Raw genomic sequence first — 57339 nt, forward strand, 5'->3', positions numbered from 1 at the left:
GAACGCGGGATCCGCCGCCCAGTACGGAAGGTCGAGGCCGAACGGCACCGTGACGAGCCGGAGGCTGAGAGCGGGCGACAGGTGGGCGCGTTCGAGCAGCAGAGCCGCCAGCGCGTCACGGGTGACCGCGCCGTCCGCCGGGTCGAGGATCGCCAGCCCGGCCACGTGCGCGGTGGTGGTCGCGGACTCGACGTTGAGGAACTGCGCGTCGAGTGCGGTCAGCTGGCGCATCTCATCTCCTCATGGTCTCGTGCGGTCAGCATCACACGGACCGATTTCGGATGGGTTTCCGCGCGAGTCTTTCAGATGAATTCACCGTACCCGGCCGGGTGAATGGGGAATGCGCAGCTCACCCGGGTTCCGTGACATTTTCCTATCCGCTGACAACGTGAATGGGATGGCGCACGACGGCGTCGAAGTGGTAGCCGAAGGGGTGACGGGGAGTGATCAGCGGCTGCGTCGCCCCGGTCTCGTCGGTCGCGCGGGCCATGAGGACGTGCCGCCCGGGGGTGCGGGGCGCCCACTGGATGTGCCACGGCAACCAGGCTCCGACCAGGCGACGGCCGTGGTGCTCGGCCTGGCGCCAGGTGCGCCCGCCGTCGAGGCTCACCTCCACGCGGGTGATCCGGCCGCGTCCCGACCATGACCGACCGTGCAGGACGTGCGGGACGCCGAGGGGCAGCGCGGCGTCCCAGGCGAGCTCGAAAGCGCTCTTGACCGGCTGGGTGGTGATATCGGGGTAAAAAAGGGTGTTCCAGGGGGTGAAGATCTCCTTGGTGGCCACCTCAAGATCGCCGAGCCATTTGATCGACGCTATTCCCGCCCACCCCGGAACCACGAGCCGCGCCGGAAATCCATGATCGGGCGGAAGCGGCTCGCCGTTCATCTCGTAGGCGACGATCACGTCGTCCATGGCCTTGCCGGCGGGCAGCGGCCGGCGTACCCGGCCGTGGTCCTCGAACGGCGCGTCGAGGCCGCGCGCCACCACGTCCACCGCGTCGGGCCGCACGCCGGCCTGCCGCAGCAGGTACGACAACGGGACGCCCCGCCAGCGCGCCACGCCGATCGCGCCGAGCCCCCACTGCGCCCCGGGGACCGGTTCGTGCTGCTGGATGTCGTAGAGGCTCCGGCCGTTCCCGGCGCACTCGATCGCGGTGTCGATGGTCCGCGCGGGCATGGCCAGCAGTTGCGGGTACGTGTACGAGCCGGGACATCGCACGCCGGGGCCGTGGATCCGCAGCCGCCAGGTGGCGGCGTCGATGAGCGGGGTAGAAGTGTGGTTGCGCACGAAGAAGCGGTCGTTGGGGGTGTGGTAGCCGACGCCGGCCATGGCTTCCCAGCGCATCTCGGCGTTGCCGTCGTGCAGGCGGAACAGGTGGTCCGGGAGGGGCTTGACGATCGTGGTCACGGCCTGCTTCACGGGGCACCACCTCCGCTGTCTTTATTTCCTACTGGGAAACCATGTAATCACAGTCGGCGTTCCCGTTCCATGTGCCGTTCCGCAAGGAATCCCCAGCCGTTCCGCGAGTAACCGTCAAGGACGCCTGCCGTGAGGGGTGGTCGGGAGGCGGCGCGGCGCGGCCGGGACGTCAGCCGGTCGCGGGACGGCGTGGCCGGGGCGTCGGCCGGTCTCGCGCCGGTCGCGGCGGGACGTCAGCCGGTCGGGCCGGTCAGGGCGGGGCGCCGGCCCGCCCAGCCGGTCGTGGTGAGGGGCCGTCCGGCCGGTCGTGGTGAGGTGCCGTCCGGCCGATCGTGGTGAGGGGCCGTCCGGCCGGTCGTGGCGAGGTGTCAGCCGGCCAGGCCCGTCATGGCGAGGTGCAGCAGGCGCCGCGCCATCTCCGGCCGCCCCGGCGACTGCTCGCCCGCCCACGCCGTGCCCGCCGCCAGCGCCAGCAGCTCCTCGACCGTCACGTCCGCCCGTACGGCCCCCTCGGCCTGGGCCTTCTCGAGGAGGCGGGCGCCCGCCTCGCGCATCGCCGCGCAGGAGGCGTGCAGCTCCGACCCCTCGTCCCGCAGCGCCGTCATGACCGACTCCGGCAGCCCCCGGTACGTCGCCGACCCGGCCGCCACCTCCTCCAGCCAGGTGAGCAGCGCCTCGCGCGGCGACGGCTCGGCGAGCAGCCCGGAGGCGCGCCGCCCGAGCGCGTCGAAGCGCTCGCGCATGAGCGCCTGCAGCAGCGCCTCGCGCGTGGGGAAGTGCCGGTAGAGCGTGCCGATCCCGACGCCGGCGCGGCGGGCGATGTCGCGCAGTGACGCCTCGGTGCCGTGTTCGGCGAAGGCCGCGCGGGCGGCGGCGAGGAGCTGGTCGTGGTTGTGGCGGGCGTCCGCGCGTAGCGCCTCGGGCACGGCAGGACTCTCCTTCGCGGTTGACAATCGGAGCAGTGCTCCGTATGTTCCGGAGCATCGCTCCGAATAATCTACCAAGGAGAGACGATGACCGAACGGACCGTGCTCGTCACCGGTGCCACCGGCCAGCAGGGCGGCGCCACCGCCCGCGCGCTGCTGACCGCGGGCTGGCACGTCAGGGCTCTGGTACGCGACCCGGGCGCCCCGGCCGCCCGACGGCTGGCGGAGGCGGGCGCCGAGATCGTGCCCGGCGACATGGGCGACCGCGACTCGCTGGCGGAGGCGGTGCGCGGCGCCCACGGGGTGTTCAGCGTGCAGCCGGCCGCGGGGCCGCCGCACGGCGTCGCGGAGGAGGTGCGGCTCGGCGTCAACGTGGCCGACGCCGCGCACGCGGCCGGCGTGCGGCACCTCGTCTACGCCTCCGTCGGCGGCGCCGACCGCGACTCCGGGATCTCGCACTGGAACACCAAGTGGGAGATCGAGCAGCACATCCGCGCGCTGGGCGTGCCCGCCACGATCCTGCGTCCCGTCATGTTCATGGAGAACCACGCCCGGCCGCACTACGGCGTGACCGGCGACGCGGCCCTCGTCCGCGTCATCCCGCCCAGGGCGACGGTCCAGCTCATCGCCGTCACGGACATCGGCGCGTTCGCCGCGCTCGCCTTCGCCGACCCGGACCGGTACGTGGGGAAGGCGCTGGAACTGGCGGGCGACGAGCTGTCCCGCGACGCGCTGGTGGCCGCCATCGGCCGCGCCACGGGCCGTCCTGTCGACGTCGAGCCCATCCCGGCCGAGCGGCGCGCGGCTCTCGGGCTCGGTGCGGCCGACATGGAGGCGGTGGACTCGTTCGGGGGGTGGCGGGCCGACATCCCGGCGCTGCGGGCGCTGCACCCGGGGCTCATGGACTTCGAGACGTGGCTGGAGCGTGAGGGCAAGGCCCAGTTCGACGCCCTGTTCGCGGCATCCTGACCCGGCCGCCGGGATCCTCGGGAAGCCCATCATGGCCGCCGCACTGATACATCAAGCAAGATGCATCATTCTTGATGTATCAAAATAGATGTGTCATGATCGAGGTCATCGGGGCGGCGCACCGCCCCCGGCCCGAGAGGACATCCCATGGACACCGCCGTCACGACGGGCACGCTGCGCGTGCCGGGCGCCACCCTCTACTACGAGGTCCAGGGCTCCGGCCCGCTGCTGCTGATCTCCCAGAGCGGGGAGGGCGACGCCCGGCGCAGCGCCGACCTGGTCGACCGGCTGGTCGCCGACCACACCGTCGTCACCTACGACCGCCGCGGCCTGTCCCGCAGCACGCTGGACGACCCCGACCAGGGCGTGACCATCGCCGAGCACGCCGACGACGTGCACCGCCTCCTGGCGCAGCTCACGGACCAGCCGGCGCTCATGCTCGGCTGCAGCCTCGGCGCCTCGATCGGCCTGCACCTGGCCGTCGACCACCCCGACCAGATCAGCCTGCTCGTCGCCCACGAGCCCGTCACGCCCCGGCTCCTCCCAGCCGATCAGCGCGCCCACCACGAACGCGAGCTGGAGCAGATCCAGGACGTCTACCGGCGCGAGGGCCTGCCCGCCGCGTTCAAACTGATCGCCGAGGTGCTGGGCATCGACCCCGCCCACCCGGACGCCGAGCCCGGCGTCACCCCGCAGCCGCTGACCCCCCAGCGGGTGGCCAACTTCCGCTTCTTCATCGAGCGCGACTTCACCGCCGTCATCCGCGACACCCTCGACGTCGCCGCGCTCAAGAACACCGGCACGCGCGTCGTCCCCGTGACCGGCCGCACCACTCCGCGCGGCGTCTTCGACCACAAGTGCGCCGCCGCGCTGGCCGGCCTGTTCGGCACGGAGCTCCGCGAGTTCCCCGGCGGCCACAACGGCAACACCACCCACCCCAGCGCGTACGCGGCCACCCTGCGCGCGGTCCTCGCGAGCTGACGCCGGGCCCCCCCGGATTGCGAGCTGTCGGCGGCTTGGGCAGCATGGTCGATCACCCCGACGAAAGGCGATCATGGCCCGCTCGTTCCTGCAGCCTGACGACGTGCGCGACCTGGTGGCGGAACAGTTCGGCACCGGCCGGCGGCTGACCGCGCTGGACCGGCTGACCGGCGGCACCAAGAAGGGCGTCTACCGGCTCCGTCTGGACGACGGGACGACCGTGATCCTCTACGTCTGGGCAAGCGGCGAGAACTACTGGCCGCCCTCGCCGGCCGTCCCGGACGACCCGTTCACCGACGCCTCGGGCGCGGAGCTGTACGCCGTCAGCCAGTCGGTCCTCGCCGCCGCGGGCGTGCGGACCCCACGGCTGCTGGCTCTCGACCGCGGTGGCCGCCACCTCGACGCCGACGTCGCCTTGGTCGAGGACGTCGGCGCGGTGACGCTCGAGGCGTTGATGGAGCACGACCCGGCCGCGGCCGCCGAGCCGCTGTCGATGCTCGGTGACGCCCTGCGACGCATGCACACCACGCTCGGCCCGGAATACGGCAAGCTCGTCGCTGTCACCCGCGGCGAGGCGTCCCGGACCCGACGCGCCGAGGACGTCGTCGTGGACCGGGCGCTCGGCCACCTCGACGCCGTGGCGACCCGCGACGCCCGGCTGGGCGCGGCGTATGACCGGATCGCCGGACACGTCCACCGGCTCCGTGGCGCGGTCACGGCACGCGAGCGATACGCGCTGGTGCACGGCGAGCTCGGACCGGACCACGTACTCGTCACGCCCGCGGGCGAACCCGTCGTGATCGACGTCGAGGGCCTGACGTACTTCGACGTCGAGTGGGAGCACGCCTGGCTCCAGATGCGCTTCGGCGCCGCGTACCCGGCGCTGCGTCCGGTCGATCTCGACCCGCACCGGTTGGAGCTCTACCGGTACGCGCAGGTGCTCTCGCTGATCGAGGGCCCGCTGCGGATCGCGGACACCGACTTCCCCGACCGGCAGTGGATGCTGGACCTGGCCGAATGGAACATCACCAAGGTGCTCGCCGTCGCCTGACGACCGCGAACAGGTCCACCCCGCTGCCCGCCGTCTCGCGGCTGAGGCCGGCCCGGATCCCGCGCTGAGATCCGACCGCGCCCGGCGCTGACAGGAGCGACTGATCCAACGGATCGGCTAGGAAGGGTGGCCGAGGGAGCGGCGGGCGGTCCGTGCCAGGGTGGCCGGGTCCGGGACGGTGAGGACGGCGGCGATGTGGGCGTCGGGCCGGACCAGCCACACCTCGCCCGGCCTGGCCTCCAGCGCCTTGCGCACGTCTCCGGCCGGGTCGATCTCCTCCACCGCCACCACCGTGACCGGCGCCCGCACCGCGTCCCGCGCCGCCGCCGTGAGCGTCTCGCGGTCGCAGCCCTCGGTGAGCAGGACGAGCAGCCCGTCGCGGCAGAGCTGCCGCAACCTGGTCACCTCCGGCCGTCCCGGGACGGAGATCGGCGCGTCGGGCACGATGACGCCGGGCACCGGGGCCGGCGACTCTCCTCGGGGTGGGCGCCCGGTGAAGGCGCGTCCGGGCGCGGGGGTGGTCAGCGGCGAGTCGAGATACCAGAACGGCTCCGCGAACCGCCCCGAGTCCACCGCCGCCACCGCGCCCCCGTCCCCACCGGCGTCCGGACGCCGTTCAGTGTCACGCCGGCCGGCGTCGCGCCCGTCCACGTGGTGCCGGTCCGCGTGGCGCCCGTCCGCGTGGTGCCGGTCCTCGTCGCGCCCGTCTCCGTCGTGCCCCTCCTCGCCGCTGCCCGGGCGGGCCCGGGCGGCGCGTTCGAGGATCTCGCGGCGGCGGGCCCGGCCCTCCTCCGTGCGCGGCGCCAGGAAACGCATCGTCGCCCCTGTCACCTCAAGGTTCTCCAGCGCCGCCGCCCGCCGTTCCAGCTCGTACGTCTCCAGCAGCTCCTCCGGCGCCCACCCGTGCCGGACGAACGCGACCTTCCAAGCGGCGTTCTCCGCGTCCGGCACCCCCGAGTTGAGCCCCCGGGCCCCGAACGGCGCCACCAGGTGCGCGCAGTCGCCCGCCAGCAGCACCCGGCCGACCCGCATCCGCCCCGCCACCCGCGCGTGGAAGCGGTACACGGTCCGCCACAGCAGCTCGTACGGCCGTTCGCCCACGATCATCCGGATCCGCCGGTCGAGCCCGCCCGACGCCTCCTCGGCCGCGAGGTCGAAATCCGGCGGCACCTGCCAGTCGATGCGGTACGTCGAGCCGGGGCACGGGTGGATGAGCACCTGACGGCCGGGGTTCCACGCGGGGTCGAAGTGGAAGCGCCGCTCCCGCTCCCAGCCGGGCAGGTCGGCCCGGACGTCGCAGATCAGGAACCGCTCGTCGAACGTCTCCCCGTCGAACGACACCCCCAGCGCGTCCCGGACGGCGCCGCCGTGGGCGCCCGCGCAGACGATCGCGTGCGAGCCCCGCACCTCGGCGCCGTCCGCGCACCGCACCGTGACGCCGCCCGCGTCCTCGGTGAACGCGACCGCCTCGTGTCCCCACCGCACGTCGATGAGCGGCGTCGCGGCGATCCGCTCGTCCAGCAGTTCCTCGGTACGCGCCTGCGAGATGTTCACGAACGGCGGCAGCGGCGAGCGGCCCGGGTCGAAGCTCCACGCGAACAGCTCGCGGCCGCGGTAGTAGGTGCGCGCGGTGGTCCAGGTCAGCCCCTCGGCGGTGATGTCCGCGCAGCCGGCCGCCTCCCACACGTCGAGCACGTCCCGCTGCTGGCAGATCGACCTCGACCCGGCGGGGACGCGGCCACGCTGCCGGTCGAGGACCACGACGGGCAGCCCCCAGCGAGCCAGCAGCAGCGCCGCCGTCTGCCCCACCGGCCCGGCCCCGACCACGACGACGGGCAGCGACGCAGCCTCCCCTTCCGACATGACCCCGATCGGCGTCGCTCCCGCTCCCGGCGCCGACCTCGCGCCCGCACGGGGCGTCGCTCCCGCTTCTGATACCGACCTCGCGCCCGCCTGGGGCGTCGCTCCCGCTTCTGGCGCCGACCTCGCGCCCGCACGGGGCGTCGCCCCCGCCTCCGCCTTCGTCTTCGCCGCGTCCGGCTTCATCCCCACCCCTGCCTTCGCCGCTCCCACGGTGTGTCCGGGGTCTCGGTCACCTCCGAACCGGCTGCAGCCACCTCCGCCACCGGACGCCTCCGAAGCTTCGGGGATCCGCGCCCGACCCCGGCGACGCCGTCGTGGGGCGTGGGGCGCGTCGTCGGGGAGCGGCTCGTCGTCCGGCATGACCGCTCAGCCCTGGAGGAGGTCCCAGACCTCGCGGTCGCGGGCCGCCGTCCAGATGCGCGGCCGTTCGACACCGGACAGCTCGTCCCACAGCCGCGAGACGTCGAACGGCAGACAGTGCTCGAAGATCGGCCACCCGCCGAACCGGGGCGCGAGCCGCTCGTGCACCGCCTCGAACGCCTGCTTGAGCGTGCCGCCCGCGTCGCGCACCGCACCCACCTCCCGGATCATGACCTCCAGGAACATCCGCGTCTGCGCGATGGCCGCGTCCACCGCCTCCCGCCCGCGGGCGACCGCGCCGCGGCCGCCGACCAGCGTCTCGGCCCCGAGCTCCGCGATGCGGTCGAGCGTGCCGGCGGCCCAGTCGCGGTGGAAGGCGTCGCCGGTGTAGAGGGCGGCCTGGGACTCCACCAGGTCGCCGGCGAACAGGATGCGCCGCTCCGGCAGCCAGGCCACCAGGTCGCCCTCGGTGTGGCCGCGCCCGCAGTGCCAGAGCACCAGGTCGCCGCGCCCGCCGCCGAGGTCGATCGTGAGCCGGTCGGAGAAGGTCAGCGTCGGCCACGTCAGGCCCGGGATGCTGTCCGGCTCCTTGAACAGGCGCGGCATCCGCCCGAACTCCGACTCCCAGTCCTCCCGGCCGCGCTCGGCGATCAGCTCCCGCGTCTTGTCGTGCGCCACGACGACGTCGGCGTCGAACGCGCTCGCGCCCAGCACCCGTACGGCGTGGTAGTGCGACAGCACGAGGTAGCGCACCGGCTTGCGGGTGTGCTCGCGCAGCCGGGCCAGCCATTCGCGCGCCGCCACCGGCGTGGCCAGCGCCTCGAAGCAGACGAGGAAGTCCTCGCCCTCGATCGCGCCGGCGTTGGGATCGCCCTCGGCGGTGAACGCGTACACGCCGTCCGCGAGCACGTCCAGGGTCTGCCGCTGGTCGGCCAGGTCGGCCGACGAGGCGAACGCCTTCGCCGTCATGCGCCCTCCCGATGCCGGGGGATCGACAGGACCGGCTCGCCCCCGCGGGGAAGAGCCGGGTCGTCTTCACCTTACGCCGCGACGCGCCGTGAACCCGGGAGCCTGGGGAGCTCGGGGAGCTCGGGGAGCTCGGGGAGCCCGGCGGGCCCGGCGGGTGTCAGGGCCGCAGGAACGCCCGCAGCCGTTCCAGCGGCCAGGTGTTGACCACGTCGTCGGTGGTGAGCCAGGCCCGTTGCGCGATGCCGACGCCGTAGCGCTGGTGAGCCAGGTGGGGGATCGCGTGGGAGTCGCTGTCGATGGAGAACTTCACGCCGTGGTGCTTGGCCAGCCGCACCAGGTCGGCCGGCAGGTCGGAACGGTCGGGATAGGAGTCGATCTCCATGACCGTGCCCGTGCGGGCGGCGGCGCGGAACACGGCGTCCCAGTCGGCGTCGACCGGGTCGCGCTTGCCGATCTTGCGGGTGGTCGGGTGCCCGATGATGTCGACGTACGGGTTCTCGCAGGCGGCGATGAAGCGGCGGGTCATCTCGTCGCGCGGCATGCCGAAGTGGGAGTGGACGGAGGCCACGCACACGTCGAACTCGCGCAGCACCTCAGCGGGCCAGTCGACCGAGCCGTCGGGCGCGATGTTGAGCTCGGTGCCGTGCAGCAGCCGCATGCCCGGATGGCGCTCCTGGAGCTTGGCCAGCCGCTCGCGCTGCTCCAGGGCCTTGTCCAGCGTCATGCGCTGCATGGCCAGGTCGGGCGCGTGGTCGGTGACCGCGTAGTAGGAGTAGCCGCGCGCCTCGGCGGCGGCCACCATGTCCTCCAGCGAGGCGATGCCGTCGGTCAGGTCGGTGTGGGTGTGCAGGTCGCCCCGCAGGTCCTCCAGGCGCACCGGCTCGGGCAGCTCGCCGCGCAGCGCCGCGCGCACCTCGCCGCCGTCCTCGCGCATGGGCGGCGGGACGTACTGCATGCCGAGCGCGGCGTAGATGTCCTCCTCGGTCTCGGCGGCGATCACCCGCTCGCCCTCGAACAGGCCGTACTCCGACAGCTTCCAGCCCTTCTTGACCGCCAGCTCGCGGACCGCGACGTTGTGCTCCTTGGAGCCCGTGAAGTACTGCAGGGCGGCGCCCCACGAGGCCGCGGGCACCACCCGCAGGTCGACCTGGACGCCTGAGGTGGTGCGGATCGACGTCTTCTTGTCGCCGGCGGCGATCACCTCCGCGACGTACGGCTGCGCCCGGAACGACTCCATGATCGACTCGGGCGCCACGGCGAGGATGTCGATGTCGCCGATCGTGTCCTTCATGCGGCGCAGCGACCCGGCGTAGGCGATCCGCTCGGCCGTCAACGACGCCATCACCTGCTCGGCCAGCGACATGGCGACGCCGATGTGGACCCGGCGACCGGCCTGTTCGAGCTGCTGGACGCCCTTGGCGAGGTTGGCCAGGGTCTTGGCGCCGAGGCCCTTGACGCCGTCGAGCCGGCCCGCCGCGATCGCCTCGCCCAGCGCGCCGGGGGAGTCGATGCCGAAGTCCTCGAACAGCATGATCGCGGTCTTCGGGCCCAGCGACGGCACCCGCGTCAGCCGCAGCACGCCCTCGGGGACCCGGCCGCGCAGGTCGTCGAGCTGCCGGAAGCTCCCGCGCTGGAGGAACTCCTCCATCTTCTTCGCGATCGCCTCGCCCACGCCCGGGACGGAGCGCACGTCGACGGCCGAGATGTCCTCGGGGAAGCCGGCGATGGCCTTGGCGGCCTTCTGGTAACTGCGCACCCGGAAGGCGTCGCCGCCCGTCAGCGCGAACAGCTCGGCGTACTCCTGCAGCGCAGCCGCCGCTTCCTCGTTAGCACGTGCCATGGCCAAAGCTTAGAAGCCGCCACCGACACTTCCCGCCCCGCCCGCGCGGGAGCCGCCGGGCGGCTGGGAGTGCGCTGGGTGCCTGCTGTGAGCGGTCTGTGAGCGAGGGGCTTGAGGGTGGGGACGTCCGCGTCACCTACCACCCGGAGGAACGGGTCAATGTCGCCACGTGTACTACTTTTTGCTGATCGTGTTCTTCCGGATCGTGCGGTGCGGCCGCGCGGGGCGCGCATGGTCGTCATGGTTGCGGCGGTGGCTGCCGTCGGCCTGGCGGTGACGGCCGGTGCGTCCGCCGCCGGCGAGCAGCGCACCGAGCAGCGCACCGAGCAGCGCATCGAACAGAGCGCCGACCTGCGCGCCGACCTGCGCGCCGAGCAGCGTGCTGAGCTGCGGCGGCTGGCGCGCGAGCTGGTGGACGCCGGGGCGCCCGGCGTGATCGTACGGGTGGACGACGGCCGCGGCACGCCGGTCGAGATCGCCGAACAGGCCCCCTGGACCAGGCCGGACCACCTGCTCAAGGCGGGCGACGAGTACCGGATGGGGTCCAACACCAAGACCATGATGGCCACGCTCGCGCTGCGACTGGTCGCCGAGGGCAGGCTCGCCCTGACCGACCCGGTGGAGAAGTGGCTGCCGGGCAAGGTCCCCGGCGGTGCGGCGATCACGTTGCGCATGCTGCTCAACCACACCAGCGGCCTGTACGACTACACCGAGGACCCCGCGATCCGGCCGTCGTTCCTCGGCGCGGACCGCCGGCGATGGACCTCGGCGCGGCTGCTCGCCCTGGGCGTGAAGCACGCTCCGCTGTTCCCGCCGGGGACGCGATGGTCGTACAGCAACACCAACTACGCCGCGGTCGGCGCCGTCCTGGAGCAGGCCACCGGGACGAGCCTGGCCGACCTGGTCCGGGACCGGATCGCCCGGCCGCTCGGCCTCCAGCACACCTACTACGCCACCGGCCCCGCCTGGCGCGGCCCCTACGCCCGCGGCTACGAACCGGACGCCGCCCACATGCCGCCGCGCGTGCCGGCCGCGTTCCGGAACGTCGCGGGGCCGCGCCATCACGGGCACGTGGACGTCTCCGGCAACGACCCCGGGTGGGGTGGTGCGGCGGGGGCGGTGGTGTCCACGGCGGGGGACTGGTCGCGCTTCTCCCGGGCGCTGATGTCCGGCCGGCTGCTGCCCGCCGCCCAGCTCGCGCAGCTGCGCACCACCGTGCCGGTGGACCCGGAGCGGCCGGACGGGCCCGGATACGGGCTCGGCGTCCAGACCGCCATTCATCCGTGCGGCACGTTCTGGGGGCACGACGGCGGCATGCCCGGCTACCTCACCGCCAACCTCACCGACCGCACCGGCGGCCGGACGGCGAGCGTTCTCGTGACGACGGAGTTCTGGTCCGAGTTCGGGGCCGACCCGAAGATCGCCAAGGCTGCCGGGGCGCTGCAGACCGCCGCGATCTGCGCCATGTTCGGCAAGCCCGCACCGACCGCGGCTCACTTCAGGTGACCGGTGCGGTGGGCTCCGGGGACGGTGATGGTCGCGGACACCAGGGCTTCGGCCTCGGCCCGCGACATCGCCGCACCCGCGGCCCGCGCGGACGCGAAGCCGGCGGCGCCGAGGGCGTCGGTGGCCCGTTGCGCGATCACGAGCGCGTCGGCGTCGCCGGGGTCGTCCCAGCCTCGCAGCGCGCCGGCGGCCCCGAGCAGTCGTCCCGCCTGCTCCGCCCGCCCACGGGCCAGCTCGGTCGCGGCGGCCGCGACCGCTACCGAGGCCGCGACCGGCGTGTGCCAGGTGAGCGTCAGGCGCACCGCCGGGTGGTCGAGCCGGCGCAGCGCCTCGTCCGGTGAGCCGTCGGCGGCGTCCGCATGGGCGAGCACGCTCAGCAGCAACGCGGTCAGGTGCGGGGTGGACCGGCCGGGTGACGCCTCGGTCAGGCCGGTCCGGGGCGTGTTCGCGGGCCGCGCCCGGCCGCCCGGCCCGCCACTCCAGCCGTGCCAGGCCGAGCCGGACCTGGACCAGCGACTCCGCCGACCCGGTCCGCCCGGCCTGGTCGAGCAGGTCCGACAGCCGTCGCCGCCCGCCGTCCACGTCTCCTGCTCGGGCCAGGTGCAGGGCGGCCGCCACCTCGTTCTCCATCGTGTGCTCGGCCATGCCGAGCTCCTGGAAACAGCGGGTGGCCCGCTCGGCCGGCTCGGGCGCGCCTCTACCGGGTTCACCCGACCGCAGCAGCGCCGACTGCAGGGTGCTCAGCGTGGTCGCCAGGCCCCATCGTTCGCCCACCTCCTCGAAGCCGGTCAGCGCCCGCCTCAGCACGTGTGTCGCCTCGGCGGCGTGCCCGGTGTTCATGGCCAGCACGCCTTGGAGCAGCAACGACAGCGACCGGCTCCACGTATCGGCCGACCCGTCCGGCGAGCCGAACGCGTGCGGGTGGGGCGACTCCTCCTGGGAGTCGAGGACGTTCTGTTCGGCTCGATCGCGGCCCGCGCCTATGGCGAGCGCCAACCGGGCCATCTCCACCACGGGATGGCTGCCGGGAACCGCGTGGTCCAGCGCCTCCCGGATGCGGTCGAAGGCCGCTCGCGCCTCCTCCGGACGGCTGATGACCTCGGTCGTGGCGAGGGCGTGCGCGGCGAGCACCAGCGCGCGTGACCGCGGTTCGGACGGACCGCGTACCTGGAGAATCCGGCCGAGCAGGTCCAGCGACTCCGGCGGGTGGTCCCGCAGGAACCAGAACCAGCACAGCGCGGCCCCGAAGCGGACCGCCAGGCCCGCGTCGCCGGACTCGACCGTCCAGCGGATCGCGGCCGACAGGTTGTCCCGTTCCGCGGACAGGCGGGCCAGCCAGCGCAGTTGGTCTGACGTGCGCAGGTGCGGGTCGGCGGTCTCGGCCAGCCGTAGGAAGAACCTGGCGTGCCGCGCGCGTACGGCGTCGACCTCGTCGCGCTGGGCCAGCCGTGCGAGGCCGTACTCCCGGATGGTCTCCAGCATGCGGTAGCGCGGCTCTACCGGGTCGGCGGGCTCCACCGGGTGCAACAGGGACTTGTCGGCCAGCGCCGCCAGCAGCTCCCGGACGTCTCCCGGTCTGCTGGTCGCCTCCGTCGCGGGTGCGGTGCAGCCGTCCCATCCGCCGATCGCCGCCGCCGCGTCCTCCGTGAAGCCGCCGGGTACGACCGACAGCCGTTCCAGCAGCATCCGATCCTCGCCGTCGAGCAGGTCCCAGCTCCAGGACACCGCCGCGTCCAGGGTCCTGTGCCGTGGCAGCGCGGTGCGGCTGCCGCCGGTGAGCAGCCGGAACCGGTCGTCCAGCCGGGCCGCGACCGCCTCGACCGGCAGGGTGCGCAGGCGCGCCGCGGCCAGTTCGATCGCCAGCGGCAGGCCGTCCAGGCGGCGGCAGATCTCCACCGCCGCCGCGAGCGCGGTGCCCTCCAGCGCGAAGTCCGGTCGCACCGCGGCGGCCCGGTCACGAAACAGCCGGACCGCCGCGGCCCGCTCGGCCGTCGCCCCCGGTTCGGGCAGCTCCAGCGGGAGCACCGGGTGCAGGGTCTCGCCGTCGATCCGCAGCGGCTCCCGGCTGGTGGCCAGCACACGGAGGCGCGGGCAGCGGCCGAGCAGGGCCGCGGCGAGCCTCGCGGCGGCCTCGATCACGTGCTCGCAGTTGTCCAGCACCAGCACCAGCTCGTCGTCCGCGAGCGTCTCGGCCAGGTGGTCCACGGCCGCCCCGGGGGTGACGGGCCGCGCGGGGACGCCGTGCTCGCGCGCCCGTAACAGGTCGAGCACCACGCGGGGCACGTCCTCGGCGCCGGCCGGTGCCAGCGGGACGAACCACACCCCGCCGGACGGCGTCAGCCGCCGGCAGACGGCGCCGGCCAGCCGGGTCTTGCCCGCTCCCGCGGGCCCGACCAGCGTGACCAGCCGGACCCGGCCGAGCAGGCCGGTCACGCGGCGGACGTCGTCGTCGCGGCCGACGAAGCTGGTGAGCGGGACGTCCAGGTTGCCGTGCGTGCGGCGGGGGAGCCGGGGGCGTTCGCGGAGCTCGCCGCGCAGCACCGCCAGGTGGGCCTCCTGGAGCCGCGGTCCGGGGTCGCTGCCGAAGCTGTCCGCCAGCAGGCCGCGGATCCGCTCGTACGCGGCCAGCGCCTCGGCGCCGCGCCCGTTCAGCGCCAGGGCTCGGACGAGCTGGGCGTGCAGCCGTTCGCGCAACGGGTGCGCGGCGGCCAGGGACTCCAGCTCGGCCACCAGGTCGGGGTCGGCGCCCAGCGCGAGGTCGGCCTCGACCCGGTCCTCCAGGGCGGACAGGCGGGCCCGTTCGAGCCGTTCGGCGTCGGCGGCGGCGAAGGGCGCCTCGCGCACGTCCGCGAGGGCCGGTCCGCGCCACAGGCCCAGGGCCTCGCGCAGGGTGGCGGCGGCCTCCGCGGGCCGGGACAGGGCGAGCGCGCGCCGGCCCGCGCGGGCCAGCCGCTCGAATCGGACGGCGTCCACCGCCTCCGGCTCGACGGCCAGCCGGTATCCGGCCGGGCCCGAGGTGAGCAGCCCGGGGTCGCCCAGAACGCCCCGCAGCCGGGACGCCAGCGACTGCAACGCGTGCAGGTGGCCGGCCGGCTCGGTCTCACCCCACAGCGCTTCCACCAGGGTCGCCGGCTGGACGGACCGCCCGGCGTCGAGCGCCAGGCGGGCCAGCAACGCCCGCAGCCGCGCGCCGCCGACCCGCGCAGGGCCGGCGGCGGCAGCAGTGGCACTGGCAGCGGCGCTGGCGCTGGAGGTTTCCAGCGTCAGGGGACCGAGGATGCCGACCCGCACCCGTCCGCCGTCGCCGCCCGGCCCGCTCGCGTCCGTCATGGCCCCGGAGTCTGTCAGACGCCGTTGCCGGCTCGGCGGCGGGCGCGCGTCACCACCAGGGACCGTCACAAGCCGTCAGAAGCGGACCTCGCGCGGCCGGTACGGCTCGCCGAGCGCGGCGAGCTCCTCCTCCGAGAGGCGCACGTCCACCGCCGCGACGGCGTCGTCCACGTGCCGGTCCTTCGTCGCGCCCACGATCGGCGCCGTGATCGCCGGCTGCTGGAGCACCCACGCCAGCGCGACCTGCGCCGGAGGAAGGTCGCGTTCCTTGGCGATCCGCGCCACCCGGTCGATGATCAGCTGGTCGTTGTCGGGCTCGTAGAGGAAGCCGATGCGCGGGTCCGAGCCGGCCCGCGCGGTGGCGGCGTCCTGGCCGGCGCGGGCCAGCACGCCGCGCGCCAGCGGGCTCCACGGGATGACGCCCACGCCCTGGTCCTGGCAGAGCGGCAGCATCTCCCGCTCCTCCTCGCGGTAGAGCAGGTTGTAGTGCGGCTGCATCGACACGAACCTGGTCCAGCCGTTGACCTCGGCGACGTGCTGCGCCTTGGCGAACTGCCACGCCCACATGGTGGACGCGCCGATGTAGCGGACCTTCCCGGCCCTGACCACGTCGTGCAGCGCCTCCATCGTCTCCTCGATGGGCGTCTCGTCGTCCCAGCGGTGGATCTGGTACAGGTCCACGTAGTCGGTGCCGAGCCGGCGCAGCGACGCGTCGATCGAGGCGTGGATGTGCTTGCGCGACAGGCCGCGGTCGTTGCGTCCCTTGCCCATGGGGAAGTAGACCTTGGTCGCGAGCACGTAGTCCTCGCGGCTGGGGAAGATCTTGCGCAGGAGGTTGCCGGTCACCACCTCGCTCGCGCCGGCGCTGTAGACGTCGGCGGTGTCGTAGAACGTCACGCCCGCGTCGGCCGCGCGGCGGACGAGCGGCTCCGCCTGCTCCTCGGGGAGCGTCCACTCCATCTTGGCCGGATCGCCGAAGCTCATCATGCCGAGGCAGATCCGGGACACCTTCAGTCCGGTTGAGCCGAGTCGGGTGTATTCCATGCGCTCAACCCTATGACGGACATGTTTCTGCAGAATTGCGGCCCCGTGGTGTCCGAACCAGGCCATGTTCTTTACAGGCGCCGATCAATCGGGTCGATTAGAGAGAGGGGCGGACCGGGCGTCAGGCGGGGGGCGGGTGTACGGCACAGGGAACGGGTTCGCGTCCCGGTTGCGCTCGGCGGTCGTCACTCCCATGTCCCCGTTGGTGCTGGGCCGGGTCGTGCTGACGGCGGGGCTGGCGGGCGTGACCGCGCCGGTCCAGGCCGCGCTCTCGGCGGGCGGGTTCGCGGCGGGGAGGCTCCCGGCGGGAGAGGCGGTGGCGGGCGGGCCGGGATGGGCGCTCGCCGGGGCGGCGGCGCTGCTGGCGCTGCTGGCCGTGCACGCGCGGTTCCTGCTCGGGGTGCTGGCGCGCCGCGAGGGCGGGTGGTGGCTGGTCGGGGCGCAGGCGTGGCTGACGTACCTGCCGATGCCGTGGTACGGCGCGGCGTGGACGCCGGTGTGCGGGCTGCTGTCGGGCGCGCTGCTCGTCGTCGCGTACCGGATCCGGTCGTCGGCGCTGGTGGCGCTCGCGGTGGCGTGCGGCCCGGTGCTGCTGTGGGCGCCGCCGGGCGCCCTGGACCACACCGGCTGGGCGGTGGCGGCGCCGGCGCTGGGGCTGGCCGAGTACGCCGTGGTGACGCTCGCGGCGCGGGCGCACTGGCTGGCCGGCGCGCGCAACGACGTCATCGAACGGGCGGTCGCGCTGGAGCGCCGCCGGTTCACCCGCGACCTGCACGACCTGGTGGGACACCGGCTGGCGGTCCTGGTGCTGAAGGCGCAGCTCGTGGAGCGGCTGGTGCGGGAGGGCGATCCCAAGGCGCGGACGGAGGCGGGGGAGACGCTGGAGCTGCTGCGCGTCCTCGCCTCGGACGTGCGCGCCGTCGCCCACGGCGCGGGGCACGCGTCGCTGGAGAGCGAGCTGGCGTCGGCGCGCGCCCTGCTGGAGTCGGTGGGGGTGCGCTGTGACGTACGGGTGTCGTGCCGTGAGATGCCGGGGGAGGTGTCCGAGGCGCTCGTGCACGTGCTGCGCGAGGGGGTGACGAACATCCTGCGGCACGCGGCGGCGCGGCGGTGCGTGATCAGGCTGGACGAGCAGGACCGGCTGATCCGGCTGTCGATGAGGAACGACGGCGTCCGCCCGGGACGGCGCCGGGACGGCGACGGCGGGCACGTTCGCCGGGACGGCGACGATGGGCACGGGTTGATGAATCTCACGGAGCGGGTCGCGCTGCTCGGCGGGTGGCTGGAGACGGAGACCAGAGGCGGTGAATTCGCTTTCTCGGCTTTCGTTCCGCGGGCCCATCGTGACCGTTTAACCAGCGTTTGATGAGGAACGCACATATGTAATTATATTTCACACAATTTAGCGGTTTAACGTGTTACTAGCCGCAAACCCACCCGGAGCGCCAATCTTTACTCCAGACCGCACCGGGAGGGGCGCCAGATGGACCAGTATGAGCTGTACTGCCTGGCAGACAGCCATTTCTACGACACACTCGGCCACACCGCGGCCGAGGAGTCGGGCTTCTCCATCCTGCGCCGGCCGCTCCCCGAGGGCTGGGCCCACGAGGTGACCGGCACCTGGTGCTATTACGCCGCCACCGGCCAGCCGCCGCTGCCCCGCCAAGGCTGGAAGATCCACGTCTCCGCCCGCCGCGACGACGCCGAACGGGCCATCGCCGCCGTGTGGGAATACTGCGTCCCCCGCGGAATCGCCTTCAAGTTCCTGCGCGGCCCGGCCGTTCACGTGATGGTCAATTCCAAGGCCGCCTCCCGCGCCTCCAGCGGGAAACTCGTCACCATATACCCGCGTGACGAGGCGCAGCTCGAACTCGCCCTCAAGGAGCTCCACGAACTCCTGCGCGGCGTCAAGGGCCCGTACGTCCTCAGCGACCTGCGCTACGGCGAGGGCCCGCTCTACGTCCGTTACGGCGGTTTCGCCGAACGGCACTGCCTGTCGGGCGGGGGCGAGCGGGTGCTGGCCGTCGAGGACGGCGACGGCCGGCTCGTGCCCGACGTGCGCGGGGCCACGTTCACCGTGCCGCCGTGGACGACCCTGCCCGCCTTCCTGGAGCCCCACCTGGCCGCCCGCAACGCGGTCACGACGACCGGCCTGCCGTACGAGATCGAGCAGGTCCTGCACTTCTCCAACGGCGGCGGCGTCTACCTGGCCCGCCACCGCGCCACCGGCGAGCGGCTGGTACTGAAGGAGGCGCGCCCGCACGCCGGCCTCGACGCCGCCGGGCGCGACGCGGTCACCCGGCTCGCCCACGAGCGCGACGTACTGGAACGCCTGGCCGGCCTCGACGCGGCGCCCGCGCTGCGCGACCACTTCACGCTCGGCGAGCACCACTTCATCGTGACCGAGTTCGTGGACGGCACGCCGCTCCAGCGCCGCCTCGTCCACCGCTACCCGCTGACGCGGGCCACCTGCGGGCCCGACGACGTCGCCGCGTACACCCGCTGGGCGCTCGCCACGCTCCACCAGGTGGAGGAGGCCGTCGAGGCGCTGCACGCGCGCGGCGTCGTCTTCGGCGACCTGCACCCCGACAACGTGCTGCTCACCGACGGCGGGCGCGTGGTGCTGATCGACTACGAGGTCGCCACGCTCGTCGGCGACGGCGCGCGCTCCGCGCTGGCCCACCCCGCGTTCGCCGCGCCGCCGGACCGGCAGGGGGTGGACGTCGACAGGTACGCGATGGCATGCCTGCGGTTCGGGCTGTTCGCCCCGCAGTGCACGATCATGCTGCCGCTGCACCGCGCCAAGATCCACCAGCTCGCCGAGCTGGTCGCCGAGCACTTCCCGGGAACGGCGGACATGGCCCGCGCCGCCGCGGCCACCATCGCCGGGCCCGGAGGGCCCGCCGCTGCCCGCCCCGAGGTGGCTACCCTCGCCGGCCCCGGGGTGCCCGCCACCGCCCGCCCCGACGTGGCCGCCGTCGCGCGCCCCGCGGTCCCGTCCGCTGACGTCGCGGACCGCCTGCCCGTGCCGGGGTTCGCGCCCTGGCCCGATCTGCGCGACGCGATGTGCCGGGCCATCACCGCCTCCGCCACCCCCGAACGCGACGACCGGCTCTTCCCCGGCGACGTCGCCCAGTTCCGCCCCGGCGGCGGGCTCAACCTCGCCCACGGCGCCGCCGGCGTCCTGCTCGCGCTCACGGCCACCGGCGCCGGCCGGTTCCCCGCGTACGAGGAATGGCTGCGCGAACGGGCGCTGCGGCCCGCCCAGGGGTCGGGGCTCGGCCTGTACGACGGGCTGCACGGCGTCGCGTACGTCCTCGACCGGCTGGGACGCCGCGAGGACGCCCTCGACCTGGCCTCCGCCTGCTTACGCGAGCGATGGGAGGGGCTGGAGTCCGCCCTCCACTCCGGACTGTCCGGGATCGGGCTGAGCCTCCTGCACCTCGGCGACCCCGACCTGACCCGGGCCGCGCTGCGCGCCGCCGACATCTGCGCCGACCGGCTCGGCGGCCCCGCCGACGTCCCCGAGACCAGCGGCGGCGACAACCCCCGCGCCGGCCTCATGCACGGCTCCAGCGGCCCCGCCCTGCTCTTCCTGCACGCCTACGAGCACACCGGCGACACCGCGCTGCTCGACCTGGCCGCCACCGCGCTCCGGCAGGACCTGCGCCGCTGCGCCACCGCCCAGGACGGCTCCCTCCAGGTGAACCAGGGCTGGCGGCTTCTTCCGTACCTCGACGAGGGATCGGCGGGCATCGCCCTCGTCCTCGCCCGCTACCTCGGCCACCGCGACGACCCCGAGCTCGCCGAGGCGCTGCCCCGGCTGCGGCGGGCCGGCCACGCCGGCTACTACGTCCAGCCCGGGCTGTTCACCGGACGGGCCGGCATCGTCGCCGCCCTCCCGGAGGGCGACCCCGACACCGATCGCCTCGTCAAGGGGCTGCGCTGGCACGCGCTGCCGTTCGCTGGCGGCCTCGCCTTCCCCGGCGACCAGCTGCTGCGGCTGTCGATGGACTTCGCGACGGGCACCGCGGGTGTCCTGTTCGCGCTCGGCTCGGTGCTGGGCGACACGCCCACGCACCTGCCCTTCCTGGAGCCGGCCCCGCAGGGACGGCCCCACCACCCCGACACGCGGAAGGAGGTGTGAACCATGGTGCTTCTCGACCTGCAGGGCCTCGAGTCCCCGGCGAGCAGCGACGTCGCCAGCGGCGGCTCCACGCTCACCGTGCTGGGCTGCCACTCCGGCGCTCCCAGCAACCTGAGCGTCGCGGTCTGCCACTGACCCGCGACATCGGTGATCCCCGCGCCGCCGCTCTCGTCGGCGCGGGGATCACCGGCATTCCGGTTTTTCGAGACTTTCGAGGTTTCCGAGGGAGGCGGGGGTGCGGGCCGGAGACCGGCTGGTGATGGACGCGGTACGGCGCGGCGGGTCATGGCCCGTGGTGCTGGCCGTCACGGCCGTCGCCGGGGCCGCCGCCGAGCTGGCCCTGCCGTACGCGGCGGGCCGCACCGTCGACGCCCTCACCGGATCGCTCGCGGGCGGGACCACGGCTTCTTCCGACGGCGTTCTCACCGGGCTCATGGAAGCTTTCGCGGGCCGCGCCGGGGGCTGGCTGGTCGCCTGCGTCGCGCTCGTCGCGTGCGTCATGCTGTGCGAGAGCGTCGGCGTGTGGGCGCGCGGCGCGAGCGGCGCCCGCGCCGCGGCCCTGCTCCGGCTCCGGGTGCTGCGCCACGTGCTCGGCGCCGGGCCCGCCGCCACCCGCCGCTTCCCCGAGGGTGAGCTGGCCACCCGGGCCGGGCTCAACGCCGAGGAGGCGGGCCGCGCCCCGGAGACGGTCACCGGCGCGCTCGCGCTGCTCGTCCCGACGGCCGGCGCGCTCGTCGCGCTCACCCTCATCCACCCCGTCCTCACCGTCGCCCTGGCCGCCGGGATCGTCCTCGTGCTGTTGGTGCTGCGCGGGTTCCTCCGTACGACGACGGCCATCGCGGGCGGGTACCAGGAGGCGCAGGGCGAGATCGCCGCCCGGCTCGTCGGCGCCCTGGACGGCGCCCGCACCATCGCGGCGGCGGGCACCGCCGGCCGCGAGGCCGACCGCGTCCTCGCGCCCCTGGAGAAGTTGCGCCGGCACGGCCTGGCCCTGTGGCGGGCGAACGCCTCGGCCGGTGTCCGCGCCGGGCTGGTCGTGCCGCTGGCCGAGGTGGCGGTGCTGGCGGCGGGCGGGCTTCTGCTGGCCTCGGGCGAGCTGACGGTGGGGGAGCTGTACGCGGCGGCGAGGTACGCGGTGCTGGGGTCGGCGCTCAGCACGGGGCTGGGACTGGCCGGGGCGCTGGCCCGGGCCCGCTCGGCTGGCGCCCGCCTGGCCGACCTCCTCGCGATCCCGCGTCCCGCTCACGGCTCCCGCTCTCCCGCCGGTCCGCCCACCGCCTCCGCCGCTTCGGACGGGAGGACGCCTTCGGACGGGGAGACGCTGCCGTTGGGCGGCGTGCTGGACGGGGGGTCGGGCACGCTGGAGTTCCGCGGGGTTGCGGCGCACGGGCTCTCGGTCGGGGACCTCGTCATCCCCGGCGGGTCGGTGACGGCGGTCGTGGGACGCTCGGGCTCGGGCAAGTCGCTGCTCACCGCGCTGGCGGCCCGCCTGCTCGACCCCGAGCGCGGGACGATCCTCCTGGACGGCGTGCCGCTGCCCGAACTCTCGCACGACGCGCTGCGGCGCGCGATCGGCTGCGCCTTCGACCGGCCCGTGCTGGTCGGCGACACCATCGGCGACGCCATCGCCCTCGGCCTCCCTGGCGCGGCGCCGGATGCCGCGACGTCCGAAGCCCCGGGCGCGGCGCCGGGGGCCGTCGTGGCGGCGGCAGCGGCGGCCAGGGCCGACGGTTTCGTGCGGCGGCTGCCCCAGGGGTACGCCACCCCCATCCCCGACGCGCCCCTGTCCGGCGGCGAACGGCAGCGGATCGGCCTGGCCCGCGCCTTCGCCCAGGCCGGACGCCTGCTCGTCCTGGACGACGCCACCAGCAGCCTCGACACCGTCACCGAACGCCAGGTGGGCCGGGCCCTCACCGCCGACCCCGCCGGCCGCACCCGCCTGATCGCCGCGCACCGCGTCGCCACGGCCGCCCGCGCGAGCCTGGTCGTCTGGCTGGACGACGGCACCGTACGCGCCACGGGAACCCACGCCGACCTCTGGCACGACCCGTCGTACCGCGCGGTCTTCCAGGACCCGGCCCCCGACCAGGAGACCCCGGAGGTCCACGAGGCTCCCGAGAACCAGATCCCCCGGCGGGCGGTCGTCCAGGAGAAGACCCCATGACCGCCGCGCGCCGCGGCACCGCGACCGCGCCCCTCCGGCGGGCGTTGCGACGGCACCCCTCCCAGCTCGCCCGCATCGCCGCCTGGTCGGCCCTGGAGGCCGTGCCCGCGTTCCTCATCGGGCACGCCGTGGCCCGCGCCATCGAGGACGGCTTCGCGGCGGGCCGCCCCGGCACCGGCCTGGCGTGGCTGGCCGCGCTCGGCGCGGCGTGGCTGGTCGCCGCCGTCGCCGCGCGCCAGATCGTGCTCGCCGTGGCCGCCGTCGCCGAACCGTTCCGCGACGACCTGCTCGCCGTCGTCGTCCACGGCGCCGTACGCCGGGCCGCCGCCACGGCCGGCGCGCGGCGGGACAGCGCCGCCGTCACCCGCGCCGGACTCCAGGTCGAGCTGGCCAGGGACGCGTTCGCGGCGGTGGTGACGACGGTCAGGGGATTCTTGTTCACCGTGGTCAGCGTCGTGCTCGGCCTGCTCACGCTGGCGCCGGGCGCGGCGGCGCTGGTGCTGCCGCCGTTCGCCGCCGGGCTGGGACTGTTCCTGGCGTCGCTGCCGGCGCTGGCGCGCAGGCAGCGCGCGTTCCTGATGGCCGACGAGCGGCTCGCCGAGGCGACGACCGCCACGATGGGCGGGCTGCGCGACATCGCCGCCTGCGGCGCGGAGCGGCGGGAGGGCGACCGGCTGGCGGCGCGCGTCGCGGAACAGGCCGCGGCGGCGCGCGCCCTGGCCCGCGTCACGGCGGTCCGCACGGCCGCGCTGGCCGTGGGCGGGTGGCTGCCCGTCCTGCTGCTCCTCGCCGGGACGCCGTGGCTGCTGCGCGGCGGGGCCGGCGCGGGCGTCGTGGTGGGCGCGCTGGCGTACGTCACCCAGTCGCTCGCGCCCGCGCTCGGCGGGCTCGTGCAGGGCCTCGGCGTCAGCGGCGTGCGGCTGGCGGCGACGCTGGACCGCATCGCCGCCTCGGGAGCGGACGAGGAACCGCCGGTCCCGCGGCTGCGGCCCGCGGGCGCGGAGGTCCGGCTGAGCGGGGTCACGTTCGCGTACGGGCCGCACGCGCGGCCGGTCGTGGCGGACCTCGACCTGCGCGTCCCGGAAGGGGAGCACCTGGCGGTGGTCGGGCCCAGCGGGGCGGGCAAGTCCACGCTGGCGGCCCTCGTCAGCGGCCTGCTGCGGCCCGGCGCGGGGGAGGCGCTGATCGGCGGGGTCCCGGCCGCGTGCGCGGACCCGTCCGCCCGGGTCCTCATCCCCCAGGAGGCGTACGTCTTCCGCGGCACCCTCCGCGACAACCTCACGTACCTGGCGCCGGAAGGAGTCCCGGAAGAGGATCTGGGCCGGGCCGTGGCGGCGCTCGGGGCGGAGGACCTGGTGGAGGCGGCCGGCGGGTACGACGCGCCGCTCGACCCCGCCGCCCTGTCCGCCGGGCGGCGTCAGCTCGTCGCCCTCGTCCGCGCCTACCTGTCGCCCGCCCGCCTCGTCGTCCTCGACGAGGCCACGTCCTGCCTCGACCCGGCCGCCGAGGCGCGGGTGGAGCGGGCCTTCGCCCGGCGCGGCGGCACGCTCGTCGTGGTCGCGCACCGCATCACCTCCGCGCGGCGCGCCGGCCGCGTCCTGCTCATGGACGGGCCGGACGTGCGCACCGGCACGCACGACGAGCTCGTCCGCACCGCCCCCCTGTACGCCGACCTGGTCGGCCACTGGCAACCGGAGCCCGTTTCATGAAATATCCGGACGCGCCGCGTCTGCCGCACATCGACCACCTCCACGGCCACGAGGTCGCCGACCCGTACCGCTGGCTGGAGGACCCCGCCACCTCCGGAACCCGCGCCTGGCAGCAGGCCCAGGACCGGCTGTGGCGCGAGCACGCCGCCGCGCTGCCGCTGCGCGACCGGTTCGAGGCGCGCCTGATGGAGCTGAGCGCCGCCGGCCTGGTCACGCCGCCGCTGTGGCGCGGCGGGCGCCGCTTCCACCTGGCCCAGTCCGCGGGGCAGGAGCACCCGGTGCTGCACCTCGACGGCGTGCCGGTCCTCGACCCGTCGGCGCTCGACCCGTCGGGCCTGACCACGCTCGACGGCTGGCAGCCGGACCACGACGGCCGCCTGCTCGCCTACCAGGTGTCCCGGCGCGGCGACGAGCGCGCCGACCTGCTCGTCCTCGACCTGGACACCGGCCGGCCGGTGGACGGCCCGATCGGCGGCTGCCGCTACTCGCCGGTCGCGTGGCTGCCCGGCGGCGACGCCTTCTACTACGTCCGCTTCCGCCGCGGCGTCTACCTGCACCGCCTCGGCGACCCGGCCGACGTGGAGGTGTTCACGCGGGGCGCCGTCGCGTACGGGCTGCAGACCAGCGGCGACGGCCGGTGGCTGACCATCACCGCGGGCACCCGGGCGGGCAACGGCGCCTGGCTGGCCGACCTGTCCGCCGGCGACCCCGCCCGGCTCGACCCGCGCCCCGTCCACGAAGCGGGACGCGAGCGGGACGCCCGCACCGAGGCGGCCGTCGGCCCCGACGGCCGCCTCTACGTCCTGACCGACCAGGACGCCCCGCGCCGCAGGCTCTGCGTCGCCGACCCGGCGGAACCGTCGGCGTGGAAGGAGCTGATCCCGGAGGACGGGGCGGCGGTGCTGGGCGCGTTCACCGTCCTGGACGGCGACCGGCTGCTCGTCGCCCGCACCCGCCACGCCGTCGGCGAGATCGGCGTCCACGACGCGGCCACGGGGGAGCGGCTGGCGGAGGTGCCCCTGCCGGGCAGCGGCACCGTCACCGCCCTGACCGCGCGTCCGGACGGCGGCCACGAGGCGTGGTTCGGCTACACCGACGCCGTGACCCCCGCCGAGGTGTGGCGCTACGACGCCCGCGACGGCGCCGCGACCCGCTGGGCGACCGCGCCCGGGCACGTGCCGTTCACGGAGGTGGAGAGCCGGCACGTCGAGTACACCTCCGCCGACGGCACGCGCGTGCGCATGGTGGTCTCCGCCCTGCCCGGCCGTGACGGGCCGCGGCCGGCGATCCTCACCGGGTACGGCGGGTTCGGGGTGCCGCTCACGCCCGCGTACGCCGCCGACTCGCGCGCCTGGGTGGAGGCGGGCGGCGTCCTCGCCGTGGCGCAGCTGCGCGGGGGCGGCGAGGAGGGGGAGTCCTGGCACCGCGACGGCATGCTGGGCCGCAAGCAGAACGTCTTCGCCGACTTCGAGGCCGCCGCCGAGAAGCTGGTCGCCGACGGCTGGACGGAGCCGGGCCGCCTGGCGGCCTGGGGCGAGTCGAACGGCGGCCTGCTCGTCGGCGCCGCCCTGACCCGCCGCCCCGACCTGTTCGCCGCCGTCATCTGCTCGGCCGGGCTGCTCGACATGGTCCGCTACGAACGCTCCGGCCTCGGCGCCTCCTGGGCGACGGAGTACGGCACGGCCGCCGACCCGGAGCAGCTCGCCTGGCTGCTCGGCTACTCGCCCTACCACCACGTCCGCGAGGGGGTCGCGTACCCGGCGACGCTCTTCACGGTCTCGGGCGGCGACTCGCGGGTGGACCCGATGCACGCCCGCAAGATGTGCGCGGCCCTCCAGGCGGCGACGACGGGGGAGGGGCCGGTGCTGCTGCGCCACGACCCCGACGTCGGCCACGGCGCCCGCGCGGTCAGCCGCTCGGTCGCGCTCGCCGCCGACGTCCTCGCCTTCGCCGCCGCCCACACCGGCCTCACTCCGACGACCGACTGAGCCGGAAGGGTCAGATCCAGCCGGACTCGCGGGCGATGCGGATCGCGTCGATGCGGCTGCGGGCGCCGAGCTTGGAGGTGGTGCGGTGCAGGTAGTTGCGGACCGTTCCCTCCGACAGGAACAGCGAGGCCGCGATCTCCGCCACCGGGGCGCCCTCGGCCGCCGCACCGATCACGTCGAGCTCCCGGGGCGTCAGCGGGGGCTCCAGCGGTCTCATCGCGGCGATGGCCAGCTCGGAGTCGATGACCCGCTCGCCGGCGGCCACCCGGCGGATGGCGTCGGCGAGCTGGTGCGGCGGCGCGTCCTTGGCCATGAAGCCGCGCACGTGCACGTCCAGCGCCCGCCGCAGCAGGCCGGGCGTGCCGACGCCGGTCAGGATGAGGACGCCGCAGTGCGGCAGCTCCTCGTGCAGCTCCCCGGCCGCCTCCAGGCCGTCCTTGCCGGGCAGGGAGACGTCGATGACGGCCACGTCGGCCCCGGAGGAGCGGGCGGCGGGGACGATCCTGTCCCCCCGGTCGACCTCGGCGACGATCTCGATGTCCTCCTCGTAGGCCAGCAGGGCCACGATCGCGCCGCGTACCAGATGCATGTCCTCAGCCAGCAACGTTCGGATCAACGTTTGTCCTCGCGGTCGGCCAGCAAGACCTTTCCGGTTCTGAAGGCAGCCCTGACCCCCGCGCGCGGGGTGTCAGGGCGCCGTCACCGCGAGTCTCTGCCCAGTTACGGCGGAAGCATGCTAGAGCACCGGAAATTTCGGCATTTCTTCGCGGACAGTGATCATCGTCCGCTGAAGTAGGCGTACACGGTGACCGAGAGCGACACCTGCGACGTGCCCTCGTTCTTCAGCACGATCGTCCCGTCCGGCCGGAGCGCGGCCGTCGCGAACCCGGAGGTGTCCTTGCCCGCCGCGTACGCCACCGCCCGCACGGCCGTCGAACCGGTCTGGGGCACGACCGTGACGAGCCCGTTCGCGCCGCCCTTCGCGGCGACGGCGAGGCCCACCGCGCTGACGCCGGAGGACGGCACGTCCGCGACGCCGCCCGGCCGCAGCAGGTACGTGCCGCCCGCCGGGACGGCCACGTTCGAGGCGACGGCCGCGGGACGGATCGCCTTGACCGTCGAGCCCCGCTGGGCGGAGGTGTAGTACCCGGTCACGTCGACGGTGACCTCCGCCGCGGCCGAGCCCAGGTTGTGAATGTTGATCTTCCCGCCGGTGCCGGGCCTGACGACGGTGAAGAACTGGGTGGGGACGTTGGCCGGGTAGTCGCTGTTGGCGTCCACCGGGTACGGGTCCCCGGTGGCGTAGACCCGCAGCGTGCCGGTCGAGGTGCTCTTCGAGGTCACCGACAGGGCGACCGCGTCCACGCCCGACGCCGGGACCCCGGTCATGGCGGACGTCGCCAGCTCGACGTTGCCCCACGCCGGGACGACGGTGCGGTCGGCGGCGCGGGCCGGGGCGATCGCGACGTGGGTGCCGCCGATGGCCGCGGCGGCGTGGTCGAGGGTGTAGCCGTGGACGTCGAGGTAGACGCGGACCGCCTGGGCGCTCCGGTTCTCGATCTTGACCTTCCCGTCCGCGCCGACCTTCGCGATCACCAGGGTGGAGGCGTGGCGGGCGGCGTCGTAGAAGAGCGTGGGCAGCTCGGGCTCGGCCTCGCCGGACGGGTAGAGGACCAGCGAGCCGGAGTTGAACCAGTCGCCCTTGGCGCTGAGATTGAGCGCGGCGGCGGCGAGCCCCTGGGCGGGCAGCCCGGCGGCGCCCGAGACCTGCACGGTCATGGTGGAGTTCGCGCTGATCTGGACGTTGTCCAGGATCCGGCCGCGGGCGGTGAAGTACTGGTCGGGGCCGGGCCGCGGGGTGGTGCCCAGGGCCGCGTCGTCGAGCTGGAGGCGCGGCTTGACGACCCCGGACGACGTGATGCTCCTGCCGGTGCTGGTGATCATGGTCTGGAGCGCCGCGGCGGACGCGTCGGGGAACGCCTGGCTCAGCACGGCGATCGCCCCGGCGACGTGCGGCGCGGCCATGGACGTGCCGCTCATCGACTCCCACCCGCCGCCGGGCACGGACGAGACGATGTCCGAGCCGGGCGCGAACACGTCCAGCAGCGGCCCCCGGTTGCTGAAGCCGGACACCGCGTCCTGGTCGGTGGTGCTGCCCACGGTGAACGCCGAGGAGACGCACGCGGGGGCGCTGACCGCGTCCGCGTACCCGTTGTTGCCCGCGGCGACGACCGTGGTCACCCCCGCGGCCAGCAGGTCGTCGATGGCGGGCTTGCGCGGGTCGTCGTCGCAGGCCGCGGTGTACCGGCCACCGCCCAGACTGAGGTTGGCCGCGACGATCGGGACGCCGTCGTCGCTCATCTCCCGCGCCTTCTCCAGGCCGGCGAGCTGGGCGCTGGTGAAGCTCAGGACGCAGGGAGCCGCGCCCGCGCCGCAGTAGTCCTCCGAGTCGAACCGGCTGAAGACCTGGATGGCGACGATCCCGGCCTCCGGGGCGACGCCGCCGTCGGCGGGGGCGCCGCTCACGCCCACCCCGTCGCCGGCGACGATCCCGGCCACGTGGGTGCCGTGGGAGCAGTCCAGGGCGGGGTCCGCGCACGGGCCGAGCTCGGAGTCCGCCGAGCCTGCGCCCTCCTGCGTGGCGGCGCCGCCCGGGCAGAGGCTGGTGGCCGAGTAGTCTGCGTCGACGGGGGAGAAGCACGCCTCGGCGGTGACGCGCCCGCCCAGGAACGGGTGGTGGGTGGCGACGCCGGTGTCGAGGACGGCGACGGCGTACCCCTCGCCGGTGAGCCCGGCCGCGCGGGTGCGGTCGGCGCCGATGAGCGGGATGCTCTGGGCGAGCACCGGCGGCACGGGCGTGTCCTCGGACACGCTGACCACGCCGGGCTGCGCCTTCAGCCGGTCCAGCGCGGCCTGGTCGGCGCGGAGGGTGACGACCGGCGAGCGGGACAACGTCTGGAGCACCTGCCCGGAGCCCACGGTCCCGGCGGCGGCGGCCAGGTCGGCGCGTGAGCGCGTCACCACGTTGACCCTGAGCCGGGCGCCGGCGGACAGCTTCCGCGCCAGCTCCGGCTCGACCCGGGGGCCGGCCTGGACGGCGGCGGGCTCGACGCGCGGGGCGGTGGCCGCGCTCGCGGGGATGGGCAGGGCCGCCGGGAGGGCCAGGAGCGCGGCCATGGCGAGGGCGCGGCGAAGCGGGCGTGGAATCATGACGATCTCCGCTCGGAGTCGTTGCGTCGGTCGTGAAGCGGCGCCTCTTCCAAGGTCGCGGCTGTAGAGGTCGCGGCTTCAGGGGTCCTGTCTCAGAGGTCCTGTCTTCAGAGGGCGCGGCGGGGGCCGCGCAGGAGCAGCCACAACGTCCACGCCTGGAGCAGGCCGCAGCCCGCCTCCGCCGCCGTCAGGGCGTCGCCGTCCAGCACGCCGTCCAGCGGACCGGCCCACACCAGGGCGTTGGGGACGAGCGAGGCCGGGAGCGTGACGACCGTGAGGGCGAGCCCGGGCCCGATCGGCGCGCCCCGGGTCAGGGAGACGTACTCGGTGGCGGCTGCGGTCGTCGCGACCACCACGAGGTACGAGCCGGCCACCCAGGCGGCCCGCCGTCCGTGCTCGCGGGCGCGGATCCGGTCGCCGATCCAGGTCATCGTCTCCTGCCATGAGCTGGGGGCCGAGGGGGAGCGGATGGCGAGGAGGGGGCGCTCGACCTCGCCATCCGGGTCCATCGGTGACCTGCCGGGTTACGTCTTGTTGGCGCCGTTCTTCGGGTTGCCCTTGCGGACGCCCTGCCGGTAGATCCAGGCCCACCGCTTGCAGATGGTGGACTTCTTCTGCTTGAACCACGTCCCCTTGTACGCGGGACACGTCCAGTCCCGCAGGGTGATGTAGAACAGGTTGTCCACATCCGACTTGCGGTTGCGGTCGAGGTAGTACCGGTAGCCCTTGTACGTGTTGCCGATCAGGCCGTAGCCGTAGTCGTGCATGTCGCAGGCAGAGCGGAAGTCGAACTTGAAGCGGCTCGGCCGGTCCGGCGAGCTGGTGCAGTGGTCGTAGTTGATGCCGACCACCCAGTAGCCGGTGGGGAGCTGCTTCCAGTACGGGTAGTGCCAGCCGTAGTGCGCCGCCCAGGCTGCGCAGCCGCTGCGGCTGTACCACAGCCAGTGCACGGCGGCGTAGCAGTACGACGGGTAGGCCAGCGGCCCGGTGACGTCACCGCCGGGGAAGTCGCCCGGAGGCGGCCCCGTGGCGCCGGCGTCGGGGATGGCGGGCCCGCTCAGCGCCGGCGGCGTCCCCGACGAGGTGTCGGGCCGCCGGGTGGTGGAGGTGGCGGTCGCCGCGGGGGCCGCGGAGTCGCCGGTGAACGTGAGCTGCCAGTCGCCGTGGAGGCGGGAGTTGACGGTCGTCAGCCGCCCGGTGCCGTCGTAGGCGTAGCTCGCCCGCTGCGAGGCGTCCAGGCGCGGGTCGCCCATGCCGCGCAGCAGGCCGCCGGAGTCGTAGGCATAGCTGGCGACCGTCTCGGGCGCGCCGGAGCCGGCGGCCAGCGTGATCTGCTTCAGCCGCCCCGCGTAGTCGCCGGTGGCGGTGCCGGTGGCGGTGGTCGTGGTGGCGTACTGGAAGGTGAGCACGGTCTGCGGCTGCTCGCCGGCCGCGGGCTCGGTGACGGTGGCCACCCGGCCCTGCGCGTCGTAGGCGACCGACGACGTGCCGTCGGCCCTGCTCCCGAGCGCGGTGACCCGCCACGGGTCGTCCTGGGCGGTGCCCGCCTTCTCCCAGGTGTAGGTCTGGGTCAGGTCGGCGGGGTCGACCGGTTCACCGCTCCCGTTCGTGAACCCGTCGTCGCCCTCCTCCACCGCGTCCGGATCCATGGGGATCGTCTCGCTGATCGTGGTGCGCAGGGCTCCTGCCGCCGCGTCCCAGCGCGACGTCTCGGTGATCTTGGAGCCGTCCTCGGCCTCGTACTTGCGGACTCCGCCGCCCCCGGGGAAGTCCGCGCTGCTCTTGAGCGCGAAGCTCGTCGAGCCCCCGCCGTCGAGCTCCGTGACGACGATGGAGCCGCTCTGGACCTGGAGTTTCCTGCTGGTGGACCCGCCGAGGAACTCGGCCTGCCAGCCCGGCCCGAAGACGGCCAGGTCTGTCCGGGACGCCGGCACCGCCTTGAGCTGGGCGAGCGCGCCGTCCACGGCGGCCACGCTGTGCCGGCGGCCCACCTCGCCCTCGGGCACGTCGCTCTCGGTGATCTCGAACGTGGTGATGTCGGAGAAGTACTGGCCGGGGCCGATCGACTGGACGTCGGCCGGTGGGTCCGTCTCGGTGACGGAGGCGTTCGCCTGCGCGGGGAACGCGGTCAGCAGCGGGATGGTCAGCCCCATGACCGCCGTGACGACACCTAATCGCTTCACGCAGCCCTCCTCAGGAGGCCCGGAGATGGGATGGATCTTGCGGGCCGAACGCTATTCGAGGGCTGTTGCCACGGGGTTGCCACCGAGGTCGGCGGCGGTGACCGGCTTGCCATCGAGGTCGGCGGCCTCGCGGCTGCCCGCCTGGAGGAAGATCTCCGCCGCCTCCCGGAGGGCCGCGGACGCCGTGCCGCCGGTCTCCAGGCGGGCGAGGACGGTCAGCGTCCGCGCCCGCCACAGCGGCAGCTCCAGCTCGTCCCACACGGCCAGGGCATCGGTGAGCGCGCGCCCGGCTCCCGAAGGGTCGTCCTGGGCGATGCGCAGCTCGCCGATCGTGCGCAGGATCAGACCCCGGCCGAACCGGTCGCCCAGCCGCGAGCACACCCGCAGGCCGGTGCGCAGCCCCGGCTCGGCCAGCGCCAGGTCGCCCCGGCGGATGTGGATCTTGGCGAGGGCCTGGTCGGCGTAGCCGGCGCCGTGGGCGTCCCCCAGACCGGCGAACAGCCGCCGGGCGGCCCGGGAGCGGTCCGCCGCCGCCGCGTACTCGCCGCGGCCCCGGTGCACCAGCCCGATGCTGCGCTGGAGCAGCGCCTCGCCGCGCCGGTCGTCGATCCGCTGGAACGTGGCCAGGGCCTCGTCCAGCAGCGACAGCGCCGCGTCGTCGTCGCCCCGTTCGCGGCACAGGAAGCCCAGCATGTACGCGGCGTGCGCCCGCCCGGCCAGGTCGCCGAGCCGGGCGAACAGCGCGGCGGCCTCCTGGAGGGCGGTCTCGGCCGGCTCGAACCGGCCCGCCTCGGCGCGCACGGTGCCGAGACCGGACAGGGCCGCGGCCCGGTGCCGCCGGTCGCCGATCCGCTCGAAACAGCGCAGCGCCTCGGCGTAGGCGGCGGCGGACTCGGCGAAGCGGTCCTGGGCGAAGCGCATGCGGCCGAGCCCGAGCAGCACCATCCCCTCGCCTTCGAGGTCGCCGGAGCGGCCGGTCAGCGGCGCCCGCCGCGCGGGCCCGCCGGGCCCGGGCTCGTCCAGCGCGGGATCGGCGCACAGGATGTCCTGGCGCAGCCGCGCCACCTCGGGGCCGGGGTCGAGGCCGAGGTCGTCGGCCAGCCGCTCGCGCAGCCGTTCGTACGCGTCGAGCGCCTCGGCGACGCGCCCCGACCGGTACAGCGCGAGCATCAGCAGGGCGACCAGCCGCTCCCGTACGGGGTCGGCCGCCACCTCCCCGGCCAGCGTGCTCAGCACCTGCCGGTGCCGGCCGAGCCGCAGCGACGCCTCGATGTGCTCCTCCAGGACGACCCGCCGCGCCTCCTCCAGCCCCACGCAGAGCGTGTCGCGGGCCGCGCCGGTGGCGGCCTCGTCCAGCGCCGGGCCGCGCCACAGGTCGAGTGCCTGCCGCAGCAGGGCGGCCTTCTCCTCGTCGTCGCCGCTGGCGCGGGCCCGCTCGGCCAGCGCGCCGAACCGGTGCGCGTCGACCGCCAGGGGATCGACGCGCAGGCCGTACCCGGAGCCGGTGGCGAGCACGGCCGCCTCGCCTCCCGCGCCTGCCCGCCCGAGCAGGCCGCGCAGCCGCGAGACCAGGACCTGGACCTGGCGGCGGCCGCCCTCCGGCGGACGGTCGGGCCAGAGGAGTTCGAGCAGCCGGTGGACCGGCACGATCCGGTTGGGCGACAGGGCCAGCACGCCGAGCAGCAGCCGCTGCTGCCGCCTGGGCAGCGGGACCGGCGTTCCCGCCCATCGCAACTCCACCGGTCCGAGCAGGCGTATTCCGTGATCCTCAGCGTCCACGCTGACGGACCTCCCGGTCAGGCGTCGGTTCGCGCTCCGGGACGACTGTAATTGATCACACCGGAAAGTAAACCCTTGCGTAAAGTCGGATGTCGACCGCTTCGCGTCCGTGATGAGGGATGCTGGCGCCCATGGAACCTCGCGTGCGCCCCCTCCCGCCCGAGCAGTGGGACGACTTCCAGCGGGCCAACCCCCAGAACGTCTTCACCACGCTCGGCCGCCACCCCAAGCTCTACCGCGCCTGGCTGGGCTTCGGCAGCGTCCTGCTGTACGACGGCACGCTGCCCGCACGCGAGCGCGAGCTGGCCATCCTGCGCACCGCGCACCGCCACGGCAGCGCCTACGAGTGGGCCCACCACACGCGCATCGGCCGCGCGGCCGGCCTGACCGACCAGGAGATCGACGCCGTGCGGCGCGACGACGCGGACTGGCCGCCCGGCGACCTGCTGGTGCTGCGGACCGCTGACGAGCTGCACGCCGACGGCGACCTGAGCGACGCCACCTGGGCCGCCCTGTGCGAGCGCTACGACGAGACGCAGCGGATCGAGCTGGTCATGCTCATCGCCCAGTACGGCATGCTGGCCACGGTGCTCGCCACGCTGCGGGTGCCCCTGGAGGACGCCTAGGCGCCGGGGACGATCATCGTCACGCCCGGCACCGAGCCGATCGAGGCCAGCGCCTTGCCCGTGTCGGCCAGCCCGATCGTCCGCGTGACGAGCTGGTCCGGGTGCAGGATGCCGGCCCGGATCATCTCCAGCATCGGCGGGTAGGCGTGCGCCGCCATCCCGTGGCTGCCCAGCAGCCGCAGCTCCTGGGCGATGACCCGGCCCATCGGCACCGGTGTCGTCTCCCCGGGCAGCAGCCCCACCTGCACGTGCCGGCCGCGGCGGCGCAGGCTCTCGACGGAGGCGGCGCACGTGCGCGGGCTGCCCAACGCGTCGATCGACACGTGCGCGCCGCCCCGCGTCAGCTCGCGCACCTGCGCGCCCGCGTCGCCCGCCGACCCGTCCACGAAATGCGTCGCGCCCGCCCGCTCGGCCAGATGCAGCGCGTCGGCGCTGATGTCGACGGCCACCACCCGGGCGCCCGCCGCCGAGGCGATCATCACCGCGGACAGCCCCACGCCGCCGCAGCCGTGGACGGCCACCCACTCGCCCGGCCGCACCTCGCCCACGTGGGCGACGGCGCGGAACGCGGTGGCGAAGCGGCAGCCGAGCCCGGCGGCCGTGGTGTAGGCCATCTCCTCGGGCAGGGCGATGAGGTTGACGTCGGCGTGGTCGACGGCCACGTACTCGGCGAAGGAGCCCCAGTGGGTGAAGCCCGGCTGCGTCTGCCGTTCGCACACCTGCTGCTCGCCGGCGGCGCAGGCCGTACAGGTGCCGCAGGCGCACACGAACGGGACGGTCACCCGCGCGCCCGGCAGCCACCCGCGCACCTCGGAGCCGACCGCCTCCACCACGCCCGCGAGCTCGTGGCCGGGCACGTGCGGCAGGGCCCGGATGTCGGGGTCGTGGCCCTGCCAGCCGTGCCAGTCGCTGCGGCAGAGGCCGGTGGCGTGGACGCGGATCACCGCGCCGTGCGGTGCGGGGGTGGGGTCGGGCAGGTCGCGGAGGTCGAGCTCTCCGCCGAACAGGTCAAACGCAACGGCTCGCATCTCATGAGCTTAGGGTCAGGTGACGCGGCTCACGCAAGGCTCTCACCCGACCGTGAGCTGACGCAGCTCGCGCAGGGCCTGGTGCGAGGGCGAGCCGGGCTCGGTGGTGTAGATGACCAGGCGCAGGTCGTCGCGGTCGGGCACGGGCAGCACCTGGCAGGTCGCGTCGATGTCGCCCACGAGCGGATGGTGGATCATCTTGCGCTGCTCGCGGCGCACCGCCACCTCGTGCCGGTCCCACAGCGCGGCGAACTCCGGGCTGAGCGCGAGCATCTCGGCGACCAGCGCGCGGATCCCGGCGTCGCCGGGGTAGCGGCCTGCGGCGGCGCGCAGGTCGGCGACGGCGGCGCGGGCGAACCGGCTCTTCTCCTCGTCGGCGAGGTGGTCGGCGAGGTCGGGCGCGCCGAAGACCCAGCGGATGGCGTTGGGCGGCTGCGGTCCCGTGCCGTCGAGGCCCTGCATGACGGCCTTCGCCAGCGGGTTCCAGGCGAGGAAGTCGTACTTGGCGTCGAGCACGAACGCCGGCGCCTCCTCCAGGAAGTGGATCAGGTGCAGGATGCTCGCCGGCACGTCGCCCCTGCGCCGGCCGGCGGCGCCCGGCTGCTCCAGCGCCTGCCCGGCCAGGTGGAACAGGTGCGCGCGCTCGTCCTGGCTGAGCATGAGCGCGCGGGCCAGCGCGTTCAGCACCTGCCGCGACGGGTGCGGGCCGCGGCCCTGCTCCAGCCGGATGTAGTAGTCGACCGACATGCCGGCGAGCTGGGCGACCTCCTGCCGCCGCAGGCCCGGCGTGCGGCGGCGCTCCCCGGCCGGCAGGCCGGCCTCGCGGGGAGTGAGGCGGGCGCGGCGGGAGCGGAGGAACTCGGCGAGCTGGTCACGGTCCATGCCTCCATCATCCCTGCCGGGTGGTCGGCGTGGGTGGTACCGCCGATCCCAGCCTCGGGAGGTCTCTCCCGCCCCACGCGGCGCACCGCGACGGTGGAGGCATGACGACCACAGCCCTCATCACGGGCGCCAACAAGGGAATCGGCTTCGAGATCGCGCGCCAGCTCGCCGAGCGCGGCGTCACCGCGATCGTCGGGGCGCGCGACGAGGAGCGCGGGCGGGCCGCCGCCGAGCGGCTCGGCCAGCCGTACGTGCGGCTCGACGTGACCGACGAGGAGAGCGTGCAGGCCGCGGCCAAGCAGATCGAGCGGGATCACGGCAGGCTGGACGTCCTCGTCAACAACGCCGCGATCGCCGGCGGCTGGCCGCCCGAGCCGAACCCCAGCGCCACCACGGCGGCGGCGCTGCGCGAGGTGTACGAGACGAACGTCTTCGGCGTGGTCACGGTGACCAACGCCATGCTGCCGCTGCTGCGCCGGTCGGAGGTCGGCCGGATCGTGAACCTGTCGAGCGAGCTGGGCTCGATCGCCCTGGCCCTCGACCCGGGCACCCCGTTCTACGAGAACAACCTCCTGGCCTACAACTCCTCCAAGACCGCGCTGAACATGGTGACCGCCTCGTACGCCAAGGAACTGCGCGACACCCCGATCAAGGTGAACGCGTGCAGCCCCGGCTACTGCGCGACCGACCTCAACGGCCACACCGGCTTCCGCACGCCCGAGCAGGGCGCGGTGATCGCGGTGCGCCTGGCCACGCTCGGCGCCGACGGCCCGACCGGCGCCTTCCTGACGGAGGACGGCCCTCTGAGCTGGTAGGTGTGGCGGCCCTCCGTCCGGACAGTAAGGGGGGCATGGGACAGGATCTGGACAAGGAGCGCTTCACCGAGGCCGAGTACACCGCGTTCGGCGAGCGGCTCCAGGAACAGCTCGGCACGCTGCGGGGGCTGCTGGACCGGCCGGGATTCGGCGCGGGCCCCACGACCATCGGCGCGGAGCTGGAGCTGGTCCTGATCGACGGGAACGGCCGGCCGCTGCCGCGCAACGAGGAGACGCTGCGCGTGCTCGGCGACCCGCGCGTGGTGCTGGAGCTGGGCCGCTACAACCTGGAGGTCAACCTCACGCCGCTGCCGCTGGCGGGCCGGCCCTTCGAGGGCCTCGGCGGTGAGGTGCAGGAGGCGCTGGCCAAGGTGGACGCGGCGGCCGGGGCCGCGGGGCCGGGCGCGGGGGCGGTGCCGATCGGCATCCTGCCCACGCTCGGCACCGACGACTTCACCCGGGAGGCGATGAGTGACCAGAAGCGGTACCGGGCCATGAGCCGGGGCTTTCGCCGGCTGCGGCTGGAACCGTTCCTCGTCAAGATCGACGAGCTGGAGCTGGCGGTGTCGGACGTGCTCCTGGAGGCGGCCAACACCTCCTGGCAGGTGCACCTGCGCACCCCGCCCGAGCGGTTCGCCCGGGTGTTCAACGCCGCCCAGCTCGCGATCGGGCCGGTGCTCGCGGTCTGCGGCAACTCTCCGTCGTTCCTCGGCCGGCGGCTGTGGGAGGAGACCCGGATCCCGCTCATGGAGGAGGCGGTCGACGACCGCGACATCGAGCGCCGCGAGCGCCGCGACGGCCGTGTCACGTTCGGGTCGGACTGGGTGCGTGAGGGGGCGTACGAGCTGTTCGAGAGGTACGTCCGCGACTACGCTCCGATCATGCCGGAGCTGCGCGACAGCGACGACCCGCTGGACGTGCCCGAGCTGCGGCTGCACCAGGGCACGGTCTGGCAGTGGAACCGGCCCGTCTACGACCCTGCCGACGGCGGCCACCTGCGGGTCGAGATGCGCGCCCTGCCCGCCGGGCCGTCGTGCGCCGACATGACGGCCAACGCGGCCTTCCTCATCGGGCTCACGCTCGCCGAGGCCGAGCGTGACCTGACCGGTTACCGCTTCGCCGAGACGTACCAGAACTTCTACCGGGCGGCCATGAACGGCCTGGACGCGAAACTGTCCTGGCCGGGCAGGGACGGCGAGCTGGACGCGGCCGACCTCGTGCTCAGCCTGCTGCCGGACGCGCGCGCGGCGCTGCTGGCCGCCGGGGTGGTGCCGGACGACGTCGACGCGGCGCTCGGCGTCATCGAGCAGCGGACCCGGCTGCGCCGCACCGGCTCGGCCTGGCAGCGGGAGGCGCTGGAACGGCTCGGCGGCGACCGCGGGCGGCTCGTCCGCGAGTACCGCGAGAACGCGCTGTCGGGGCTTCCCGTGCATATGTGGCGATAGACGCAACAATCCCGGCGCTCTGCCCGTCAAACTGATCACATCGGACGGAACGGGGAGAGGATCACATGGCGGGCACGGGGATGGTTCCGGCGGACGCGACGCCGTACACGTTACGGCGGGCGACCGGCACGCTGGCCGAGGCGGCCGCGAAGCTCTCGGGGGAGATCGGCGCGGTCACGCCGGCGACGGTACTCGCCCACGCCAACCGCACGGGCAGCCGCAGGGGAGCGGCGGCGGCGCTCGGTGCGATGCAGCCCCGCCCGGCCGAGTGGTACGCCTTCGACGCCAAGGACCAGGACACGGTCGACTGGTACCCGCAGGGCCTGACCTGCGGCGAGGACTCCGGCTCGGCCGGTGCCCCCGTGCTCGCCGTGACCTGGTACTTCAAGCCCGCGCCGCCGGTGCTGGAACGCGGCGTCAGGCTGACCTTCCTCAGCCCGCAGACGCTCAAGTACCAGCACGCGCTGCTGGTCGAGCCCCGTACCGACGGCTCGTACGCCCCGATCAACATCCACGCGGGCGGGGTGGCCTGGCACGGCGACCTGCTCTACGTGGCCGACACCACCCGGGGGCTGCGCGTCTTCGACATGCGTCACGTGCTCGACCTGCGCAGCGCGCAGAGCGACCTCGGCGACCCCACGCAGGTGGGGCGGCGCGACGGGCGCTTCCACGCGTTCGGCTACCGGTACGTCATCCCGCAGTGCGACTTCTGGCGCGTCGCGCAGCCCGGGCCGCTCTTCTCGTTCGTCTCGATCGACCGCGGCACCTCGCCGCACACGCTGATCAGCGGTGAGTACGACGAGAACGGGCCCGGCGGCCGTGTGGTCCGCTGGGACCTCGGCCCGGACCTGGGCGGCACGCCGCGCGACGCGTTCGTCCTCGGCCACCCGAAGATCCAGGGGGCGGTGTCGAGCGGCGGGGCGTGGTACCTGAGCCAGGCCGCCGACGCGAGCACCAACGGCAAGCTGCTCGTGTACCGCGACGGCCGGCTCACCACCCGGTCCCTGCCGATCGGGCCCGAGGACCTGAGCGTGCGGGGCAAGCAGGTGTGGTCGGTCACCGAGTTCCGGAACAAGAGGATCGTCTTCGGCGTCCCGCTCTGACGCTCACGGACCGGCCGGATGCCGCTCCGACGCTCACGGACCGGCCGGGCTCGTGAGGTGGCGCTGGAGCACCTCGCGGTAGCGGCGGTCGAAGGCGTCGTAGCGGTCACGCAGCTCGCGTCCCGGCCATCCGTCGGGCAGCAGCTCCGCGGGCAGCAGCGGGTCGGCCAGCAGGTGGCGCAGCACGGCCGCCGACACGAGGAAGCCCTCCGCCAGCCCCTCGGCCCGCTCCAGCCGCCGTTCCAGCTCGCGCGCCTCGGCGGCCCAGCCGTCGAGGTCCCACAGCAGGGGAGTGGGGTCGGTGCGCGGCCGGCCGTCGATGAGCGTGCACTGCGCGGTGACGGTCTCGGGCCAGGGGCGCAGCAGGTTGGCCGGGCGCATCCAGGTGCCCTCGCGCAGCTCGGCCATCCGCAGCGCCGTCATCGCGTGGCGCAGCGCGGCCCGGTCGGCGGGCGCGCGCCGCTCGGCGGTGACGACGGCGATCTCCCACGAGCCGTCCCACGCCCGGAGGTGCGGGTCGCGGCTCTCGTCCTGGCGCGCCTGCCGCTCGACCAGCCGCTCCGACAGCCGGTAGCGGCCGTCCTCCTGGAGGAGGTCGCCGGCGGCGACCATGCGGGACAGCGCCACCCGCACGGTGCCCTTGGCGATGCCGAACAGCCCGCCGACCCGTACCAGGTGGCGGGCGGGCAGGCTCGGCGGGTGGCTGCCGAGCAGCGCGCTGAGCACGGCGGAGCGCGCGCTCAGCGCCTTGCCGTCATTACGGTCTTCCATCGCGTGTCGAGTATATGTAACACTCCGGGCATGGGGCAGCGCTATCTCATCGAACCGTTCGACGGCAGCGACCGCTACGCGACCGAGCACTACCAGGGCGCCGCGGGCCGCAACTGGTGGACCTGCGACCCGACGCTGCGGCTGCTCATGCGGCGGCACCTCGGCGACGACGGCCTGGCCTGGGCCGAGCCGCACCTGGACCGGCTCGGCGCGCTCATGGGCGGCCCCGTCGCGGCGTGGGCGGAGGAGACCGACCGCAACCCGCCCCGGCTGGAGAAGTACGACAAGTGGGGCAGGGACGTCAGCCAGGTCGTCATGCCGCCCTCCTTCCACGCCGCCCGCGACGCCCTCATGGCCGACAACCTCACCTCACCGGCCTTTGCCGAGCAGGCCCGCGCCCACGGCGCCGACCCGGCGGCGCTCGCCGCCGCCTGGACGTACCTGCTCGACCAGGCCGACATCGGCATGGGCTGCGCCCTCGGCACCGGCGGCGACATGGTCGTCTCGCTGGCCGAGCGGTACGCGCCCGCCGACGTTCGCGACCGGGTCCGGGCCATCTTCGCCCACGGCTTCTACTCCGGCGAGGCCGCCCAGATGCTGACGGAGCGGACCGGCGGCTCCGACCTGGCGGCGCTGGAGGCCACGGCCGTGCCCGATCCGTCCTCCGCCGGCGAGGCGTGGCGGCTGACCGGGCTCAAGTGGTTCGCCTCCAACGCCAACGGGTCGGCGTTCGTCGTGCTCGCCCGCGCCGCGACCGGCGACGGGGATACCGTCGCGCCGTTCCTCGTGCTCTGGGAGCGGCGGGACGGCTCACGCAACGGGGTGCGGATCAGGCGGCTCAAGGACAAGCTGGGCACGCGGTCGGTGGCGTCGGCCGAGGTGGAGTTCGCCGACGCCGAGGCGTTCCTGCTGGCCGGGGCCCCCGGCGCGGGCTCCCCGGGCGCGGGCGCCTCGGGCCTCGGCACCATGATGAAGCTGACCAACGCCTCCCGCCTGGGCGTGGCCATGATGGGACTCGGCGTGGCCCGCCGCGCCCTCGTCGAGTCGATCTGCTACGCCCGCGCCCGCGAGGCGTTCGGCCGCCGGCTCATCGACCAGCCGCTCATGCGCCGCAAGCTGGCGGAGCTGATCGTCGAGGTCGAGGCCGTCCAGGCGCTCGTCTTCGACGGCCACGTCGGTCCCCGGCTCCGCCTCGCGCCCGCCCTGGTCAAGCTGCGCGCCACCCGCCTCGGCCTGACGGCGGCCAGCGACGCCGTCGAGATCCACGGCGGCAACGGCTACATCGAGCAGTGGCCGGTCGCCCGCCTCCTGCGCGACGCCCAGGTCAACCCGATCTGGGAGGGCGGGGACAACATCCTCTGCCTCGACGTCCGCCGCGCCATGCTCCGGGAGAACGCCCACGAGCCGTTCCTGGACCGGCTGGAGGCGGCCGTCGCCCAGGCCCCCGAGGGCTCCGGCGACCTGGTCCGGGCCCGGATCGGCGACCTGCGCAAGGCGATCACCGTCTGGTCCGGCCTCGACCCGGAGGTGGCCGAGGCCCGGCTGTACCCGCTGGCCCAGCTCATGGCCGACGTCTACGCGGCGGCGCTGCTGCTGGAGCAGGCGGGCTGGGAGCAGCGGGAGCTGGGCACGGACCGCAAGGCGCTGGTGGCCCGGCTCTACGCCGAGGCCCACCTCGCCGACCACGGCCCGCTGCGCGGCCTCGACCGCCCGGCCGAGGACCTGGACCGCTTCGGCGACCTCCTGGAGGGGGCCGTCACCCTGTGACCGGCCCACGGCGCCCCCGCCGATCCCCACAAACCGGCCCACAGCGCCCCCGCCGAGCCTCACAAAGTGGACAGCAGGCGGGGGACCGCCTCGCTGATCGGATCGCGGATCACCTCGTCGGCCTGGTCGTCGTACGGGGTCGGCTCGCCGTTGACGATCACGAGCCGGGCCCCGGCCTCCGCCGCCAGCCCGGCCAGCGTCGCGGCGGGCTGCACCTGCAACGAGGTGCCGACGACGACGAAGACGGAGCACCGCTGCGCCGCCCGGACCGCCTCCGCGAGCGTCTCCTCCGGCAGCACCTCGCCGAACATGACCGTCGTGGTCTTGAGGACGCCCCCGCACCCGGCGCACGCGGGGTCTGGCTCGCCCGCGTCGATCCGGTCCAGCGCCTCGCGCAGGGTGGAACGGGCGCCGCAGCCGAGGCACACCACCCCGAACATGTTGCCGTGCAGCTCCAGCACCGCCCGCGAGCCGGCCTTCTGGTGCAGGCCGTCGACATTCTGCGTGATCAGCCGGTCGAGCCGCCCCTCCTGCTCCAGCCGGGCCAGCGCCAGATGGGCGGCGTTCGGCTCGGCCGTCCAGGCGGGGCTGGCGCGCCGGAACTCCCACGAACGGCGCCGCACGTCGGGATCGTCCAGGTAGGGGCCGATGCTGACGAGCCGCAGATGGTCGGGTTCGGTCTTCCACAGGCCGTTGGGCCCCCGGTAGTCGGGGATGCCGGACGCCGTGGAGATGCCCGCGCCGGTCAGCACCGTGATCGTCATGCTCGCCTCCTCTTCCGCCACCGGTCCAGTCTTCCAGTGCGTGATCTTCCGGCGCGCGTCCTTTTGCCGCGGCCTCCGGGCGCGCGGCCTGTGGGGGCGTGGCCGGGCGCGCGGGACCGGGGTGGGCTTGTGCGTGCGGCGGGCCGCGGGGATGCTGGGGACTCCCGGCCCCGGCCGAGGTTCGCGGAGGTGGACATGACCGTACGGATCGAACGCGACGGGCCCGTCACGACCGTCGTGCTCAGCCGTCCCGAGGCGCGCAACGCGGTGGACCGCAGGACCGCAGGGGCGCTCGCCGACGCGTTCCGGGAGTTCGACGCCTCCGACGCGTCCGTCGCCGTGCTGTGGGGCGAGGGCGGCACGTTCTGCGCCGGCGCCGACCTGAAGGCCGTGGACAACCACGTCGGCGAGGAGGGCGACGGGCCGATGGGCCCGACCCGGATGCGCCTGTCCAAGCCGGTCGTCGCCGCCGTCGCCGGGCACGCCGTGGCGGGCGGGCTGGAGCTCGCGCTCTGGTGCGACCTGCGGGTGGTGGAGGAGGACGCGGTGTTCGGCGTGTTCTGCCGCCGCTGGGGCGTGCCGCTGATCGACGGCGGCACCGTACGCCTGCCACGCCTCGTCGGCGCCTCCCGGGCCATGGACCTGATCCTCACGGGGCGGCCGGTCGGGGCCCGGGAGGCGTACGAGATGGGGCTGGCCAACCGCGTCGTGCCCACCGGAGGCGCGCGCTCGCACGCCGAGGCGCTGGCCCGCGAGCTGGCCGGCTTCCCGCAGGCGTGCCTGCGCGGCGACCGGATGTCGCTGCTGGAGCAGGAGGGCATGACGGAGCCCGAGGCGATCACGAACGAGCTGCGCCACGGGCTCCTCTCGCTGCCGGACGCGGCGGCCGGGGCGGCCCGCTTCGCCTCCGGCGAGGGCCGTCACGGCCGCTTCTGACCCCCACGCCGGGTCCCGACTCCGCCTTCGCGCTGGTCCGGGGGATTGTCGGAGGCGTTGCGTAGGGTTGGGCCCATGCCTGACATCGAGGTCGCCGGGCGGCGGGTGCCCATCACGAGCCCTGACAAGGTGATCTTCCCGCGGACCGGCCACACCAAGCTCGACCTGGTGCGCTACTACCAGGCCGTGTCCGAGGGCGCGCTGCGCGGGGTGGCCGGCCGGCCCATGATCCTCAAGCGCTACGTGCGCGGCATCGAGGAGGAGGCGTTCTTCCAGAAGCGGGTCCCGGCCAAGCGGCCGCCGTGGGTCGAGGTGGCCGAACTGCGCTACCGGTCCGGGCTCAGCGCCGAGGAGGTCGTGGTCAACGACCTGGCCCAGCTCCTCTGGGTCGTCAACCTCGGCTGCGTCGACCTCAACCCGCACCCCGTCCGCGCGGGCGACCTCGCCCACCCCGACGAGCTGCGCATCGACCTCGACCCGGTGCCCGGGGTCGCGTGGGACGACGTGCTGGCGACCGCGACGGTGGCGCGGGAGGTGCTGGCCGACCACGGGCTGACCGCCTGGCCCAAGACGTCAGGTTCGCGGGGCTTCCACGTCTACACCCGCATCGAGCCGCGATGGACGTTCGCCGAGGTGCGCAAGGCCGCCGAGGCGGTGGCGCGCGAGGTCGAGCGGCGGGCGCCCGAGGTGGCCACGAGCCGCTGGTGGAAGGAGGAACGCCACGGCGTGTTCGTCGACTTCAACCAGAACGCCTACGACCGCACCGTCGCCTCCGCCTACTCGGTCCGCGCCGTGCCCGACGCCCGCGTGTCCACGCCGCTGACCTGGGACGAGGTACCGGGCTGCCGGCCCGAGCTGTTTACGATCGACACCGTCCCGGAGCGGCTGGCCGAGCGGGGCGACCCGTGGGCCGGCATCGACGACCACCCCGGCACGCTCGACGGGCTGCTCGAACTGGCCGAGTCGCTGGGGCCCGCCCCCAAGCCGCCCAAGGGCACCGGCCGCCGGCGCCAGGTCGTCCCGGTCATTGAGATCGCCAAGGCCCAGCACAAGGACGAGGCCCTGGCGGGCTTCGAGCGGTGGAAGGCCCGCCACCCGGGGGCCGCCGCCCGGCTGGAGCCCGCCGACGTGCTGGTCGACGGCATGCGGGGGCGCAGCAGCGTGTGGTACCGGGTGCGCGTCAACCTCCAGCACGTCCCGGAGTCCGAACGCCCGCCGCAGGAGCCGCTGGAGGTCGACTACGACCCCTGGCACTGACGCCGCGCCGGGCGGTCAGCGGGTCGGGCGAGGACGAGAACACACCGAGCGATGCCCGTGATGTGGGAGAGTGCGAGGGCACGACAAGATCGAAAGGTGTGAGTCTTGGCAGTCCCCCTCGCCACGCTGATGCTGGCCTCGTTACTCGCCTCCCCGCCCCTCGCCTCCGCCCCCTCGGCGCTCCCCGCGTGCCCGCAGATCTTCGGGCACGGCGGCTACCCCACCGGGCCCAACGCGTGGGAGCGGGACCAGGTGCGTCAGCCCAACAACCCCACGGCCATCCGCCGCTACAAGGCGTGGGGCGCGTCCGGAGTCGAGGCGGACCTGCAGCTCACCAAGGACGGCACCAAGGCCGTCATGTGGCACAACACCTCCACATGGGGCCTGACCGGCCCGAAGATGAACATCACCGACATCTGGTGGGCGGTCGGCGACACCGCGCTCAAGGGCCGGACGATCAACCGGGGCCTGTTCCCGGGTGAGACCGTCTACACCTTCCGCGAGTGGCTGGGCTCGATGAGAAGCGCGGGCATGGTCGGACTGGTCGAGATCAAGCCGGAGGCCAAGCAGTCGCTGCTCAGCCCCAACGCCTCGATCAAGGCGCGGGCCTGGGCCGAGGTGCTCGACCCGGTCAAGGAGTCCTTCCGGTCGCAGGAGATCATCCTGTACTCGCACGACAGCGGCATCACCGCCGAGCTGCGGAGCCGGGTCAGCGCGGCGGGCATGTCCCGGGTGCTGAGCGGCGGGCCCGTCTGGCCGGAGGTCACCGACTGGGAGGAGCCGCCCCCGTCGTGGCGGCTCAACGAGAACGCGTGGAAGACGGCCCTCCAGAGCGGCGCCAAGCGGGTGGCCACCGACTTCACGCCCCAGTTCAAGACCTGGCTGCAGGGGAAGTGCCAGTGAGCCCCCGCCACTGAGGACGCCCGGCCGCTCTCGACTCGCCGGTAGTGCTGCGGCGATGCTTGCCGAACGTTCCACGGCGATGCTTGTCGGACGTCTACGGTGAAAAGCGCCGGACGGTCCGCGGCGAGGAGCGGCTGACGGCGGGCGCGCGTTGTCTGGAGAGTGGTGTCCTATCGTGAGCCGGATGCCAGGCCGGCGTCGTAGGCGATGATGACGAGCTGGACGCGGTCGCGGGCGTCGAGCTTGGTCAGCAGGCGGGTCACGTACGCCTTGACGGTGGCCACGCTGATGACCAGCTCGGCGGCGATCTCGGTGTTGGACAGGCCACGGGCGACGAGGGCCAGCACCTCATGCTCGCGGCCGGTGATGCCGTCCAGCGTGCGCGGAGCGGGAGCGGGTGCGGGGGCGGGTTCAGGCGCGGGTTCCGGGTGGCGGGTGAACGCCTCGATGAGCCGCCGGGTGACGCTCGGCGCGATGAGCGCGTCGCCGGCGGCGACCACCCGGATCGCCGCCAGGATGTCGTCCAGGGCCATGTCCTTGACGAGGAAGCCGGACGCGCCCGCCCGCAGGGCGCCGTACACGTAATCGTCGTCGTCGAACGTGGTCAGCACGACGACCTGCGCCCCGCTCGGCCCGGCGGTGATCAGCCGGGTGGCGTCGATGCCGTCCATGCCGGGCATGCGGATGTCCATCACCACGACGTCGGGCCGCAGGCTCTCGGCCAGCCTCACCGCGTCCGAGCCGGTGCCCGCCTCGCCGACGAGCTCCAGGTCGGGGGCGTCGGTGAGGACCATGCGCAGGGCGGCGCGGATCAGCGGCTGATCGTCGGCCAGGACGACGCGGACGAGCGGCCGGTCGGCGGGCGCGCCGAGCGCGCCGTCCGTCATCATGCTCCCGCCGGGAGAGGCAGGCGCACCGCCACCCGGAACCCGCCCTGCGGACGCGGCCCGGCGAAGAACTCTCCGTCGAGCAGATGGACGCGCTCGCGCATCCCCGTCAACCCGAACCCGTCACCCTTGCCCCTGTGGGCGCCGCTGCTCCCGTGGCCACTCTCACCGGCGGGGTCGGCACTCCCGCTCGCGTGCGCGCTGCCCCTGGTGAACGCATGGCAGCTCCCTTCGGCGAGGCTGTCCCCTTTGACGTGGCCGCCGTCTCGGGTGCGGCCGTTTGTCGGTGCAGGGGGCTTCGCGGGGGCGGGGTCGTCCATTGGTGTGAGGGACTCTGCGGGGGTGCGGTCGTCCGTTGGTGTGGGGGCCTCTGCGGGGGTGCGGTCGTTCGTCGGCGTGGAGGGCTCCATGGGGGTGGGGTCGTCGGCTGTCCGGAAGCCGCCTTCGCCCGCGAGGCTGCGGATCGGGCCGTCGTTCAGGATCTCGATCGAGAGCGCGTCCTGGTGGTACTCGACCGACACCTGACATGAGTCGACGGCCGCGTGGCGGACCACGTTCGTCACCGCCTCCTGGATGACGCGGTAGGCGGAGACGTCGAGGTCGGCGCGGAGCGGTCGTGGCTTCCCCAGCCGGCGCACATCGACGCGGACCCCGGCTTGGGTGGTCGTCGCCGCCAGCCGATCGAGGTTCGCCAGCCCGGGCGAGAGTCGTCCGTCCTCTTCACGGTCGGCTGTCATCAGGTGAGGGCGTGGAGGAGCGGGCCTTCGCTCTCGGCTCCCCGGAGGGAGATCAGGCACAGGACCCCGGACGGCGGCGCCGCACCCGGGAATCGAGGTTGCCGAGCCGGGGTCGAGGTGCGCGTCGGCCGCGCCTGGTGCCGCCGTTGGGGTGCTCAGCAGGCTGGACACCGGTTGGACGCCGCCCGAGTCGTCCGTCTGGCTCCGGTTCGCCAGATGAAGAGCGGATGTCGGTCGCTCAAGCAGGCTGAGCAGTGGCGATGACGGCGGCGATGACTGGGGCGGTGACGCGTCGCCGAAGACGCGCCGTGTCGGGCGGGCAGAGGCCTGGTCGTGTGTGGGCGTCATCGCCAGGCGGTCAGTCATGATCCTCGCGATGACGCCAGGGACTCGGATCCGGGACGGTGCCGCTGCGCCGTGCGGCGTCGATTGCGGGTGGCCGCTCGGGACGCCCACGGCCGCCTGCGTCGAGTCGTACGCCTCCGGCTGCCGGAGGGTGCCGACCATGCGGCGCAGCCCCGACAACGTCTCCCGGCCGACGGCCTCGATCTCCGCCAGCGCCTCACGGGCACGCGCCGGCTGGGTGTCGATGACCCGCCGCGCCGCCCCGGCCTGCAGGGCGATGACGCCCATGCTGTGCGCGACCGTGTCGTGCAGGTCGCGGGAGATGCGCAGTCGCTCGTCCGTGACCGCCTGGGCCGCCGCCCGGGCGGTCAGGGCTTCGGCGTGCTCGCGGGCCTGGTGCGACGAGCGGCCGATCAGCCACGCGATGACCGCCCCCATGGCCACGGCCAGCTCCGCCGAGGTGCCGACGGGCCAGCCGAACAGCGTCCTCGTGGTGAGGTAGCCGCCGAGCAGGGCGAGCGCCCAGAACAGGGCCGCCCTCGCCGTACGCCGTGACCGGGCGGCCGCGATGACGTACAGCGCGACGTCGACCGCCAGATACTGCGCGAACGGGATCTCGCCCACCCCCAGGGGGACGCACGCGATCACGGAAGAGGCCAGCATCAGCCCCAGCGCGACCAGCGGGCGGCGGGTCAGCAGCCGGCAGGCCGCCAGGGTCATACCGGTGGCCACCGCCAGGAACGTCAGCCCGTCGACCTGGTACAGCAACGCGCCGGGGAGCAGGGCCGGCTCCCACTCGCCGGGCAGTCTGATCCGCATGAGGAACGTGAACGCCAAGCCCGCGCACCACGCCAATGCCGCCCAGGCGCCGGGGGGCACGCGCTTGAGCAGTGGCGGGGGTGTGACCTGCATGTGCAGATCGTAACGGCGGGGCTGGGGGGCGGGCATCGGACCAGGGTCGTACGACCTGGGTCTACAGGGGTCAGGGCAAGTGCCGTCGGTGGTCCGATGTGGCGCATACGCGGTCTCCGTCACCGTCGGTGAGGTGAACCACACCTGCGAGCCCTACCTGGAATGTGCCCGGCCGATCGGCGGACCGCCGCTGGATCCGCCCCATGACGGTCAACCCCATGACGGTCCGTCCCATGACGGTCAGCCGGCTGAGGGGCCACCGCTCGTTGAGTCGCGTTCGTCAGGGACCCCGTCCAGCGCGCCTCGGCAGCGGTACTCCTCACCACGGTCGTCCGCTCCCCGGCTGTCTCGGTCGCCGGCGGTGTCCGGCAGCGCCCGTCTCCTTGGGGTCGGGTCCCCGGCGGTTCGGCTGCGCGGAGCCGTGCTCAACCTGGTCGTCGCCGCCTCCGTGGCCGGACCGGTGTCGGCCGCGGCGCGGCCGCAGGCCGTTCCGGCGCCTGTTCCCGCCTCCATCGCCCCGCTACGAGCCCTTCCGCAGGATCTGGACGCACGGTACGCCGTCGCCCGCGAGGGCGTGCTGGCCGCCGAGCGTCTGGCCGGGCGGCGCGATGACCTGTGGCGGGCCGCGAGGCTGCGCGAGATGGCGGTCCCCGGCCGCCGGTTCCTGTTCTTCGACGGGCGTGACGGAGGCCGTGCCGCCGAGGTCTTCGGCGACCTCGCCACGGCCCGGCGGATCGCGATCGTCGTCCCCGGCTCCGACACCAATCTCGACAAGTACGGCCACCTGCACGGCGGCGCCCTGAGGCTGCACGCCGAACTCGGGGAACGATCCGCCGTCATCGCGTGGCTCGGCTATCGGACGCCCGCCACCACCAGTCTCGGGGCGTTGACGCCCGAGCTCGCCGAGACGGGGGCGCGTGACCTGCGGACGTTCGTGCGGGAGCTGCGCGCGGCCACGCCGGGCGCGCGGATCTCCCTGCTGTGCCACTCGTACGGCGCGGCGGTCTGCGGCCGGGCCGCCCCCGGGCTGGACGTCTCCGCCATCGTGTTCGCCGGCGCTCCCGGCGCGGCCGTGGACGACGCCGCCGAACTGCGTACCCGGGCGGAGGTCTGGGCCGGGCGCGGCGCCCGGGACTGGATCGCCCATGTCCCGCACGCCCGCATCCGCCTGCCCTTCGCGACGTTCGGGCTCGGGACCGATCCGGTGTCCCCGGCGTTCGGCGCCCGGGTCTTCCCGGCCGGCGACGGCGGCCACAGCGACTACCTGAGAGCCGGCTCCCTCTCGCTGCGCACCATCGCCCGCCTCGTCTCCGGCAGGGCTCCCCTCCGGGCGGTGGATGGTGCCTGACCAGGTGCGGCGCGTCGTCGCCACGACCACCGCCACCGCTCGCGCGGGCGCGCTCACTTCCGGACGCCGGCCCACCTGGTGGGAGCGACGCCTCGCCACGGCGACCCCTGCCGCACACGGGGGCCGGCTCGCCTCCCATCTCCGGCTCCATGTTCGGGTGGGCGGGGTCGTCTCCGGACGTCGGCTCTCCGGGATGGCGCGGCGGATCACCGCCGAAACCCCTCCGGACAGGGACCGGGGCGTCGACGCGCTGCGTGCCTTCGCGATCCTCGGCGTGGTGCTCGGGCACTGGCTGGTCACCGCGCTGGTCGCCGACAGCGGGGCCCTGCGCGTCACCAGCCCGTTGCGGCACATGCCCTGGCTCGCGCCCGTCTCCTGGATCTTCCAGACGATGGCCCTGTTCTTCCTGGTCGGCGGGTGGACGGCCGCCGGGAGTCTCGCCTCCGCCCGCGCTCGCGGGGATTCGTACGGGCGCTGGCTGCGCCGCCGGATGGCGCGGCTGTGCGGGCCGCTCGCCCCTCTGGCGGTCGTGTGGGGCGCGGCGGCGGTCGTGATGCTCGCCTCCGGGGTCGACGTCGCGACGGTACGGGCCCTGGCCAAGCTGGTGTGGTCGCCGCTGTGGTTCCTGCTGGTGTTCGCCGTGCTGACGGCGGCCACGCCGGTGGCCGTCAGGCTGTCTCCCGTATGGCCGTTGGCGGTCGTCGCCGGGGCCGATCTGGTCAGGTTCGGACTGGACGGGCCGGCCTGGGTCGGCTGGGTGAACGTGGCCGCCGGGTGGCTGGTGCCGTACTGCCTGGGCGCCTCCTGGGCCGGCGGCCGGGTGCCGGGGCGGCGCGCCGGGTGGGCGCTGCTGCTCGGCGGGGCCGCCGTCACCGCCGTGCTCGTGCTGCGGGCGGGTTACCCGGCCTCCATGGTCGGGGTGCCGGGCGCCCGCGTCTCCAACCAGTCCCCGCCGACCCTCGCGGCCGTGACCTTCGGACTCGCCCAGAGCGGGGCCGCCCTGCTGCTGCTCCAGCCCTTACGGAGGGTGCTGAGCCGTCCCGTCGCCTGGGCTGTCGTGGCGCTCGTCAACCTGTCGGCGATGACCGTCTACCTCTGGCACCAGACGGCCATGATCGCGGTCACCGGGCTGGGCCTGCTCGCGGGCCGTCCGTTGGCCGGGCTGCACACGGTGCCGGGCTCCGTCGCCTGGGTGGGGGCGCGGCTGGCCTGGCTTCCGGTGTTCGGCTGTGTCCTGGTGGCCTACGTGGCGGCGTTCCGGTCAGCCGAGGACGGCGTCGCGGGCCACGCCGGTGGCCGTCAGGACGGGGAGCCGTCACCGGCCCTTCGGCAAGCGGCTCCGGGCGAGGGTGCGCGCGCCCCCGGCCCGGAGCCCGGCGCGGAGCAGGGCTCCGGCGGTCAGCGGCCCGAGATCAGATCCGCGAGCCGCGCGTAGGCCGAGGTCGTCGTGCCCCTGTCGTTCTCGTGGCGGTCCGCCGCCCGGTACAGCGCGTAGATGAGCTGCACCCCCGTCCACCGCAGCGGCTCCGGCTCCCACTGCCGCACCTGACGCCCGACCCACGGCAGCGCCGTCAGCTCCGTCTCGCGCCGCAGCACCAGGTCGCGCAGCGTACGGCCGGCCAGGTTCGTCGTGGTCACGCCGCTGCCCACGTAACCGCCGGCCCAGCCGAGCCCCGTCGCGTGGTCGAGGTGGACGGTCGAGCACCAGTCGCGCGGCACCCCCAGCACCCCGCACCAGGCGTGCTGCACCCGGGCGTCGGCCGCGGCCGGGAACAGCTTGACCAGCATCCGCCACAGCAGCGCCACCGTGGACGCCTGGGTGGCGCCGCGCTGGTCGGTGCGCGAGCCGTACCGGTAGGGCACGCCGCGCCCGCCGATGGCGATCCGGTCGTCGGCGGTGCGCTGGGCGTAGATGTAGGCGTGGGCGAGGTCGCCCAGCAGTTCGCTGCCCGACCAGCCGATGTGCTTCCACACCTCGGCCGGCAGCGGCTCGGTCACGATCATGGAGCTGTTCATCGGCAGCCACTGCCGGTGCTGGCCGGCGATGCTGGCGGTGAAGCCCTCGGTGGCGCGGATGACGTAGTCGGCCTGGACCGTGCCCCGGGTGGTGACCGCGGCGGCCCGCCCGGCGCCGCGGCGGGGCAGGATCGCGGTGACGGTCGTGCCCTCGAAGACGTCCACGCCGAGCTCCGCCACGGTCCTGGCCAGGCCGAGGGCGAGCTTGGCCGGCTGGATGCGGGCGCAGTGGGGCGAGTAGGTGGCCTCCAGCGTGCCGGCGACCTGGAGCCGTTCCCGCTGCTCGTCGCGGTCGAGCGGCCGGACGTCGTCCTCCCCGTATCCCCAGGCGCGCAGCTCGGCGGTCTCGGCGCGCAGCCGCCGACGCTGCGCCGGGTTGGTGGCGACGTGCATGACGCCGCCCTTGTGGATGTCGGCGTCGATGCCCTCGGCGCGGGTCACCTCGATGACCTCGTCCACCGTGCGGAACATCTCGCGCTGCAGGTCGATCATGGCCTGCCGGCCGCGCGCCTTGGCGTGCCGCTTGCGCGACCCGGCGAACTCGGCCGACAGCCAGCCGCCGTTGCGCCCCGACGCGCCGAACCCGGCGAACTCTTTCTCCAGCACCGCCACGCGCAGCCCGGGGTCGGCCTTCTTCAGGTAGTACGCGGTCCACAGGCCGGTGTAGCCGCCGCCGACGATCGCCACGTCGTAGTCGCGGTCGCCCGGCAGGGCGGCGCGCCGCGGGGGCAGGCCGGCCTGGCGGAACCAGAAGGACACGCCGCCGTTGGCGAAGTCGGCGGTCAGCGGCACGCCGGCCTTCACGGCGCGCTCACGGCGCCGGCGCGCCGCCCCTCGGCCCGGGACGGAAGGGTGGAACAGCGGGTCACTCTGGTCTCCTGGTTCTTTCGGTCGTGTGGGTGGTTTCGGTTGGTGTCCCGCTTTCCTCTTCGGCCGCTCCCGGCGGGGCGCCGGGCGGGCGGCCCGGAGCGGTGGCGCGAGATGGCGCGGGCGCTCCGGTGGTGCAGGTTCATGTTCTCCCTTCCCCGTCGTGGCCGGACATGCGGGCCGACGAGGGGTCAGGTGGCCGGTGTGGGCGGGCTCACCACCCACAGGACCTCGGCGGTGCTCTCGCCCTCGTTGGCCACGCGGTGGGGGAGCGAGGTGCGGTACTCCACGCTGTCGCCGGGGCCGAGGACGTGCCGGGCGGCCTCGCCGGGCGGGCCGAGCCAGAGCGTGACCTCGCCGCGGATCACGAGCAGGATCTCCTGCGAGTCGCCGTGCGTGTACGGCTCGGCCCCGGTGGAGGCGCCCGGGTCGAACTCCCCGGCGTACATCTCCAGGTTGCGCAGCGGCCGCTGGGAGATGAGGTACTTGCGCGCGCCCGGCCCGGCGGGCAGCTCGGGACGCCCGGAGCGGGGCACGACCCGGTGTCCCACCTCGTCGTCCTCGCTGAACAGGTCGGCCACGGTGACGCCGAGGGCCAGCGCGATCCGGCGCAGCATGCCGACGCTCGCGCCGGCCTGGCCGCGTTCGAGCTGGCTGATGAAGCTGGCGCTGGCGCCCGCCTCGCCGGCGAGCCCGCGCACGGTCATCCGCCGCATGGTGCGGTACGCGCGGACCCGGGCGCCCAGGCGCGCCGTCTCCGACTCGCTCATCGAACCCCTCGGCCGGCTGGACTGAACAACTTGTTAAGCAGCAACGAAAGGACCGTACAGAAACCGGAGAAAGCCCAGCAAGAGGCCCCGGCATAACGAGTCCAAATCGCGACGGGAGCGACCCGCCGGAGCGCGGGCGAGGCGTCTGCTCCGCCCGGATCCGGGTAGGGGCGCGGCCATGGCTCGCATCGCATCGGAATCCCTGATCGAACGGCTCGTCGAGTGGGGCGTCGACACCGTCTTCGGCATGCCCGGCGACGGCATCAACGGCATCATGGAGGGGCTGCGCCGCCATCGCGACAAGGTCCGCTTCGTCCTCGTCCACCACGAGGAGGCCGCGGCGTTCATGGCCACCGGCTACGCCAAGGCCACCGGGAGGATCGGCGTGTGCCTGGCCACGTCGGGGCCCGGCGGCATCCACCTGCTCAACGGCCTGTACGACGCCAAGCTCGACCACGCGCCCGTGCTCGCCATCACCGGCATGCAGGAGACCGCCGTGCTCGGCACCGGCTACCAGCAGGAGGTCCACCTCGACCGGGTCTTCGAGGACGTCGCCGAGTACAACATGATGGTCACCAACCCGGAGCAGCTCCCGGCCGTGGTGGACCTCGCGGTGCGCACCGCCTACGCCCGGCGCGGCGTCGCCCACCTCACGATCCCCAACGACGTCCAGGTGGCCGAGGCGGGGGAGGCGCCGTTCGCGCACGTCGGGCCGGTCCGCGCGCCGCAGTCCACCGCGGCGTACCTGCGGCCGCCAGGGGTGCCGCGGCAGGAGCACCTGGAGGCGGCGGCAGAGGTGCTCAACGCCGCCGAACGGCCCGCCCTGCTGGTCGGCGCGGGCGCGCTGCACGCCCGCGAGGAGGTGCTGGCCGTCGCCGCCGCGCTCGGCGCGCCCGTGGTCAAGACGCTGCCCGGCAAGGCCGTCGTCCCGGACGACTCGCCGTACACGACCGGCGGCATCGGCCTGCTCGGCACCCGCCCGAGCGAGGAGCTCATGGACGACGCCGACGCGCTGCTCATGGTCGGCACCAACTACCCGTACACCAAGTACCTGCCCCGGCCGGAGAAGGTGCGGGTGGTGCAGATCGAGGCCGACCCGGCCCGCGCCGGCGCGCGCATGCCGACCGACGTGCCCATGGTCGGCGACGCCCGCGACGCCCTGCGGGCACTGCTGCCGCTGCTCCACCCGCGCGAGGACGTCTCCCACCTGCGCACGTACCAGAAGAAGACGGCCGACTGGCGCTCCGACATGGAGGCGCTGGAGAACCCGGAGCGCGACCCGATCGCGCCGCAGTACGTGGTGTCCGTGCTCGACGACCTGGCCGCCGGCGACGCCATCATGACCTGCGACAGCGGCACCATCGCCACCTGGGCCGCCCGCCACTGGACGATCCGCGACGGGCGGGAGTTCTACCTGTCGGGCAACCTCGCCTCGATGGCGCCCGGCCTGCCGTACGCGATCGCCATGCAGCACGCGCACCCCGGCCGGCAGGTGATCGCGTACGTCGGCGACGGCGGCTTCGCCATGCTCATGGCCGAGTTCCTGACCGCCGCCCGGCACGGGCTGCCGGTCAAGGTGGTGATCAACAACAACAACTCCCTCGGCCAGATCCTGTGGGAGCAGATGGTGCTCGGCTTCCCCGAGCACGGGGTGCGCTTCCCCGACCCCGAGCCGGACTACTCGGCGTGGGCCGTCTCGTGCGGCGGCTTCGGGGCGAAGGTGACCAAGCCCGGCGACGTCGCGGGCGCGATCGGCGCGGCCCTCGCCCACGACGGGCCCGCGCTGGTGGACGTGGCGGTGAACCCGAACGAGCCGCCCATGCCCGGCAAGGTCACCTACGAGCAGGCCAAGAAGTTCGCCCAGGCGTTCCTCAAGGGCCAGCCGCACCGGGCGGCCATCGCCACCACCCTGTTCAAGGACCGGATCGACAAGTTCGGCGACTGACCACAAAGGATCATAAAACGGCGTGTAATCGCCGCCTCTCCGGTCACTTCCGGCAATACTTGCACCATGGCGAACGAAGGGGCGACGGATGCACGATGACCTGCAGGCCGCCATCGAGAGCCTGGTCGAGGAGTACGACCGGCAGGTCCGCGAGGTCCACGAGGCCCACGCCCGCCTCAGCGAGGTCACGGCGACGGTCTCCGACGGCGACGTGACCGTCACGGCCGGCCCTCAGGGCAGGATCGACGAGATCGTCTTCCATCCCCGCGTGTACGGCCGGCTGTCGCCCACGGAGCTGGCCCGGGCCGTGAAGGAGCAGATCGCCAGGGCCCAGGCCGAGGTGGCCGAGCGGTCGCAGGAGATCATGGCCCCGCTCATGCCCGAGGGGCTCGACGCCGAGGACCCGGCGGGCGGCGCGTTCGACCTGGGCGCGCTGCTGCCGGACCCGCCGGTCCGGCCCGCCTCCGGCCGCCACGGCAGGGAGGACCGCCGGTGAGCGCCTGGGCCGAGGGCTTCGACGTCGCCTGGGCGCACATGCGCCGGGCCGGCTCCTGCTGGAGCACCCCCGCGGAACGGCTGCGCGAGGCGCGCGGGCTGGTGGACGGCGTGCTCGCCGCCGCGCCGTGGGGCGACGACCAGTACGGCCGGCAGTTCGCCGCCGACTTCGCGGCCCGGCTGGACGGCCTGGCCACGGGCTGCGAGCACGGCGCCCGGAACATGGACGACCTGGAGGAGCAGGTCGACACGGCCGCCCGCACCTACCAGCGGGCCGACCAGCCGGACCTCCAGGTCTGACGCGTGGACCTGCGTTCGCTGCTCGGCCCGGTCTTCCCGATCGTCGAGCCGTTGCTCGGCTGGGTCGTCGGCATGGACTACCCGCAGACCGACGGCGATCACTGCCTGGCCCAGGCCGGCGCCCTGCGCGCGGCGGCCGGGCTCTGCCGTGAGGCGGGCACCGACGGCGACGAGGCGCTGCGGCTCGTGCTCCAGTACGCCGGCGGGCCCGCCGCCGACGCGCTCAGCGGCCACTGGAAGCGGTACACCACCGAGGACCCCGCCTTCCTGGAGACGCTGGCGGCCGCCGGCGAGGACGCCGCCGACCGGCTGGAGCGCTACGGCCTCGACAGCGACTACACGCAGAAGTACATCGCGCTGTGCCTCGTCCTGCTCGCCTTCGTGCTGCTGCGCACCCGGGCGCTCGCGCCGCTGACGGGCGGCCGGTCCCTGATGTTCGAGGGGCCCGCCTGCCGTCTGGCCCGGCTGAACGTCCGGATCGTGGCGAAGATGCTGCTGCTCAGCATCGCCTCCATGACCGGCCTGGACGCCGGGGTGCAGGTCTGGCAGATCGCCGAGGGCAAGCGGCACTCCTGGGACGGGGACAAGACGGTGGCCGCCCTGGAGGGCGGGCTGCTCACCGGCCTGGCCTTCGTGGCGCTGGGCGCGGGCGTCGCCCGGCTGGGCGGCCCCAGGCTGCTCGGCGGCGGGGTGCTGAAGGCCGACATGACCGGCCGCGAGCGGGTCGCCGCCTGGCTCAGCCACACCATGGGCGGGGTCGCGACGCAGAGCGCCGTCGCCTCGGTCCTCGGCTCGGTGCCCATGCTCATGGAGTCGGGGCAGCTCACCCCGGAGAGCCTGGCCAAGGCGCTGGTCTCGGGTTTCGCCGGGGGCCTGGACGGGCGGGCGGGGCGCGGCGAGCACGTCCCGCTCAAGAGCGGCGCCGGTCTCGACCTGCCGCACCTGGGGGAGGCGCCCCGCCTGGGGGAGGCGGCGTTCACC

The 57339-nt window shown here is 74.4% G+C and carries 45 protein-coding genes and 1 pseudogene (2 of these 46 cut by a window edge); 25 read left to right on the forward strand and 21 right to left on the reverse strand.

From position 1 onward, the window contains the following. Together HD595_RS32365 and HD595_RS32370 are read right to left on the reverse strand one after the other, a co-directional pair. Positions 1-231 carry the 5' end (the start) of a wax ester/triacylglycerol synthase domain-containing protein gene (locus HD595_RS32365; protein ID WP_253775661.1) on the reverse strand. The gene continues 1398 nt to the left of window position 1, outside the view, so only the first 231 of its 1629 coding nucleotides appear in the window; the start codon lies at positions 229-231; its stop codon lies off the left edge, out of view. A 142-nt stretch (positions 232-373) separates the two neighbouring features. Further along, on the reverse strand, positions 374-1420 hold the full coding sequence (locus tag HD595_RS32370) for a sulfite oxidase (protein WP_253775663.1): 1047 nt from the start codon (positions 1418-1420) through the stop codon (positions 374-376). Between the two features lie 129 nt (positions 1421-1549). Here HD595_RS32370 and HD595_RS32375 point away from each other — a divergent pair, with 129 nt between their 5' ends. Next, positions 1550-1759 carry a hypothetical protein gene (locus HD595_RS32375; protein WP_253775665.1) on the forward strand — a complete coding sequence of 70 codons (210 nt, stop codon included), beginning with the start codon at positions 1550-1552 and terminating at the stop codon, positions 1757-1759. 29 nt (positions 1760-1788) lie between these two features. Here the strand turns inward: HD595_RS32375 and HD595_RS32380 are convergent, their stop codons facing one another. Beyond that, positions 1789-2346 (reverse strand): TetR/AcrR family transcriptional regulator, encoded by a 558-nt coding sequence (locus tag HD595_RS32380; RefSeq protein WP_253775667.1) that lies wholly within the window; start codon positions 2344-2346, stop codon positions 1789-1791. 87 nt (positions 2347-2433) lie between these two features. On the opposite strand from HD595_RS32380, the gene HD595_RS32385 reads away from it, so the two are divergent. The 3 genes from HD595_RS32385 to HD595_RS32395 all read left to right on the forward strand — a co-directional run bounded on the left by HD595_RS32385 (position 2434) and on the right by HD595_RS32395 (position 5347). Beyond that, positions 2434-3315, forward strand: a complete 882-nt coding sequence (locus tag HD595_RS32385) for an NmrA/HSCARG family protein (RefSeq protein WP_253775669.1) — start codon at positions 2434-2436, stop codon at positions 3313-3315. A 147-nt stretch (positions 3316-3462) separates the two neighbouring features. Next, positions 3463-4296 carry an alpha/beta fold hydrolase gene (locus HD595_RS32390; protein ID WP_253775671.1) on the forward strand — a complete coding sequence of 278 codons (834 nt, stop codon included), beginning with the start codon at positions 3463-3465 and terminating at the stop codon, positions 4294-4296. A 73-nt stretch (positions 4297-4369) separates the two neighbouring features. After that, a complete protein-coding gene (locus HD595_RS32395; protein WP_253775673.1) occupies positions 4370-5347 on the forward strand; it encodes a phosphotransferase family protein in 978 nt (325 codons plus the stop codon). A gap of 117 nt (positions 5348-5464) precedes the next feature. On the opposite strand, the gene HD595_RS32400 is transcribed toward HD595_RS32395, so the two are convergent. The 3 genes from HD595_RS32400 to polX all read right to left on the reverse strand — a co-directional run bounded on the left by HD595_RS32400 (position 5465) and on the right by polX (position 10379). Beyond that, entirely contained in the window at positions 5465-7210 is a 1746-nt protein-coding gene (locus HD595_RS32400) for an FAD-dependent monooxygenase (protein WP_253775675.1), read from the reverse strand. A 366-nt stretch (positions 7211-7576) separates the two neighbouring features. Further along, positions 7577-8539, reverse strand: coding sequence for an MBL fold metallo-hydrolase (locus tag HD595_RS32405; RefSeq protein ID WP_253775677.1), 963 nt, complete (start codon positions 8537-8539; stop codon positions 7577-7579). Between the two features lie 157 nt (positions 8540-8696). Continuing rightward, positions 8697-10379, reverse strand: coding sequence for a DNA polymerase/3'-5' exonuclease PolX (polX, locus tag HD595_RS32410; RefSeq protein ID WP_253775679.1), 1683 nt, complete (start codon positions 10377-10379; stop codon positions 8697-8699). Positions 10380-10619: 240 nt separating this feature from the next. On the opposite strand from polX, the gene HD595_RS32415 reads away from it, so the two are divergent. After that, positions 10620-11885, forward strand: coding sequence for a serine hydrolase domain-containing protein (locus HD595_RS32415; protein ID WP_253781391.1), 1266 nt, complete (start codon positions 10620-10622; stop codon positions 11883-11885). A gap of 1455 nt (positions 11886-13340) precedes the next feature. On the opposite strand, the pseudogene HD595_RS47110 reads toward HD595_RS32415, so the two are convergent. Both HD595_RS47110 and HD595_RS32425 read right to left on the reverse strand, forming a co-directional pair. Further along, positions 13341-15215, reverse strand: a pseudogene (locus HD595_RS47110) (ATP-binding protein); the annotation flags it as partial. A 75-nt stretch (positions 15216-15290) separates the two neighbouring features. Next, positions 15291-16259 carry an aldo/keto reductase gene (locus HD595_RS32425; protein WP_253775681.1) on the reverse strand — a complete coding sequence of 323 codons (969 nt, stop codon included), beginning with the start codon at positions 16257-16259 and terminating at the stop codon, positions 15291-15293. Positions 16260-16452: 193 nt separating this feature from the next. Here HD595_RS32425 and HD595_RS32430 point away from each other — a divergent pair, with 193 nt between their 5' ends. The 6 genes from HD595_RS32430 (at position 16453) to HD595_RS32455 (ending at position 26267) form a co-directional block, all read left to right on the forward strand. Further along, complete coding sequence (locus HD595_RS32430; protein ID WP_253775683.1) at positions 16453-17625, forward strand: sensor histidine kinase; 1173 nt, start codon at positions 16453-16455, stop codon at positions 17623-17625. 117 nt (positions 17626-17742) lie between these two features. Then, positions 17743-20406: a class III lanthionine synthetase LanKC gene (gene lanKC, locus HD595_RS32435; RefSeq protein ID WP_253775685.1), complete on the forward strand. Its 2664-nt coding sequence runs from the start codon at positions 17743-17745 to the stop codon at positions 20404-20406. Between the two features lie 3 nt (positions 20407-20409). Next, positions 20410-20541 (forward strand): SapB/AmfS family lanthipeptide, encoded by a 132-nt coding sequence (locus HD595_RS32440; RefSeq protein ID WP_175595241.1) that lies wholly within the window; start codon positions 20410-20412, stop codon positions 20539-20541. A gap of 100 nt (positions 20542-20641) precedes the next feature. After that, complete coding sequence (locus HD595_RS32445; protein WP_253775687.1) at positions 20642-22570, forward strand: ATP-binding cassette domain-containing protein; 1929 nt, start codon at positions 20642-20644, stop codon at positions 22568-22570. Continuing rightward, positions 22567-24279, forward strand: a complete 1713-nt coding sequence (locus HD595_RS32450) for an ATP-binding cassette domain-containing protein (RefSeq protein WP_253775689.1) — start codon at positions 22567-22569, stop codon at positions 24277-24279. Before HD595_RS32445 ends, HD595_RS32450 begins: the two co-directional genes overlap by 4 nt. Then, positions 24276-26267: a prolyl oligopeptidase family serine peptidase gene (locus tag HD595_RS32455; protein ID WP_253775691.1), complete on the forward strand. Its 1992-nt coding sequence runs from the start codon at positions 24276-24278 to the stop codon at positions 26265-26267. Before HD595_RS32450 ends, HD595_RS32455 begins: the two co-directional genes overlap by 4 nt. A gap of 10 nt (positions 26268-26277) precedes the next feature. Here the strand turns inward: HD595_RS32455 and HD595_RS32460 are convergent, their stop codons facing one another. From HD595_RS32460 to HD595_RS32480, 5 genes are all read right to left on the reverse strand, one after another. Beyond that, positions 26278-26883: a response regulator transcription factor gene (locus HD595_RS32460; protein ID WP_253775693.1), complete on the reverse strand. Its 606-nt coding sequence runs from the start codon at positions 26881-26883 to the stop codon at positions 26278-26280. 161 nt (positions 26884-27044) lie between these two features. Continuing rightward, on the reverse strand, positions 27045-29477 hold the full coding sequence (locus HD595_RS32465; protein WP_253775695.1) for a S8 family peptidase: 2433 nt from the start codon (positions 29475-29477) through the stop codon (positions 27045-27047). 107 nt (positions 29478-29584) lie between these two features. Beyond that, positions 29585-29986 (reverse strand): SCO4225 family membrane protein, encoded by a 402-nt coding sequence (locus tag HD595_RS32470; protein WP_253775697.1) that lies wholly within the window; start codon positions 29984-29986, stop codon positions 29585-29587. A 15-nt stretch (positions 29987-30001) separates the two neighbouring features. After that, a complete protein-coding gene (locus tag HD595_RS46955) occupies positions 30002-31660 on the reverse strand; it encodes a phospholipase A2 (protein WP_253775699.1) in 1659 nt (552 codons plus the stop codon). Positions 31661-31711: 51 nt separating this feature from the next. Continuing rightward, positions 31712-33439, reverse strand: coding sequence for a BTAD domain-containing putative transcriptional regulator (locus HD595_RS32480; protein WP_253775701.1), 1728 nt, complete (start codon positions 33437-33439; stop codon positions 31712-31714). A gap of 131 nt (positions 33440-33570) precedes the next feature. On the opposite strand from HD595_RS32480, the gene HD595_RS32485 reads away from it, so the two are divergent. Continuing rightward, positions 33571-34065 (forward strand): carboxymuconolactone decarboxylase family protein, encoded by a 495-nt coding sequence (locus HD595_RS32485; protein WP_253775703.1) that lies wholly within the window; start codon positions 33571-33573, stop codon positions 34063-34065. Here HD595_RS32485 and HD595_RS32490 read toward each other — a convergent pair. Further along, positions 34062-35093: a zinc-dependent alcohol dehydrogenase family protein gene (locus tag HD595_RS32490; protein ID WP_253775705.1), complete on the reverse strand. Its 1032-nt coding sequence runs from the start codon at positions 35091-35093 to the stop codon at positions 34062-34064. The two genes, HD595_RS32485 and HD595_RS32490, sit on opposite strands and share 4 nt — an antisense overlap. A 42-nt stretch (positions 35094-35135) precedes the next feature. After that, positions 35136-35975 (reverse strand): helix-turn-helix transcriptional regulator, encoded by an 840-nt coding sequence (locus HD595_RS32495; RefSeq protein ID WP_253775707.1) that lies wholly within the window; start codon positions 35973-35975, stop codon positions 35136-35138. A gap of 101 nt (positions 35976-36076) precedes the next feature. Here HD595_RS32495 and HD595_RS32500 point away from each other — a divergent pair, with 101 nt between their 5' ends. The 3 genes from HD595_RS32500 to HD595_RS32510 all read left to right on the forward strand — a co-directional run bounded on the left by HD595_RS32500 (position 36077) and on the right by HD595_RS32510 (position 39338). Further along, positions 36077-36790 carry an SDR family oxidoreductase gene (locus tag HD595_RS32500; RefSeq protein ID WP_253775709.1) on the forward strand — a complete coding sequence of 238 codons (714 nt, stop codon included), beginning with the start codon at positions 36077-36079 and terminating at the stop codon, positions 36788-36790. A gap of 35 nt (positions 36791-36825) precedes the next feature. Further along, positions 36826-38235, forward strand: coding sequence for a glutamate--cysteine ligase family protein (locus tag HD595_RS32505; RefSeq protein ID WP_253775711.1), 1410 nt, complete (start codon positions 36826-36828; stop codon positions 38233-38235). Positions 38236-38300: 65 nt separating this feature from the next. After that, positions 38301-39338, forward strand: a complete 1038-nt coding sequence (locus HD595_RS32510; protein ID WP_253775712.1) for a hypothetical protein — start codon at positions 38301-38303, stop codon at positions 39336-39338. A 33-nt stretch (positions 39339-39371) separates the two neighbouring features. On the opposite strand, the gene HD595_RS32515 is transcribed toward HD595_RS32510, so the two are convergent. Continuing rightward, the gene (locus HD595_RS32515) at positions 39372-40109 is read right to left on the reverse strand and encodes a PaaX family transcriptional regulator C-terminal domain-containing protein (protein WP_253775714.1); all 738 of its coding nucleotides are present in this window, start codon (positions 40107-40109) and stop codon (positions 39372-39374) included. Between the two features lie 30 nt (positions 40110-40139). Here HD595_RS32515 and HD595_RS32520 point away from each other — a divergent pair, with 30 nt between their 5' ends. Then, entirely contained in the window at positions 40140-41876 is a 1737-nt protein-coding gene (locus HD595_RS32520; protein WP_253775716.1) for an acyl-CoA dehydrogenase family protein, read from the forward strand. Positions 41877-41935: 59 nt separating this feature from the next. Here the strand turns inward: HD595_RS32520 and HD595_RS32525 are convergent, their stop codons facing one another. Next, on the reverse strand, positions 41936-42640 hold the full coding sequence (locus HD595_RS32525) for an SIR2 family NAD-dependent protein deacylase (RefSeq protein ID WP_253775718.1): 705 nt from the start codon (positions 42638-42640) through the stop codon (positions 41936-41938). Positions 42641-42835: 195 nt separating this feature from the next. On the opposite strand from HD595_RS32525, the gene HD595_RS32530 reads away from it, so the two are divergent. The 3 genes from HD595_RS32530 (at position 42836) to HD595_RS32540 (ending at position 45736) form a co-directional block, all read left to right on the forward strand. Beyond that, positions 42836-43576, forward strand: coding sequence for a crotonase/enoyl-CoA hydratase family protein (locus tag HD595_RS32530; protein WP_253775720.1), 741 nt, complete (start codon positions 42836-42838; stop codon positions 43574-43576). 75 nt (positions 43577-43651) lie between these two features. Further along, entirely contained in the window at positions 43652-44833 is a 1182-nt protein-coding gene (gene ligD, locus HD595_RS32535) for a non-homologous end-joining DNA ligase (RefSeq protein WP_253775722.1), read from the forward strand. Positions 44834-44938: 105 nt separating this feature from the next. Then, positions 44939-45736, forward strand: a complete 798-nt coding sequence (locus HD595_RS32540; protein WP_253775724.1) for a PI-PLC domain-containing protein — start codon at positions 44939-44941, stop codon at positions 45734-45736. Positions 45737-45906: 170 nt separating this feature from the next. On the opposite strand, the gene HD595_RS32545 is transcribed toward HD595_RS32540, so the two are convergent. Together HD595_RS32545 and HD595_RS46960 are read right to left on the reverse strand one after the other, a co-directional pair. Then, positions 45907-46626, reverse strand: a complete 720-nt coding sequence (locus HD595_RS32545) for a response regulator (protein WP_253775726.1) — start codon at positions 46624-46626, stop codon at positions 45907-45909. Next, positions 46623-48617, reverse strand: coding sequence for a sensor histidine kinase (locus HD595_RS46960; RefSeq protein ID WP_308211288.1), 1995 nt, complete (start codon positions 48615-48617; stop codon positions 46623-46625). The genes HD595_RS32545 and HD595_RS46960 overlap by 4 nt, the downstream gene beginning before the upstream one ends. A gap of 421 nt (positions 48618-49038) precedes the next feature. Here HD595_RS46960 and HD595_RS32560 point away from each other — a divergent pair, with 421 nt between their 5' ends. Both HD595_RS32560 and HD595_RS32565 read left to right on the forward strand, forming a co-directional pair. Continuing rightward, positions 49039-49965 carry an alpha/beta hydrolase gene (locus tag HD595_RS32560; protein WP_253775728.1) on the forward strand — a complete coding sequence of 309 codons (927 nt, stop codon included), beginning with the start codon at positions 49039-49041 and terminating at the stop codon, positions 49963-49965. 193 nt (positions 49966-50158) lie between these two features. Beyond that, positions 50159-51400 (forward strand): acyltransferase family protein, encoded by a 1242-nt coding sequence (locus HD595_RS32565; RefSeq protein WP_253775730.1) that lies wholly within the window; start codon positions 50159-50161, stop codon positions 51398-51400. Here HD595_RS32565 and HD595_RS32570 read toward each other — a convergent pair. Together HD595_RS32570 and HD595_RS32575 are read right to left on the reverse strand one after the other, a co-directional pair. Then, on the reverse strand, positions 51364-52785 hold the full coding sequence (locus HD595_RS32570) for an NAD(P)/FAD-dependent oxidoreductase (protein WP_253775732.1): 1422 nt from the start codon (positions 52783-52785) through the stop codon (positions 51364-51366). The genes HD595_RS32565 and HD595_RS32570 overlap by 37 nt on opposite strands. Before the next feature lie 254 nt (positions 52786-53039). Continuing rightward, entirely contained in the window at positions 53040-53618 is a 579-nt protein-coding gene (locus tag HD595_RS32575) for a helix-turn-helix domain-containing protein (protein ID WP_253775734.1), read from the reverse strand. A gap of 178 nt (positions 53619-53796) precedes the next feature. On the opposite strand from HD595_RS32575, the gene HD595_RS32580 reads away from it, so the two are divergent. The 4 genes from HD595_RS32580 to HD595_RS32595 all read left to right on the forward strand — a co-directional run. Beyond that, entirely contained in the window at positions 53797-55563 is a 1767-nt protein-coding gene (locus HD595_RS32580; protein WP_253775736.1) for a thiamine pyrophosphate-dependent enzyme, read from the forward strand. Between the two features lie 88 nt (positions 55564-55651). After that, the gene (locus HD595_RS32585) at positions 55652-56059 is read left to right on the forward strand and encodes a YbaB/EbfC family nucleoid-associated protein (RefSeq protein WP_253775738.1); all 408 of its coding nucleotides are present in this window, start codon (positions 55652-55654) and stop codon (positions 56057-56059) included. Beyond that, the gene (locus HD595_RS32590) at positions 56056-56358 is read left to right on the forward strand and encodes a type VII secretion target (protein WP_253775740.1); all 303 of its coding nucleotides are present in this window, start codon (positions 56056-56058) and stop codon (positions 56356-56358) included. The genes HD595_RS32585 and HD595_RS32590 overlap by 4 nt, the downstream gene beginning before the upstream one ends. Before the next feature lie 3 nt (positions 56359-56361). Further along, positions 56362-57339, forward strand: the 5' portion of a protein-coding gene (locus HD595_RS32595) for a WXG100-like domain-containing protein (RefSeq protein WP_253775742.1). The gene runs 2583 nt beyond the window's last position; the window shows 978 of its 3561 coding nt (coding positions 1-978); the start codon lies at positions 56362-56364; its stop codon lies off the right edge, out of view.

It is taken from the genome of Nonomuraea roseoviolacea subsp. carminata (assembly GCF_024172185.1).
GTDB classification, from domain to species: Bacteria; Actinomycetota; Actinomycetes; order Streptosporangiales; family Streptosporangiaceae; genus Nonomuraea; species Nonomuraea roseoviolacea.

What these genes read in the sequence shown, in the direction of transcription:
- HD595_RS32385 (WP_253775669.1), top strand. Translation starts at nt 2,434, where the DNA reads ATGACCGAACGGACCGTGCTCGTCACCGGTGCCACCGGCCAGCAGGGC.
- HD595_RS32390 (WP_253775671.1), top strand. Translation starts at nt 3,463, where the DNA reads ATGGACACCGCCGTCACGACGGGCACGCTGCGCGTGCCGGGCGCCACC.
- HD595_RS32395 (WP_253775673.1), top strand. Translation starts at nt 4,370, where the DNA reads ATGGCCCGCTCGTTCCTGCAGCCTGACGACGTGCGCGACCTGGTGGCG.
- HD595_RS32400 (WP_253775675.1), bottom strand. Translation starts at nt 7,210, where the DNA reads ATGTCGGAAGGGGAGGCTGCGTCGCTGCCCGTCGTCGTGGTCGGGGCC.
- HD595_RS32405 (WP_253775677.1), bottom strand. Translation starts at nt 8,539, where the DNA reads ATGACGGCGAAGGCGTTCGCCTCGTCGGCCGACCTGGCCGACCAGCGG.
- polX (WP_253775679.1), bottom strand. Translation starts at nt 10,379, where the DNA reads ATGGCACGTGCTAACGAGGAAGCGGCGGCTGCGCTGCAGGAGTACGCC.
- HD595_RS32415 (WP_253781391.1), top strand. Translation starts at nt 10,620, where the DNA reads ATGGTTGCGGCGGTGGCTGCCGTCGGCCTGGCGGTGACGGCCGGTGCG.
- HD595_RS32425 (WP_253775681.1), bottom strand. Translation starts at nt 16,259, where the DNA reads ATGGAATACACCCGACTCGGCTCAACCGGACTGAAGGTGTCCCGGATC.
- HD595_RS32430 (WP_253775683.1), top strand. Translation starts at nt 16,453, where the DNA reads ATGTCCCCGTTGGTGCTGGGCCGGGTCGTGCTGACGGCGGGGCTGGCG.
- lanKC (WP_253775685.1), top strand. Translation starts at nt 17,743, where the DNA reads ATGGACCAGTATGAGCTGTACTGCCTGGCAGACAGCCATTTCTACGAC.
- HD595_RS32440 (WP_175595241.1), top strand. Translation starts at nt 20,410, where the DNA reads ATGGTGCTTCTCGACCTGCAGGGCCTCGAGTCCCCGGCGAGCAGCGAC.
- HD595_RS32450 (WP_253775689.1), top strand. Translation starts at nt 22,567, where the DNA reads ATGACCGCCGCGCGCCGCGGCACCGCGACCGCGCCCCTCCGGCGGGCG.
- HD595_RS32455 (WP_253775691.1), top strand. Translation starts at nt 24,276, where the DNA reads ATGAAATATCCGGACGCGCCGCGTCTGCCGCACATCGACCACCTCCAC.
- HD595_RS32465 (WP_253775695.1), bottom strand. Translation starts at nt 29,477, where the DNA reads ATGATTCCACGCCCGCTTCGCCGCGCCCTCGCCATGGCCGCGCTCCTG.
- HD595_RS32470 (WP_253775697.1), bottom strand. Translation starts at nt 29,986, where the DNA reads ATGGACCCGGATGGCGAGGTCGAGCGCCCCCTCCTCGCCATCCGCTCC.
- HD595_RS32485 (WP_253775703.1), top strand. Translation starts at nt 33,571, where the DNA reads ATGGAACCTCGCGTGCGCCCCCTCCCGCCCGAGCAGTGGGACGACTTC.
- HD595_RS32490 (WP_253775705.1), bottom strand. Translation starts at nt 35,093, where the DNA reads ATGCGAGCCGTTGCGTTTGACCTGTTCGGCGGAGAGCTCGACCTCCGC.
- HD595_RS32495 (WP_253775707.1), bottom strand. Translation starts at nt 35,975, where the DNA reads ATGGACCGTGACCAGCTCGCCGAGTTCCTCCGCTCCCGCCGCGCCCGC.
- HD595_RS32500 (WP_253775709.1), top strand. Translation starts at nt 36,077, where the DNA reads ATGACGACCACAGCCCTCATCACGGGCGCCAACAAGGGAATCGGCTTC.
- HD595_RS32505 (WP_253775711.1), top strand. Translation starts at nt 36,826, where the DNA reads ATGGGACAGGATCTGGACAAGGAGCGCTTCACCGAGGCCGAGTACACC.
- HD595_RS32510 (WP_253775712.1), top strand. Translation starts at nt 38,301, where the DNA reads ATGGCGGGCACGGGGATGGTTCCGGCGGACGCGACGCCGTACACGTTA.
- HD595_RS32515 (WP_253775714.1), bottom strand. Translation starts at nt 40,109, where the DNA reads ATGGAAGACCGTAATGACGGCAAGGCGCTGAGCGCGCGCTCCGCCGTG.
- HD595_RS32520 (WP_253775716.1), top strand. Translation starts at nt 40,140, where the DNA reads ATGGGGCAGCGCTATCTCATCGAACCGTTCGACGGCAGCGACCGCTAC.
- HD595_RS32525 (WP_253775718.1), bottom strand. Translation starts at nt 42,640, where the DNA reads ATGACGATCACGGTGCTGACCGGCGCGGGCATCTCCACGGCGTCCGGC.
- HD595_RS32530 (WP_253775720.1), top strand. Translation starts at nt 42,836, where the DNA reads ATGACCGTACGGATCGAACGCGACGGGCCCGTCACGACCGTCGTGCTC.
- ligD (WP_253775722.1), top strand. Translation starts at nt 43,652, where the DNA reads ATGCCTGACATCGAGGTCGCCGGGCGGCGGGTGCCCATCACGAGCCCT.
- HD595_RS32545 (WP_253775726.1), bottom strand. Translation starts at nt 46,626, where the DNA reads ATGATGACGGACGGCGCGCTCGGCGCGCCCGCCGACCGGCCGCTCGTC.
- HD595_RS46960 (WP_308211288.1), bottom strand. Translation starts at nt 48,617, where the DNA reads ATGCAGGTCACACCCCCGCCACTGCTCAAGCGCGTGCCCCCCGGCGCC.
- HD595_RS32565 (WP_253775730.1), top strand. Translation starts at nt 50,159, where the DNA reads ATGGCGCGGCGGATCACCGCCGAAACCCCTCCGGACAGGGACCGGGGC.
- HD595_RS32575 (WP_253775734.1), bottom strand. Translation starts at nt 53,618, where the DNA reads ATGAGCGAGTCGGAGACGGCGCGCCTGGGCGCCCGGGTCCGCGCGTAC.
- HD595_RS32580 (WP_253775736.1), top strand. Translation starts at nt 53,797, where the DNA reads ATGGCTCGCATCGCATCGGAATCCCTGATCGAACGGCTCGTCGAGTGG.
- HD595_RS32585 (WP_253775738.1), top strand. Translation starts at nt 55,652, where the DNA reads ATGCACGATGACCTGCAGGCCGCCATCGAGAGCCTGGTCGAGGAGTAC.